The organism is Mycobacterium talmoniae (assembly GCF_001854525.1).
Taxonomy (GTDB): Bacteria; Actinomycetota; Actinomycetes; order Mycobacteriales; family Mycobacteriaceae; genus Mycobacterium; species Mycobacterium talmoniae.
Map to the genome: position 1 here is coordinate 1 of NZ_MLQM01000025.1, position 44,127 is coordinate 44,127.

29 protein-coding genes and 1 pseudogene are annotated in these 44,127 nt (G+C 68.2%); 16 read left to right on the plus strand and 14 right to left on the minus strand.

Features of this window, described 5'->3' with window-relative positions; all coding sequences use genetic code 11:
• Positions 1-164 precede the first annotated feature (164 nt).
• Positions 165-1,466: an MFS transporter gene (locus BKN37_RS07330; protein ID WP_071023901.1), complete on the plus strand. Its 1,302-nt coding sequence runs from the start codon at positions 165-167 to the stop codon at positions 1,464-1,466.
• A 94-nt stretch (positions 1,467-1,560) separates the two neighbouring features.
• Here the strand turns inward: BKN37_RS07330 and BKN37_RS07335 are convergent, their stop codons facing one another.
• Complete coding sequence (locus BKN37_RS07335; protein ID WP_071023903.1) at positions 1,561-12,612, minus strand: type I polyketide synthase; 11,052 nt, start codon at positions 12,610-12,612, stop codon at positions 1,561-1,563.
• A 288-nt stretch (positions 12,613-12,900) separates the two neighbouring features.
• Here BKN37_RS07335 and BKN37_RS07340 point away from each other — a divergent pair, with 288 nt between their 5' ends.
• From BKN37_RS07340 to BKN37_RS07360, 5 genes are all read left to right on the plus strand, one after another.
• Positions 12,901-14,322 carry a condensation domain-containing protein gene (locus tag BKN37_RS07340; protein ID WP_083341643.1) on the plus strand — a complete coding sequence of 474 codons (1,422 nt, stop codon included), beginning with the start codon at positions 12,901-12,903 and terminating at the stop codon, positions 14,320-14,322.
• A gap of 130 nt (positions 14,323-14,452) precedes the next feature.
• Positions 14,453-17,449, plus strand: a complete 2,997-nt coding sequence (locus tag BKN37_RS07345; RefSeq protein WP_071023952.1) for an MMPL/RND family transporter — start codon at positions 14,453-14,455, stop codon at positions 17,447-17,449.
• Positions 17,450-17,506: 57 nt separating this feature from the next.
• Complete coding sequence (pe, locus tag BKN37_RS07350) at positions 17,507-18,637, plus strand: acyltransferase PE (RefSeq protein WP_071023906.1); 1,131 nt, start codon at positions 17,507-17,509, stop codon at positions 18,635-18,637.
• Between the two features lie 50 nt (positions 18,638-18,687).
• A complete protein-coding gene (locus BKN37_RS07355) occupies positions 18,688-20,421 on the plus strand; it encodes an AMP-binding protein (RefSeq protein ID WP_083341644.1) in 1,734 nt (577 codons plus the stop codon).
• A gap of 30 nt (positions 20,422-20,451) precedes the next feature.
• Complete coding sequence (locus BKN37_RS07360; RefSeq protein ID WP_071023909.1) at positions 20,452-21,102, plus strand: GAP family protein; 651 nt, start codon at positions 20,452-20,454, stop codon at positions 21,100-21,102.
• A gap of 79 nt (positions 21,103-21,181) precedes the next feature.
• On the opposite strand, the gene BKN37_RS27650 is transcribed toward BKN37_RS07360, so the two are convergent.
• On the minus strand, positions 21,182-22,276 hold the full coding sequence (locus tag BKN37_RS27650) for a ParB/RepB/Spo0J family partition protein (RefSeq protein ID WP_095407017.1): 1,095 nt from the start codon (positions 22,274-22,276) through the stop codon (positions 21,182-21,184).
• 413 nt (positions 22,277-22,689) lie between these two features.
• Here BKN37_RS27650 and BKN37_RS07365 point away from each other — a divergent pair, with 413 nt between their 5' ends.
• Positions 22,690-23,775 carry a hypothetical protein gene (locus BKN37_RS07365; protein ID WP_105369039.1) on the plus strand — a complete coding sequence of 362 codons (1,086 nt, stop codon included), beginning with the start codon at positions 22,690-22,692 and terminating at the stop codon, positions 23,773-23,775.
• Between the two features lie 11 nt (positions 23,776-23,786).
• Here BKN37_RS07365 and BKN37_RS07370 read toward each other — a convergent pair whose 3' ends face one another.
• A complete protein-coding gene (locus tag BKN37_RS07370) occupies positions 23,787-24,941 on the minus strand; it encodes a glycosyltransferase family 4 protein (RefSeq protein WP_071023915.1) in 1,155 nt (384 codons plus the stop codon).
• A gap of 154 nt (positions 24,942-25,095) precedes the next feature.
• Between BKN37_RS07370 and BKN37_RS07375 the strand changes: the two genes are divergently transcribed.
• The gene (locus BKN37_RS07375) at positions 25,096-25,884 is read left to right on the plus strand and encodes a class I SAM-dependent methyltransferase (RefSeq protein WP_071023917.1); all 789 of its coding nucleotides are present in this window, start codon (positions 25,096-25,098) and stop codon (positions 25,882-25,884) included.
• A 42-nt stretch (positions 25,885-25,926) separates the two neighbouring features.
• The gene (locus tag BKN37_RS07380) at positions 25,927-27,396 is read left to right on the plus strand and encodes an aldehyde dehydrogenase (protein WP_071023920.1); all 1,470 of its coding nucleotides are present in this window, start codon (positions 25,927-25,929) and stop codon (positions 27,394-27,396) included.
• Here BKN37_RS07380 and BKN37_RS07385 read toward each other — a convergent pair.
• Both BKN37_RS07385 and BKN37_RS07390 read right to left on the minus strand, forming a co-directional pair.
• Entirely contained in the window at positions 27,378-28,313 is a 936-nt protein-coding gene (locus BKN37_RS07385; protein WP_071023923.1) for a diiron oxygenase, read from the minus strand. The genes BKN37_RS07380 and BKN37_RS07385 overlap by 19 nt on opposite strands.
• A 51-nt stretch (positions 28,314-28,364) precedes the next feature.
• Positions 28,365-28,979 (minus strand): TetR/AcrR family transcriptional regulator, encoded by a 615-nt coding sequence (locus BKN37_RS07390; protein ID WP_071023925.1) that lies wholly within the window; start codon positions 28,977-28,979, stop codon positions 28,365-28,367.
• Between the two features lie 142 nt (positions 28,980-29,121).
• Here BKN37_RS07390 and BKN37_RS07395 point away from each other — a divergent pair, with 142 nt between their 5' ends.
• Positions 29,122-29,397 (plus strand): type II toxin-antitoxin system Phd/YefM family antitoxin, encoded by a 276-nt coding sequence (locus tag BKN37_RS07395; protein ID WP_071023927.1) that lies wholly within the window; start codon positions 29,122-29,124, stop codon positions 29,395-29,397.
• The gene (locus BKN37_RS07400; RefSeq protein ID WP_071023929.1) at positions 29,394-29,651 is read left to right on the plus strand and encodes a Txe/YoeB family addiction module toxin; all 258 of its coding nucleotides are present in this window, start codon (positions 29,394-29,396) and stop codon (positions 29,649-29,651) included. The genes BKN37_RS07395 and BKN37_RS07400 overlap by 4 nt, the downstream gene beginning before the upstream one ends.
• Before the next feature lie 16 nt (positions 29,652-29,667).
• On the opposite strand, the gene BKN37_RS07405 is transcribed toward BKN37_RS07400, so the two are convergent.
• From BKN37_RS07405 to BKN37_RS07420, 4 genes are all read right to left on the minus strand, one after another.
• Positions 29,668-31,230: a DUF4153 domain-containing protein gene (locus BKN37_RS07405; protein ID WP_083341645.1), complete on the minus strand. Its 1,563-nt coding sequence runs from the start codon at positions 31,228-31,230 to the stop codon at positions 29,668-29,670.
• Positions 31,227-32,240 carry a sensor histidine kinase gene (locus BKN37_RS07410; protein ID WP_071023931.1) on the minus strand — a complete coding sequence of 338 codons (1,014 nt, stop codon included), beginning with the start codon at positions 32,238-32,240 and terminating at the stop codon, positions 31,227-31,229. Before BKN37_RS07410 ends, BKN37_RS07405 begins: the two co-directional genes overlap by 4 nt.
• The gene (locus tag BKN37_RS07415) at positions 32,240-32,902 is read right to left on the minus strand and encodes a response regulator transcription factor (protein ID WP_071023933.1); all 663 of its coding nucleotides are present in this window, start codon (positions 32,900-32,902) and stop codon (positions 32,240-32,242) included. Before BKN37_RS07415 ends, BKN37_RS07410 begins: the two co-directional genes overlap by 1 nt.
• Positions 32,903-32,992: 90 nt before the next feature.
• Positions 32,993-34,828 carry an acyl-CoA dehydrogenase gene (locus tag BKN37_RS07420; protein WP_071023935.1) on the minus strand — a complete coding sequence of 612 codons (1,836 nt, stop codon included), beginning with the start codon at positions 34,826-34,828 and terminating at the stop codon, positions 32,993-32,995.
• 331 nt (positions 34,829-35,159) lie between these two features.
• Between BKN37_RS07420 and BKN37_RS29070 the strand changes: the two genes are divergently transcribed.
• Both BKN37_RS29070 and BKN37_RS07430 read left to right on the plus strand, forming a co-directional pair.
• Positions 35,160-35,306, plus strand: coding sequence for a hypothetical protein (locus tag BKN37_RS29070; protein WP_158260427.1), 147 nt, complete (start codon positions 35,160-35,162; stop codon positions 35,304-35,306).
• Between the two features lie 19 nt (positions 35,307-35,325).
• Positions 35,326-35,952, plus strand: coding sequence for a TetR/AcrR family transcriptional regulator (locus BKN37_RS07430; RefSeq protein WP_479724549.1), 627 nt, complete (start codon positions 35,326-35,328; stop codon positions 35,950-35,952).
• Positions 35,953-36,045: 93 nt separating this feature from the next.
• Here BKN37_RS07430 and BKN37_RS07435 read toward each other — a convergent pair whose 3' ends face one another.
• From BKN37_RS07435 to BKN37_RS07445, 3 genes are all read right to left on the minus strand, one after another.
• Positions 36,046-36,342: a hypothetical protein gene (locus BKN37_RS07435; protein WP_071023939.1), complete on the minus strand. Its 297-nt coding sequence runs from the start codon at positions 36,340-36,342 to the stop codon at positions 36,046-36,048.
• A 26-nt stretch (positions 36,343-36,368) separates the two neighbouring features.
• The gene (locus BKN37_RS07440; protein ID WP_071023941.1) at positions 36,369-37,865 is read right to left on the minus strand and encodes a class I adenylate-forming enzyme family protein; all 1,497 of its coding nucleotides are present in this window, start codon (positions 37,863-37,865) and stop codon (positions 36,369-36,371) included.
• A 74-nt stretch (positions 37,866-37,939) separates the two neighbouring features.
• Entirely contained in the window at positions 37,940-38,956 is a 1,017-nt protein-coding gene (locus BKN37_RS07445) for a beta-ketoacyl-ACP synthase III (protein WP_071023943.1), read from the minus strand.
• Between the two features lie 68 nt (positions 38,957-39,024).
• Here BKN37_RS07445 and BKN37_RS07450 point away from each other — a divergent pair, with 68 nt between their 5' ends.
• The 3 genes and pseudogenes from BKN37_RS07450 to BKN37_RS30265 form a co-directional block, all read left to right on the plus strand.
• Positions 39,025-39,690, plus strand: a complete 666-nt coding sequence (locus BKN37_RS07450) for a class I SAM-dependent methyltransferase (RefSeq protein ID WP_071023946.1) — start codon at positions 39,025-39,027, stop codon at positions 39,688-39,690.
• 6 nt (positions 39,691-39,696) lie between these two features.
• Positions 39,697-40,842 (plus strand): acyl-CoA dehydrogenase family protein, encoded by a 1,146-nt coding sequence (locus BKN37_RS07455; RefSeq protein WP_071023948.1) that lies wholly within the window; start codon positions 39,697-39,699, stop codon positions 40,840-40,842.
• 344 nt (positions 40,843-41,186) lie between these two features.
• A pseudogene (locus BKN37_RS30265) lies at positions 41,187-41,720 on the plus strand (acyl-CoA dehydrogenase family protein); the annotation flags it as partial.
• A gap of 21 nt (positions 41,721-41,741) precedes the next feature.
• Here BKN37_RS30265 and BKN37_RS27655 read toward each other — a convergent pair.
• Positions 41,742-42,998, minus strand: coding sequence for a phosphatase PAP2 family protein (locus BKN37_RS27655; RefSeq protein WP_318276365.1), 1,257 nt, complete (start codon positions 42,996-42,998; stop codon positions 41,742-41,744).
• A gap of 321 nt (positions 42,999-43,319) precedes the next feature.
• A partial coding sequence (locus BKN37_RS07465; protein WP_108772698.1) for an arylamine N-acetyltransferase family protein occupies positions 43,320-44,127 on the minus strand: 808 nt, incomplete at its 5' end.

Consider the following 44,127-nt stretch of genomic DNA (forward strand, 5'->3'; position numbering starts at 1 on the left):
CGGTCGCGGCGCACCTGGGGTGGCTGGCGCTGCTGGTGGCGGGGGGCGCGGGTGCGGTGGTGGGCCGGCGCCGGCCAGAGCACGACAACGAGGGCACAGAAGGGTGAGGTGTTGTGGGTGAGTCCCCCGCGGAACCGACCGAAATGCGCCACGGGAGTGCGGTCATGAGCACGATCGAATCGCCGACCGTCTCACGGTCCCGGATCGTGGCGTGGGCGCTGTGGGATTGCGGCGCCACCGGCGTGAACGCCGTGGTCATCACGTTCGTGTTCTCCGTGTACCTCACCGGGGCGGTCGGTGAGGGGCTGCCCGGTGCCACCACGCCGGCCAGCTGGCTGGGCCGGGCACTGACGTTCGCGGGGCTGTTCGTCGCGTTCCTGGCGCCGGCGACCGGGGTCTGGGTCGACGCCCCGCACCGTCGCCGCACCGCATTGGCGATACTGACCGGCGTGGTCGTCGTCTTAACCGCCGCCATGAGCCTCATCAAAACCGACTACCACTACCTGTTGCCGGGTCTGCTCCTGCTGGCCTGCACCGCGGCGTGCAGCGACCTGGCGACGGTGCCCTACAACGCCGTGTTGAGCCAAATCTCCACACCGCGGAACATGGGGCGGGTCTCCGGGATCGGCTCGGCGTCGGGGTTTTTCGGTAGTGTGCTGTTGCTGCTGATCCTGTATTTCGGCTTCATCGACGGCGACGGCGACACCCGCGGCTTGTTCGGGCTGGCGGCGGCCGACGGCCAGAATGTGCGGGTGGCGATGGTGGTGGCCGCGGCATGGCTGGCGGTGTTCGCCGGCCCACTGCTGGCGTTGGTGCGCGCACCGGCCGCCGTCGACCCCCGACCGGCCGCCGGTATCGGTGGCGCCTATCGCGCGCTGTGGCGGGAGGTGAAGAGCGAGTGGCGACGTGACCACCACGTGGTCTACTACCTGCTGGCCAGCGCGGTGTTTCGCGACGGGCTGACCGGCATTTTCGCGTTCGGCGCGGTCCTCGGCGTCAGCGTGTACGGGGTATCGCAAGCCGACGTGCTCATCTTCGGTGTGTGCGTCAGCATCGTCGCCGCGATCGGCGCGGTGGTGGGCGGCCTGCTCGCCGACCGGGTGGGCCCCAAACCCGTCATCACCGGCTCGCTCACGCTCATGATCGCGATCGGAGTGGCGCTGCTGTGCGCCTCCGGGCCGCGGGCGTTCTGGATCTGCGGGCTGCTGCTGTGCCTGTTCGTCGGCCCCATCCTGGCCTCCGCGCGGGCGCTGATGCTGCGCATGTCCGCGCAGGGCAAGGAGGGAGTGGCGTTCGGCCTCTACACCACCACCGGGCGGGCCGCCTCGTTTTTGGCGCCCTGGATGTTCTTCACCTTCGTCGACCTGTTCGGCGCCGACCGGGCCGGCATGGGCGGCTTGTGCGCGGTCCTGGCGGCCGGCCTGCTGGCCATGCTGGCGGTGCGGGTGCCCCGCACCGCCAGCTAGGCCTCGCCGCCGCGATCGAGCACAACGTCGGGCTCGTCGCAGGACCGGCTACGCGCCCGACCGACCACGCCGTCGTGTCGGGAGGCGGTCGCGATCAGCTCGGCTCGCCGGCCGCCACGGCTTCCGCCTCGTCGGACGGCGCATCGGATTCCGCCTCGGCCGACGCTGACTCGCCCTGCGCCTCGGCCGATTCGGACTCCGCATCCGGCAACTGGTTGGCCAGGTACTCACCCAGCCCCCCGATGGTCGGATAGTCGAACACCGCGGTGGCGTTGATGGTGAACGCGCCACCGAACTGGCTGTGCAGCCGGTTGCGGAGTTCGACCGCCATCAGCGAGTCCGTGCCCAGGTCCAGGAACCGACTGGTTGCCGCGGGCGGTTGCGCCAGCCGCAGGAAGCCCTGCACTTCGCGCTGCAGGAACTCGGTGATGAAACTGGCGCGCTGGGCCACCGGGATCTCCTGCAGTTGCCGGAGCAACTCACTGTCGACCACCTCGGTCATCGCACTGGGCAGCACCAGATCCAGCATCGGCGGACGGGAACTGCCCAGCACCTTCGCCGCACGCGCCCAGTTGGCCTTGAGGACCGTTGCCTGCCCGGTTCCGTTGGCGACCACTTCGGCGAGCGCACCCAGTGCACCCGACGCATCCAGCGGAAGCAGACCCTGCGCACTGATATTGGCGCTGGCCGCCTCCGACGACGCCATACCGCCGCCGCCCCAGGGACCGAAGTTGATCCCGGTCGCCGGCAAGCCGTGCGCCTTTCGGTCCGCGATCAGACCGTCGAGCAACGCGTTGGCGGTCGAGTAGTTGGCCTGGCCCGGGGATCCGAGCAAGCTGGACACCGACGAGGACACGATGAAGAAGTCCAGCTTGTCGTCCCGCGTCAACCGGTCCAAGTGGAACGCACCGAACGCCTTGGGCGCCAACGTGGTCCGGAACCGGTCCAGGTCCTGCTGGTTGAGCAACGCGTCGTCGAGCACACCGGCCAGGTGCGCCACTCCCGCCAGCGGCGGCAACTCCGCGCGGATACGCTCGAGCAGCCTCTCGACCTCCGGCTCCTCACCGACATCGGCCGCAAAGGTGTGGACGCGGCACTTGTAGCGCTCGGCGATCTCCTCGATCGCACGTTGTGCCTCCGCATCCGGCTCACGCCGGCTGGTCAGCACGATGTCACCGGCCCCGAGCTGCGCCAGGTACGACGCCGTGTGCAGACCGATGGCACCGAGACCACCGGTGATCAGATAGCTCCGATCCCTGCGCGGCGCAAGCGGGTTCGGCATCTGGCAGACGATCTTGCCGATGTGCCGCGCCTGCTGCATGCGGCGAAACGCCGTCCGGGCCTCCGTCAGCGGGTAGATCTCGGCGGGCAGCGGCGTCCACTCGCCCTTTGCCAACCCGTCCGACACCTCGCTGAGCAAGGTGCGAATGCGCTCGGGTTCGGTGAACATCACCGTGTCCAACGCGACGATCTCGTAGGCGATGTCGGGTCGGGCCTCGGCCATCTGCTCATGCGTCCAGATGTCGCGCTTGGCGATCTCGGCGAAACGGCCGTTCTTGGCGGTGGCCCGGACGGTCGCCTCGACGAAACCTTCGCTGGTCAGGGAGTTGAGCACTACGTCCACACCCGAGCCGCCGGTATCCTCTAAGATCTGGTCGGCGAAATCGGTTGTCCGCGAATCGTACACATGCTTCACACCGAGCTTACGTAGCGTCGCCCGCTTGAAGGTGCTTGCCGTCGCGTAAACCTCTGCACCGTGCCGTTGCGCCATCTGGATGGCGGCCAACCCGACACCACCACTAGCGGCGTGGATGAGCACCTTGTCGCCGGGGTTCAGCTTCGCCCAGTCGAACGAGAGCCGGACCGTGAGCGCCGCGGCCGGAATGGTCGCTGCCTCAACCGCGCTCACCCCGTCCGGGATCGGCGCCAGGAACTGGGCCGGCACGTTGAACCGGGTGGCGAAAGCGCCCTGCATGGTGCCGTAGACCCGCTGGCCGACCGCCAGTCCGGTGACGCCCTCGCCCAATTGGGTGACGGTGCCGGCGAAGTCGCCGCCGACCGGGCCCGGGTCACCCGGATAGAGGCCCAACACGTTGAGCACATCGCGGAAGTTGAGGCCCGCGGCTTCGACCCGCACCTGCACATAGCCCTCGTCGGGCGGCGGCACGTCGGTCTCGGTCAGACGCAGGTTGTCGATCGCGCCGCGCTCGGTGGGGAGCAGGGCGTAATCGTCGGCGCGCGGCACGTTGAGATGACCACTACGCGACCACTGCAGCAACCGGGATGCCAACGCTTTTCCTTGGCGCAGAGCCAGTTCCGGTTCGTCGATCGGCGCAGCGAGTAGACCGGTCAGCAGCCTCACCGCCTCCGGCGAACCGTCGTGGTCGATGAGCTTGCTGCGCAGCCCGGGTTCCTCGTTGAGGATTGTGCGCCCGAGTCCCCACAACGCCGCCTGCACCGGGTCGACCGGCTCACCGGACTCGGTCGCCACCGCTCGTTCGGTGACGATCCACAGCCCGCCGGGCAGTTTCACCGAGTTGTCGGCCTGCGCGGTCTGCACGGCGCTCAGCAGGTTTTCGATCTCGGCTTCCAGCCGGGTGATCTGCTCTGCGGTCGACTCGTCGGCCTTTCGCCCGGCGCTCCGCCAGACGATGCCGGTGAACGGCATACCGCGCTCGTGCGCCTGGGCCAACAGCTGGCCCAGCAGCTCGGAGTCGTTCGCCCGGTCGCACGGGATGCAGCCCGGCAGCGCGGCCGCCAGTTCACCGAATCCGGCGACCAGCCATGTACCGCTGGGGGTTCCGGCGTCTTCGCTAGTTGGGGCAATAGGCACCTCGTGCCAGCCAAGCGTGTACAGCAGCCGAGTGGCGTCGCCACCGAGCCCGCGCAGCAAGGCCTCTCGGGGCGCACGTTTGACGGTGAACTCCCGGATTCCGCCCAAGTGACGGCCATCCCGGTCGACGAAATCGAGGTCGAAGACCTGAGTTTCGGCGTTGAGTTCGCTGGCGTGCCACTTGGCACGGCAGTAGAACCGGCGCGGCATCTTCTCGGCCAGCATCACTTGCCCGTAGCGCAGCGGCAGGAACAGGTCATTGACGCCCTGTTCGGCCGCACGAAGCGCGGGGAACGCCGGGAAGGCGACCCCGGTGCACAGGTCCATCAGGACCGGATGCATCGGCTCGGTCCCGAGCTGCTCGGAAAGTTCTTCACCGACCGAGATGTCGCCGATCGCCTCGCCTTCGCCGAGCCACAGCGACTTCAGCGAACCGGACCAGTTCGGCCCCCAGGACAGCTCCATGTCCGCGAAGGTCTCGAACAGCTCCTGCGGACGCATCCGCTCCATCCGCTCGATGGCCGCGTCGACGGGATCCGCCTGCTCGGGTGTCGCCTCGTCGTCGGCACCGGACACCGCGGTGCCGTCGGCGTTCAACGACCAATCAGCGTCGCGAACACCATAGGGGCGGCTGTGCACCTGGAATTTCCAGCCCGCACCGTCCTCGAGCGGATGCAACGTCAGCTGCACCTCGCGGGAATCCTTTTCCGGCAGGATGATCGGCTCGTAGAAGAAGACGTCCTTGACCCGGGCCGGCGGTCCAAGGGCGGCCAGGGCCATCGCCGCATACGTCGCGCCCGGTACGACGACGGTGCCATAGATGACGTGGTCGGAAAGCCACGGCTGCGACCTGACGGACAGCCTGCTGGTGTACACCGAGTCCCCGGAGGCCAGATCCTTGGCGCTGCCGAGCAGCCCGGACGTCGCCGGACCGTCAACGGTGATCGCGGAGGCCTTGGGCCAGAACCGCCGACGCTGGAACGGATAGGTGGGCAGTTCCAGTCTGCGGCGCGACTGACGATGCAGTGCAGCGAAGTTCGGCCGGTGGCCGCTGACGTAGGCCGCGGCCAGTGCTTCGGCGATCTGACGCCGGTCGCCGATGCCCTTGCGCAGCGAAACGATCGCCCGCGGCGCGGCCAGATGTTCCGGCCACACCTGCACCGCGGCCCCGGTCAACACCGGTTGCGGACCGATCTCCATCAGCACCGAGCAGCCCAGCGCCGCCACGGTGCGCACGCTTTCGGCGAACTGCACCGGCTGGCGGGAATGCCGACGCCAATATTGCGCGTCGAGTGGGGTGTCCGCGGTGAGCACCGTGCCGGTGCGGTTGCAGACCAGCGGCAACGTCGGCGCGGCGAACTGCATCCGTGCCGCGTAGGACTCGAATTCGCCGAGCACCGGCTCCAGCAACTCGGAGTGGAAGGCGTGGCTGGTTTCCAACCAGCTGCAGCGGATTCCGTCGTTGCCAAATCGGTCGACGATCTGTTCGAGGTCTTCACCGGGGCCCGACAGCACCGTGTTCGGGCCGTTGTAGGCCGCGACCGACACCCGCGGGAATTCGGTGGCGACTTCCTCGACCTGCTTGGGGTCGGTGAACACCGCCACCATTCGGCCGCCGTCGGGCAGGCTGCCGAACAACCGGCCGCGCTCGGCCATCAGCCGTGCCCCGTCCTCGAGGCTAAAGACCCCGGCCACGCAGGCGGCCGCGTACTGGCCGACGCTGTGCCCCAGCACCACATCGGGCTCGATGCCCCACGACTGCCACAGCCGGGCCAGACCCATCTCGACGGCGAACAGCGCCGGCTGCGCAAACGAGGTGTGCTTGAGGGTTTCACCGGCCTCACCGCCGGTTTCGCGGTCGGTGGCGAACAGCACCTCCAGCAGCGGGCGCGCCAGGATCCCGTCGACCGCGTCCGCGCAGCGTCGCACGGTGTCGGCGAAAACCGGTTCGGCGTCGAACAACTCGCGCGCCATCCCCGGATGCTGGCTGCCCTGCCCGGTGAACAACCACGCCGTCGTCGGCCGGTCGGTGCACTCGCCGCGCACCACGCCGGGGCGCAGCCGGTTCTCGGTCAACTCGGCCAGGCCGTCGCGGGCGCTTTGAACCGAATCCACGACCAGCGCGGCCCGGTGTTCGAAATGCGAACGCCCGACCCCGGCGGTGCGGCACACATCGGCGATGTCGGCCTCGGGCTGGTTGTCCAGCCAGGAGCCGTACCGCTGCGCCAACGCCACCAGCGCCTCCGGTGACCGACCCGACAGCGCCAGCACATTGACCGTCTCGTCGCGTCCGTCCGTCTCCGGCGCCACCACCGCCGCGTCGTCGTCGGCGGCGGGTTCGTCGGGGCTCGCCGGTTGCGCCGGCGCCTCCTCGATCAGCACGTGTGCGTTGGTGCCGGTGAACCCGAAGGAACTCACGCCCGCGCGCCGCGGCCTGCCGTTGGCCTGCCACGGCGTCGACTTGTCCACCACCTGCACCGGCAGCGAATCCCACGGGATATGCGGCGACGGGTTGTCGAAGTGCAGGCTCTGCGGCAGCACCCCGTGCTGCAGCGACAACACGACCTTGATCAGACCGGCGGCCCCGGACGCCGACTCGAGGTGACCGATGTTGGTCTTCACCGATCCCATCAGCAACGGCCGGTCCGCATCGCGGGCGGCGCCATAGGCGGCCGCGGCCGCCTGCACCTCGATCGGGTCACCCAACGGGGTGCCCGTCCCGTGGGCTTCAAGGTAGTCCACATCGCCGCCGGCGAAACCGGCGCGGGCCAGCGCCGTGCCGATAAGGCGTTGCTGTGCACCACCATTGGGCACGGTCAAACCGCTGGACGCGCCGTCCTGGTTGACCGCGCTGCCCGGGATCACCGCGGCAACGCGGTCGCCGTCGCGCACCGCATCGCTGAGCCGCTTGAGCACCAAGATCCCGCAACCCTCGCTGCGCACATAGCCGTCGGCCGAGGCGTCGAAGGTCTTGCATCGTCCGACGGGCGACAGCATCCTCGCCCGGGAGGCCGCCACCACGGTGACCGGACTCAGCAAGACGTTCACACCGCCGGCCAACGCCAGATCGCAGTCACCGGAATGCAATGCCTGGCAGGCCTGATGGACGGCTACCAGCGACGAACTGCACGCCGTGTCGACCGCCACCGCCGGTCCTTCCAGCCCGAGCGCGAAGGCGACCCGACCGGAGATGGCGTTGAGCGCGTTGCCGGTGATGAAGTAGGGCTCGATCTTGTCGATCGATTCGGCGGACAGCAGGTGGGCATATTCGTTGGCGGCCACCCCGGCGAAGATGCCGGTTCGGCTGCCGCGCAACTCCGCCGGCGAGTAGCCGGCCCTCTCGAGTGCCTCCCACACCGTTTCGAGCATCAGCCGCTGCTGTGGCTCGATCCAGACGGCCTCGCGCGGAGAAATGCCGAAGAATTCCGGATCGAATCCGTCGATTCCGTCGAGGAATCCGCCGAAGCGGGTGTAGGTCTTGCCCGCCGTATCCGGGTCCGGGTCGTAGAACTCGTCGATGTCGAAGCGGTCCTCCGGGACTTCCCGGATCGCGTCGACGCCGCCGGACAACACCTCCCAGAACGCTTCCGGGTTGGGGGCACCCGGGAACCGGCACGACACCGCCACGATGGCGATCGGCTCGTCGGTGCGCGTTGCCGCTGCCGCCGGTTGAGCCCGCGACTTCGCGGATCCCTGCTCACCGAGTTCGAGCACGTCGCCGAGTAGGTAATCCACCACGTCGGACAGCCGGGGGTAGTCCATCGCCAGGGTGGCCGGGATCTCTTTGCCGACGCCTTGCTCGATGCGGCGTCGCAATTCGACGGCCATCAGCGAATCCATGCCGAGGTCGAAGAATCCGGCGTCCTCACGGATCTCGGCGGAATCGACACGCGTCACCTCGGCGACCGCGTTGCGCAGGTAATCCGTCAACAGCTTCTTGCGCTGCTGCACCGGCGCGTTGGTGAGCCGCTCCACCAGCTCGGTCTTCCCGGATGCCGTCGGCACCGGCGCCGTACCGGGCACCTCGCCTTCCAGCTCCGCCAGGAATGCGCGCCGGCCCGCTTGCTGGTACAGCGGCAGGAAGCGCGCCCAGTCGATCCGGGCCACCACGCCCTGTGGGGCGGAAGCGGCGATCAGATCGGCCATCCCCGCCAGCGCATCCGCCGGCGACAAGGTCCGGATCCCGCGCTGATCCAGCCGCGCCCGAGCCTCCGCGTCGGCCATCCCCGCCGACCACGGACCGAAGTTGACGCTGATCCCCGGGACGCCGCGCTCGCGCAGCCGCCAGGCCAGCCCGTCGAGGAAGGCGTTGGCCGCGCCATAAGCGGTCTGACCGAATCCGCCCCACACCGAGGCGATCGAGGAGGTGCTGAGGAAGAAGTCCAGCTGCAGCTCCGCCGCCGCTTCGCTCAAATGCCAAGCACCCCACACCTTCCCGGCGAACACCCGATCCACTTCGGCGTCGTCGAGGGTGCTCAGCGGGGTGGTGCCGATCTCGCCGGCGGCGTGGACGATACCGGCCAACGGCGGCAGTTCGGACCGCACGGTGGCCAACAGGCGCGCGACGTCGTCCGCGTCGGCGACATCGGCCGCCACGACCCGGACGTCGCAACCGTGCTGATCGCGTAACGCGTCAATGCGACGCTGGGCGGCCTCGCTGGGCGCGCGTCGGCTGGTGAGCACCAGCTGGCGGGCGCCGTGCGCGGCCAGGTACCCGGCGATTTCCAGCCCGAGCGAACCCAGCCCTCCGGTCACCAAATACGTTGCGTCATCACGCAACGCCAGCGGCGTGGCGCTGGCCGGCTCGACGCGGCGCACCAGCCGGGGCACGTAGACCGCTTGATCCCGCAGCGCGACTTGGTCTTCGCGGCGCGGTTCGGCCGCCACCTGGTTGATCAACCGGGACCATTCGTCGGCGGTACCGTGCGCCAGATCCGCCAGTCCGCCCCACACTTGCGGGTGCTCCAGCGAGGCGGCCCGGCCGAATCCCCACAGGCAGCTCTGCTCCGGTGACACGGTGTCGGTGTCGATGACGCGTTGTGCGCCGCGGGTCACCAGCCAGATGGGTGTGCGCAGTTCCGCGGCCGCCGCGGCACGGAAGACCCGCCGTGTTCCACCTAGAACCCGCCGCTGCATCCGCGCCAGCGCGTCCGTCGACGATGCCGCATCGGAGTCGAGCGCCGCGACGTGCAGAATGCGCAACGCCGGTTCTTCTGCGGCCGCCGCGCGTAGCGCGGCCTCGAGCTGTTCCTCTTCCGCGTCGGACGTCGGCAACCCGTGGATCCGATGCCGATGCCCGCGTGCGGTCAGCGCGTCTACCAGAGGCTGCAGCGCGTCGGCGTCATCGCCGATGAGCAGCCAGCCAGATCCCTCGCCGCCGTCCGCCTCCGAGCTGGCGGATTTCTCCCAGCGGAACTCGTAGCGCGCATCCGCGATCGACTTCGTCTTGCGCTGCTGGTTGTGTTGTGCGGCAAGCTTTGTCAGCACATTGAGGGTCTGCTGGTCGCCGCCGGAACCGTCCAGCAGGGCCGCGAGTTCCTCGATCCGGCCGTCCTCAAGCAGACGGACGGCTTCGGAGCTCGCGCCGAGGTGTTGTTGTTGGTTGGGGCGTTCCCGGTTGTCTCGGAACCAGTACTGGCGATGCTCGAACGGATAGGTGGGCAGGTCAAGCTTTTGCACGTGCCCAGGTCGGACGGCGCCGAAGTCCGGCAGGTGGCCCAAAACGTAAGCGTCGGCAAGGGCTTCGGTGATCTGGCGGTGGTCGGCGGTGTTGCGGCGCAATGATGCGATCGCCCGCGGTGCCGTCGCCGGGTCCGGCCAGGCCCGCAGGGCCGCGGCGGTCAGCACCGGTTGCGGGCCGATCTCCAGCAGCACCTTGCAGCCCAGGTCGGCCAGCGTCCGCACGCTCTTGGCGAATTCCACCGGCTGGCGCGCGTGGCGACGCCAGTAGTTGCCATCCAGTTTCACGCTCCGCCCGATCGCGGAACCGGTGCGGTTGCACACCAAAATCCGTTGCGGCGAGCTGTAGGTGAACTGGTCCGCGTACGACTCGAACTCGTCGAGGATCGGATCCAGCAGCGCCGAATGGAAGGCGTGGCTGGTGTCCAGCCGGTCGCACCGGACGCCGTCGGCTGTCAACCGGGCCACCGCCTGGTCCAGATCCTGTGCGGGTCCCGACAGTACGGTGTTAGCCCCGTTGTAGGCAGCGACTGACAGCGTTGGGAACTCGTCGGTCAGGGCCTCGACACGCTCGGCTGCGGCAAACGCGGCGACCATCCGACCGCCGGCGGGCAAGCTGCCGAATAGACGTCCGCGCTCGGCCATCAGCCGCGCGCCGTCTTCGAGGCTGAACACGCCCGCGACGCAGGCCGCCGAATACTGGCCGACGCTGTGGCCGAGCACCACATCGGGGTCGAAGCCCCATGACTGCCAGAGGCGGGCCAGGCCCATCTCCACCGCGAACAAGGCGGGCTGGGCGTAAGAGGTCTGCCGCAGCGTCTCTTCGCTATTGGGGCCATCGGTATCGAAAATGACGTCCAACAGTGGACGTTCGAGCACGTCAGCGACCACTTCCGCGCAGCGGGTCAGCGTCTCGGCGAACACCGGTTCGGTGTCGAAGAGTTCGCGGGCCATGCCCGGGTATTGACTGCCTTGACCGGTGAACAGCCACGCCGTTTTCGGCGTGTCATCGGATACTCCGCGCACCAGGCCGGGTGCCGGGCGGTCGTCGGCGAGCGCGCCTAGCAATTCGCTGGCAGATTCCTTGGAATTGACTACCAGCGCGGCCCGGTGTTCGAAGTGGGCTCGCCCCGCCCCGGCGGTAAAGCACACGTCGTCCAGCGTGGCCTCCGGGTGCGCGTTGAGCCAGGTGCGGTATTGATCGGCGATCTGCACCAATGCGGCGGGCGTGCGCGCCGAGAGCGGAAGAATGTTGAACCGTCGGTCCGCGGGTGCCGCCGCCGGGCGTGGCAACACAGCGGGCTGACCCGCTGGAACAGGTGCTTCCTCCAGGATGACGTGCGCGTTGGTCCCGGCGAACCCGAACGAGCTGACTCCCGCGATACGGGGCCGGCCATTGCGTTCCCAGGGCGTGGCCTCCTGCACGACCTGCACCGCAAGTCGGTCCCAGGGAATGTGCGGCGACGGGTTCTGGAAGTGCAGGTGTTGCGGCAGCAACTCGTTCTCCAGCGCCAGGATGACCTTGATGACACCGGCGATCCCCGCGGCGGCTTCCAGGTGCCCGATGTTGGTCTTCGCCGAGCCGATCAATAGCGGCTGGCTCGGGTCGCGTCCCGCGCCGAGCACCGCACCCGCGGCCTGGGCCTCGATCGGGTCACCCAGCGAGGTCCCGGTCCCGTGCGCCTCTAGGTATCCGACGTCGCTGGGCGCGAGACCGGCCCGCTTCAGTGCGTCGGCGATAACCCGTTGTTGAGCAACGCCGTTCGGTACCGTTAAGCCACCCGATGCGCCGTCCTGATTGATCGCGCTGCCCCGGATGACCGCCCGAATCCGATCGCCGTCGCGGATCGCATCCTCAAGCCGCTTGACGACAATAACGCCGCACCCCTCGCCACGCACATAGCCGTCGGCGGCCGCGTCGAACGTCTTGCACCGGCCGTCGGGCGCGAGCATGTGGGCATTGGAGAACGTGATCATGGTCGCCGGGGTGAGCAGGACGTTCGCGCCGCCGGCCAGCGCCAGGTCGCATTCCCCTAAGCGCAGCGCTTGGCACGCCTGGTGGATAGCCACCAACGACGAGCTGCACGCCGTGTCGACCGCGACCGCCGGGCCCTGTAACCCCAACCGGTAGCTGATCCGGCCCGCTGCGGCGGCGTTCGACGTCCCGATTGCCATATAGGCTTCGATCTCGGGATAGGTCAGCTCACCGGACGCCATGCCCAGGTAGTCGTGGGTGGCCAGACCGACGAACACGCCGGTGTTGGTGTTCGCCAAAGCCGTTGGCGCGGTGCCCGAATGCTCGACCGCCCGCCACGCTGTCTCCAGCAGGAGTCGATGCTGCGGGTCCAATAACCGGGCCTCGCGCGTCGACATCCCGAAGAACGGCGCGTCGAACCCCGTCACGTCATCGACGAAACCTGCCCGACGGGTGACCACCTTCCCGGGCGCGCCGGGTTCCGGGTCGAAGAATTCGTCGGCGTCCCACCGGTCCTCGGGCACCTCGGATATCGCATCCCGCCCGTCGCGGAGCACTTCCCAAAACTCACCCGCATCGGCCGCACCCGGAAAGCGCGCCGCGTAGCCGACGATCGCGAAGCCCGATGACGAGTCGTTCAGGTCCTGCATGGATGCCATGCCGTTGTCCTCCCTGCCTAGGTCGGTCCAGATTCGCTCCCCCGCAGGCGGCCCGGTCGCCCAACAGAATCCCCGCCGGCGGCCAGTATTGCAAGGGTCACGTCGGCCCGAGAACCTATCGCCAGGTAAGGCCGTTGGCCCGCGTCCCACGCCGAGCCGCTCCATCTTCACCGGCCCCGGATCCGCGAGTTGGCGCCTGTGCATCCACACATGCCCCGCGACAGTGACCGCTAAGCAGGTTATCCTGACCCCGGGTCGGGAGCCCGTCAAGCCGAGGAGAGGGAAGTTTTGCGCATCGGGAAAATTACGGTCGGCTCACTCGATGAATGGACACTGACCCCCGGCTCTGTCACCTCCTGGCACCCGACGACCGCGGCGGCCGAGAAGGCCCGACAAGCGCCGGTCAGCTCCGTGCCGATCAGCTACATGCAGAACCAACATCTGCGTAATTACCACGAGCAAACCGCCGCGGGCCAGGGCTTTTCGCGGCAGATCATCGCTACCTGTGACGTCCCGGGGCAGTGCGATGTTCCCGCGATGAACCACGCCCTCAACACCTACCTGCGTCGGCATGACACGTTCCGCAGTTGGTTCGAAGACACCGGCAATGGCGAGTTCATCAGGCGTGCCATCACCGATCCGGCCGATATTGAGTTCGCGCCGGTCGATCACGGCACCATGACGGTCGACGAAATACGCGCCCACGTGGTGGACATCCCGAATCCGCTGGAGTGGGGTTGTTTCACCTTCGGGATCATCCAATGCGAGAACCACTTCAGCTTCTTTGCGGCCATGGATCATGTCCACGGGGACGCGACGTTGATCGGCACCACGATGCTGGAAGCCAATGGCATGTATTCGGCGTTGAGCGGCGGTGGTGCGCCCCTTACACTGCCCGATGCCGGCAGCTTTGACGATTTCTGTGTCCGCGAACGCGAGTACACCTCGGAGTTGACCGTGGATTCGCCCGGGGTACGCGCATGGATTGACTTCGCCGAAAACAACAACGGAAGCTTTCCTGAATTTCCGCTGCCGCTGGGTAACCCGTCGGAGTCGACCAGCAGTGCCATGACCTCCGAAGTCCTGATGGACCCAGCACAGACGGAGCGATTCGAATCAGCCTGCACGGCGGCCGGCGCGCGGTTTGTCGGCGGCCTGTTCGCCTGCCTCGCCCTGGTGGAACACGAGTTCACCGGTGCTCTCACGTATTACGGGCTTACCCCGAGGGATTCCCGCACCGCCGCGGACAATTTTATGACGCAGGGCTGGTTTACCGGCTTAATCCCGATCACCGTCCCTATCGCGGCGACGTCCTTCGCCGAGGCCGCATGGGCCGCACAGACCTCTTTCGATTCCGGTCTGGACATGGCGAAGGTGCCGTATTACCGCGTACTGGAATTGGCGCCGTGGTTGAACTGGCCACAGCCAAACTTTCCGGTGTCGAACTTCTTGCATGGCGGCGCCGCTCCGCTCAACGCGATTCTTGCGGCCGCCGACATGGGCCTGGCGAACAATATCGGGATCTATCCGGACGGCCGGTACTCGTATCAGCTGACCATCTATATCTTCCGGTACGGCGAGGGCACGGTCATGGCGATCATGCATCCCGACAACCCGGTCGCTGAGAAATCAGTGACCCGCTACATGGAGGCGATGCGGTCCGTGTGCATGCGGGTCGCCGATAGCGGGCATTGGGGACGCGTCGCGTAGTGTCGAGCGATTCCGTGGCTTGCGCCATTCCGAAACGCGCGATTTCCAACGAAATTGCGCAGTTTGACTGCAGCGTCAGCCGGTGTCGCTGGCGGGTGCACGCGGCTGCGCCGACCGGGGTGAGGGCAATATGCGACGGCTAGCCGATTTTGTGGTGCGGTGGCCCTGGGTCGTCGTCGGGGTCTGGGTGGCGATCGCAGTCGCGCTACCCCTGTCGGTCCCCTCGCTCAACGAGATGTCCCAGCGGCATCCGCTCGCGATCTTGCCCAGCGACGCGCCATCGAGCGTGGCCGCCCGAAAGATGACCGAGGCGTTTCACGAGTCGGGCTCGGAAAACCTGCTGCTGGTGGTCCTGACCGATGACAAGGGGCTGGGCCCCGCCGATGAAGCCGCTTATCGCAAAATTGTGGACGAGCTGCGCGCGGACACCCGAGATGTGTTGATGTTGCAGGATTTCATCGGCACGCCCCCGCTGCGTTCGGTCGTGACCAGCAAGGACAACAAGTCCTGGGTGCTGCCGGTCGGCGTGGCCGGCGAGTTGGGCACGCCACGGTCCTATGACGCATTCACCCGAATCGGCGACATCGTCAACCACGCCGTGGACGGCACGCCCCTGACGGCAAACCTCACCGGTCCGGCGGCCACCGTCGCCGACCTCACCGTCGCGGGCGACCGGGATCGGATGCCCATTGAGCTGGCGATCGGCGTTATGGTGCTGATCGTCCTGCTGGTGATTTACCGCAGCGTGGTCACCATGCTGCTGCCGTTACTCACGATCGGGCTCTCCCTGGTGATCGCCCAGGCGGCGGTGGCCGGATTCTCCCAGGTGACCGGCTCGGGGGTCTCGAATCAGTCCATCGTATTTCTTAGCGCGATAATGGCGGGTGCCGGAACCGATTACGCGGTCTTTCTGATAAGTCGGTATCACGACCATTTGCGGTCGGGAGCGGATTTCGATCAGGCGGTCAAGGGGGCAATGGGCTCGATCGGAAAAGTGATCGCCGCATCCGCGGCCACCGTCGGAATCACTTTTCTGGTCATCAGCTTCGCCCGAATGGGCGTGTTCAAGACGGTCGGAACGTCGTCGGCGATCGGGATCGGCGTGGCATTCCTGGCCGCCGTGACGTTGCTGCCGGCGATTCTGGCGATCGCCGGGCCACGGGGCTGGGTCAAGCCCCGACGGGAGTTGACCGCGCGGTTCTGGCGGCGTTCGGGCATCCGCATTGTGCGCCGGCCGAAGGTTCATCTGCTTGCCAGTGTGCTGGTCTTGATCGCCCTGGCCAGCTGCGCCGGGTTTGTGCGCTATAACTACGACGATCGCAAGGCCCTGCCGTCTTCTGCGCCGAGTTCCCTCGGATATGCCGCGCTGGATCGGCACTTCCCGGTCAATCAGTCGATTCCGGAGTACATCCTCGTCCAATCGCCGCATGATTTGCGCACGCCGCAGGCCCTGGCCGACCTGGAACAAATGGCACACCGAGTGAGCCAACTGCCGAATATCGCCGCGGTCAGCGGCATCACTCGTCCCACCGGAGCCGTGCCCGAAGAATTCAAGGCCACCTATCAGGCGGGCGCCATCGGCACGTTCCTGGCCGACGGATCCAGCCTGATCAACGACCACACCTCGGACCTCAACCGGCTCACCGAAGGGGCCGGCACACTGGCCGACAACCTCAGCCACGTGCGCGGCCAAGTCACCCAGCTCGCCGCCAGCGTCCAAAACTTGGCCGACTCCTTCTCCTCGGTGAAAAACCAGCAGAGCGGCGACACCTTGGTCAAGGAGGTCGACACCGCAGCCAAGCTCGTCGACCACGTCAACTCGCTCAGCAATGCGATGGGCTGGAACTTTACCGCCGGCAAGAACCTGTTCGCCTGGATCGGCCCGGTGTTGACGGCGCTGCAGGGCAACCCGGTCTGCGATCTCGATGAATCCTGCAGCGCCACCCGCGGCGCGTTCGAACGGCTCACCGGTGGGCGCGATCAGGAAGACCTCGACGCGATCAGCGAGCTGGCCGGGCAACTGCAGGCAATCCCGGACAAGAAGTCCCTGAACGCATCGATACAGCGGGTGCGTGGTGCACTGAGCAACCTCACCCAGGTGATGCATTCGATGGGCATGGACCAGCCCGGCGGCCTGCAGGCCAACCTGGGCAGCATGCAAGATGGCGCGAACAAGGTCGCCGGCGGGAGCCGGCAAGTCGCCGACGCGGTGGCACAGCTCGTCGACCAGGTCAAACAGATGGGTGCCGGGCTTGATCAGGCGTCGGCGTTTTTGTTGTCGCTGAAACATGACGCGGCACAACCGGGAATGGCCGGGTTCAATGTCCCGGCCCAGGTGCTGCACTTAGACGAGTTCACGAAGGCCGCCAAGGTATTCATTTCGCCGGACGGCCATTCGGCGCGTTACCTGGTGCAAACCAAACTCAATCCGTTCAGCAGCGAAGCCATGGATCAGGTCAACGCCATCGGTGAGACCGCTCGGGCAGCTCAACCGAATACCGCGTTGGCGGACGCCAAGATATCGATGGCGGGGTACACCGTCAGCCTGCGGGACACCCGCGACTACTACGGACACGACATCCGGTTCATCATCGCCGCGACCCTCATCGTCGTGTTACTGACCTTGATCGCACTGCTGCGCGCGATCGTCGCGCCGCTGTACCTCGTGGCGTCCGTGGTGATTTCGTACCTGTCGGCGGTGGGCATCGGCGTGCTGGTATTTCAATTCCTTCTCGGCCAACAATTGCACTGGAGTGTGCCGCCGCTAGCATTCGTGGTGTTGGTCGCGGTGGGCGCCGACTACAACATGCTGCTCGTCTCACGAATGCGTGACGAGTCGCCGCATAGCGTGCGTTACGGCGTTATTCGCACCTTGAGTTCGACCGGCGGTGTGATCACCGCGGCGGGTCTGATCTTCGCTGCCTCGATGTCTGGTCTGTTGTTCTCCAGCATCGGCACCGTGGTGCAGGGCGGTTTCGTGATCGGGGTGGGAATCTTGCTGGATACCTTCTTGGTTCGCACCGTGACGGTGCCCGCCATTGCTGCCCTGGTGGGGCGGGCGGCCTGGTGGCCGTCACGACTGGATTCGCGACGGCCGCTGGCGCGGTCGGCGGCCGGAGAGGGTTAGCGCGCACTGATGATGTATGTGAGACTACGAAACGAAGCCGAGCGGTCAGGAGTAGGAATGAAGAAACTACTCGCCGGAGTTACCGCGCTGGTCACCGTCAGCGCCACCGGATACTTTGGCGTCGGGGTCAGCGTGGCCGATGACACGGCCATCGGCGGGCCACCGACCCCCGGTGCGCCGGGCGACCAGACCGGATACGCCCTCGGCGGGGCTCACGTCTTGGGCATTCCCTACGACGAGTACATCCGCCAGGAGGGAGCCCAATGGTTCCCCGGGCAGCAACGACAAATCGTCCGCTACCCGGCCGGCCAGGTCCAGGGCCACGTTCTGGAACGACTCTTCCCGGGCATCGGCAAGATCGGCGAAGAACTGCTCCCCGGCCTGGGTTTGGACGGCCCCAGCGTCGGCGAGTCGGTCGACGAGGGAATCGACAACCTCGATACGGCGTTCCGCACCACCGGTCGCCCCGGTACGGCGATCGGCTTGTCCGAGGGTGGCTTCGTCGTCGACGGCGAGCAGGCCCGGCTGGCCAATGACCCGACCGCTCCCCCGCCGCACACGCTGAACTTCGCCACCTTCGGCGACCCGATCGGGCGTCACGCCTTCGGTGAGAGCTTCCTGACCGCCATGTTCCCGGTCGGCAGCGTTGTTCCCGCCCTCGACTACACCATGCCGGCGCCGTACGAAAGCCAGTACGACACCTATCGGTTCGTGGCGGCCTACGACTCGATCGCCGACTTCCCCGACCGGCCGGACAACCTGTTTGCGCTCGCCAACACGCTGATGGGCCTGGCCACCGGCCACACCGCGGTGGCCTTCACCAACCCGAGCATGGTGCCGCCGCAGAACATCAGAACCACGATCAACTCCCGTGGCGCCAAAGATACGACGATCATGGTCCCGGAAAAGCACCTTCCGCTCGTCATGCCGTTGAAGTACGTCGGGATTGACGAAGACACCTTGAACAAGCTCGACGCGATCCTGACCCCACGGGTGGATGCGGGCTACTCCCGAAACGACGACCCGTCGACCGCGCCGGTTCAGGTAGACCCGGTGCACGGCTTCGACCCCGCGGAGGTCACGGCGCCGGCCAACCAGGCGACGTTCGGCGGTGGCGCTGACCCGGTCTCACAGATCCTCAGCGGCGCAACGTCCGTGTTGTCGCACACCGGCGAACCCGACCACTGATTTTCCAGCCCACAAATTCGACTAGTTAGTGCGGACGTAATGTGACGCCTATGCCCCAGTCATCGATCCTCTCCATGCTGCACGGGCGTGCCAGCCTGCGACCCCATGATGTCGCGTTCACGTTTACCAACTACGAGAACGACTGGGCGGGCGTTCCCGAGAGCCTCACCTGGTCCCAGCTGTCCCGCCGCACCCTGAATATGGCGCGCGAGATCCGCCTGCAGGCGTCGGTGGGCGACCGCGCGGTCATCCTGGCGCCGCAGAGCCTGGATTACATCGTGGCGTTCCTGGGATCCATCCAGGCGGGGCTTATCGCAGTCCCGCTGCCGTTGCCGCACCGCGGCTCCAGTCATGAGCGGGTCGGTGCGGTGTTTGCCGACACCGCGCCCTCGGTTGTGCTCACCACGTCCGCGGTGGCGGCCGACGTGGGGGACTATGTCGATCAATCACCGATGGACACCGCGCCGAAGATCGTCGAAGTCGATTCGTTGAACCTCGACGTCGAAGGCGAACCCAGCGTTGCGCCGGCTGAGTCGCCGGGCATCGCGTATTTGCAGTACAGCTCGGGGTCGACCCGGCTGCCCACCGGCGTCATGATGTCGCACCGCAACCTCACGGTGAATTTCGAGCAGCTGATGCGCGGCTTCTCCGCGGAGGCCAAAATCCCCTCGGACACCACGATCGTGTCGTGGTTGCCCTTCTACCACGACATGGGGCTGATGCTGGGGGTCTGCGCACCCATCCTCAGCGGCTTTCGCGCCGAACTGACAAGTCCGGTTTCGTTCTTGGAAAGGCCGGCCAGGTGGATGCGTGCGCTGGCCGAAAATTCGTGTGCGTGGTCGTCGGCGCCGAACTTCGCCTTTGACCTGGCCGCTCGGAAAACCAGCGACGCTGACCTGGCCGGGCTCGACCTGGGCGGGGTGCTGGGCATCATCAACGGTGCCGAGCGTGTCGAGCCGGCCACCTTGCACCGCTTCGTCGATCGGTTTGCGCACTTCAACCTTCAGGACCACATGCTCCGCCCGTCCTATGGTTTGGCGGAGGCCACCGTCTTTGTCGCGACGGGCACCTGGAACGAATCAGACCCGGCGGGTCACTTCGATCTCGACGAACTGTCCGCGGGCCGCGTTCAGCGGTGCGCGGCGGGCGCCGGAACGGCGCTGGTCAAATACCGGGTGCCGCAATCACCCACGCTGCGGATCGTCGACACCGACACCCACCGCGAGTGCCCGCCAGACGTGGTCGGCGAGATCTGGGTCCGCGGCGACAACGTCGCCGAGGGTTACTGGGGCAAACCGCCGGAGGAGCAGGGCTGCTTCGGCGCCACGCTGGTCGACCCATCGCCCGGCACGCCCGAGGGGCAGTGGCTGAGAACGGGCGACCTGGGTTTCGTCTCCGAGGGCGAGCTGTTCATCGTCGGCCGGATCAAGGACCTGCTGATCATCCGGGGACGTAATCACTACCCCGAGGACATCGAGGCGACGGTTCAAGAGATCACCCGTGGTCGGGTCGCGGCGATATCGCTGCCGCTGAACAGCACCGAACAGCTGGTCACGATCATTGAGCTCAAAAAGCGCGACGACCCCGACGGGGAGGTGCTGCACTGGCTCGCCGACGTCAAAAGCGACGTCACCTCCGCGATCTCCAATGCCCACGGCTTGAATGTCGGGGACCTCGTTCTGGTGCCGCCCGGGTCGATCCCCATCACGACGAGCGGCAAGATTCGGCGCGCCGCCTGCGTCGAGCAGTACCGCCAGGACCAATTCAGCCGGCTGGACGCCTGAGCCGCCCGCTGGGCGCACCCAGAACCAGACATGCTGGTCACCGTCCTGGTCATGGCCCTAGCCGTCAGCATCGAGCCGTTCCGCATCGGCATGACCGTGCTCATGCTGAACCGGCCCCGGCCCGCGCTGCAACTGCTCGCGTTTTTGTGTGGTGGTTTCGCCATGGGAATGACGGTGGGTCTGGTCGTCTTGTTTGTCTTCCGACGCGCCCTGCTCGGGTCGAGCCATGTCACGGTGCCCAAAGTGCAGATCCTGATCGGGTTCCTGGCGCTCACGGTCGCGGTGCTGGTCGCCATCGACATCCGCGGACGGTTGGGGGCGGGCCCGGCGAAACTGGCGATGCCGGGCAGGCGACTGCTGAACGGGGAGTCGGTGGCGGTCGCGGGAATCGCCGGTCTCGGCATCGCCTTGCCGTCGGTCGACTATCTGGCCGCGCTGGCGATCATCCTGGCCTCCGGCGCGGCAGCCTTGACGCAGGTGGCGGTGTTGTTGATCTTCAACATCGTGGCGTTCGCGCTGATAGAGATTCCATTGCTGGCCTATCTTCTGGCGCCCGCAGCGACGGCCAGGTGGGTCGCGGCGCTGCACACCTGGATTCGCGCGCGGCGACGCGGTGAAGTCGCGACCCTGTTAGCCGCGCTGGGCTGCGTCTTCGTCGCGGTCGGGATGGCCGGGCTCTGATCCGCCCTGTCCGGGGGGCACCGCGCGTAGCTCTCCGGAACCGTCCACTTCAGCGAGCTTCGCAGGCGTTCGTTCACCGTTACGGAACATCGAACTTGTCCGCGATTTCTTGCCAGGCACGAGCGTGCTTTCTTGCGATTTCAGCGATGGTGCCCGAGCAGTGGATCGGAATAGCTTCCGCCAACTCGTTAAAGGTGCTAATCGTAACGACGACGGTGGACAGCAACCGCAGCAGCGCGCGTCCCCTCTCGGAGCATCTGATTGAGGGATCTTTTCTCAGTCGCTGCAGGAGATCGTGCCCCTGGGCTCCTGCTGACGCACTCGCGCCGGCGCTCGGCACACCGCGCACGCCGCCAAGAGGTCGATCCGCGGTGGCGTTTGTGGGGTTGTCCCCATGTTCAGAGCGGTGACTCGAATTTTTTGCGAGATTATCGGGCAGGGGGTTCTCGCCGTTGTCGATACGCCGCCGCACATCGCGCGCAGTGGTGACGGAGACGCCCGCTTCCCGCGCTATCTCCCGCAGCGATGCGCGGGGATTGATCGACAAAAATTCCGCGGCACGTCGCCGTCCATTAACCGGACTAGCCGGTCGGATCTTTCCGTCGCGCCCGAGCCGGTGACCCAACTGGGAAATTTCCTCAGTTGCACACTCTCGCAATTTGCCTACAGTTTTGTTCGACACTCCGGCGATCAGCGCAATGGACCGATCGGACCACTGGGGGTGGGCTCGTACAATTCGTCGCGCAGCGGCCTTTCGCTCAGCAAGGGTCAGCGGCAGGCCGTGGCTGACATTCAGATGTACGGCGAGCGCAAAAGCTTCAGCGTTATTACCCTCGAAAAACCTCGCCGGTATCGTGCTGTCGCCGCGCAATTCGGTTGCCCGTAGCCGATGCACACCGTCGATCACCCGCATCGAGGTCCGATGGATCACTATCGGAGGCAAGGGCAACGGTGATTGCGCCAGGATCTTGACATGGTGCTCGTTTGTCTTGCTCTTCCTCGGGGTGTACGAATTGCGAATCGACGCCACCGGCACATTCTCGACCGGCAGGGAGCTACTTTGCCGTACCCACTCCTCCACCGCAAATGCCGACAACTGGCCCGAGTTACCGTACGCATGCGTCAAAGGAAGCGCCTGCCTGTTTAGCGCGTGGCTCTCGTTTGTTTGCGGCATCGATCTGAAAGTCCGAGCTATCTACTTACACGTCTTTCACGACGACCATACGGCCAGATCAAAATCGGCAACCGCATGGTTGTTTTGTGCCCATACAATCGGACCCCTTTCGGTGATTCCTGCAACTCAGCGATACCGGCGGCGGTCTCATGCGCAGCCCGCGGAGCGGCCATTCATATCGGTTGTATGGAAATCACTGGTATGCGAACAACCGCCTGCGGAACGACGCACGAGACCGTCAGACTGACTTCGGCGCCCACAACAGTGCCACGTTGCTGAACACGCCCTCCCGTACCTTACGCTCGAGTAGCTTACGCGTCAGTAGCTTACTCCAGAGTAGGTAAGGCGTCGAGGGCCACTTGTCGGCCGGCGCTATGCCACAGTGACAGCAATGAGCATTGCCGGGGGTCGCGGTGACCGCCTCACCTGACCGGGCGGCGGCGTGGCCGCGGCAGCGGTGGCGGCGGCTGGGTGGCTCGGTCTTCGGGACGCTGTTCGGCGGTGCCCTCGCGCTGGCCATGACAGCGCTCGTCATTCCCCCGCTGTTGATCTGGTCGCACGCCGCCGGTGATCGTGTCGCGGTCCGCGGCACCGAAACCGTCCGCGCCGGTTCGCGGGGTTTTGCCTGCATGGGGTGGGTGTTGCCGGCCGGCGCGCCGATCCCGGTCCGCACGTTCGACGGATACATGATGCCGGGGATCACTCGCGCAGAGCGCAAGCAGGTCCACCGGGTTCAGGTCATCGGCGCCAACTCCTGCACCGATGGTGACTACTGGGCATTGTCGTCGCGCGATAGCGAGGTCTGGGCGCGCAATCCGGCCGTGACCGCCCTGTTCGGGGTGATCGTCAAGCTCGGCCTGGGACTATCCGGGCTGGGGCTGGCCGCACGCGGCGCACGCCGGTCGGTGGCCGTGGTCCGGGGCGACCCGTCGGGGTGGGACCCCGACGAGGAACGTACGCATCGCCGCCCGCGGCTGCCCAAGGCCGGGCGCGCCGAGTCGCTACTGATCCGCACCGCCGCCGTGCTCGGCGTGATGATCGCGGTGTGCGTGGCGGGCTCCCTCGGCCTGGGGGCGGGGATCCTGCTGGGTTTGATCGGCGTCGGACCGGTATTGGGTTTTGTCGGCGCGGCCGCGGCCATCGTGGTCTGCGTTCGGCTCAATCGACGCCTGAGTCGCGCGCACCGCGCTCGAATCCGCCGCCACGGCACGCCGTTGCACGGCAAAGTCGTCGACTGCCGCGAATCGCTGCGGCCGCGGCCCAACCGGCGCATTGACCCCTGGGTGACGCTGACCGTCCAGTTCGACGATGCCGACCACCCCACCCCGCGGTGGCTGCGCCGCGCCTACCGGTTCAGCTCCGACGAGACCGACATCGCCGCGGCGTTCGCCCGCCGCCACCACGTCGGCGCCGCGGTGACGGTGTACCGCGGGCGGCACCAGATGTTCTACCTGCTCGACGTCGATGACGCGCACTTGTCGTGGCCGCAGTGGTGGTAAAACCCCCGCCGTTACACCACGCCGCTGACGTAGTGCCCATTGCGGACCGCCCGCAGCACCTCACGCATCGCGTCGCCGCTTTGACGCCAGGAGAATTCGGCGCTGCGGGCCTGCGCCTTGGCGCCGAGTTGGTCGCGCAGCACCGGGTCGGCCAACAGTTGCTCCAGCCGGCCCACCAGTTCCTCACGGTCGTCGACCAGCATTCCGGTGACCCCGTCCACGATGGAGTCGGCCAGCCCGCCCGAGGACCGGTAGCCGATGGTCGGCACGCCGTGTTGGGCCGCCTCAACCACCGCCAGGCCCCAGCCCTCCTTGCGGGAGGGCAGCACGTGCACCCACGATCGCTGCACCACTTCATGTTTGGCCGCGTCGTCGACGTGTCCGTGGAAAGTCACTGCGTCGGTGATGCCGAGCAGCGCCGCATGGTCGACCAGACGCTGGTGCCACCACCCATCGCCGACGATGTCGAGGTGCAGGCCAGGCACCGTCGACCGCAGCGCCGCCACCGCCTCCAGGGCATCCTCGATCTGCTTGTGCGGCACCAGCCGGGACAGCACCACCACCCGCGGGTCGGCGGCCCGTTCAACCGACAGTGTCTGCGCGGGCGCTTCGTCAAGACCGTTGCGCACCACCGCGATTCGCTGACCGTCCACACCCAGCTCGACCAGGTCTCGCGCCGACGGCAGCGACACCGTCACGTATTGGTTGCGGCGGTGCAGCCACGGCGACAACATCGACTCGACGTACCAGCCGATGCGGCCCAGCACCGGCCCGGCCACCGGCCACTGCTCGCGGTGGCAGTGGTGCACCAGCACCGCGACCCGTCGCCCGTAGGCCAGCCGAGCCAAAAACGGCAAACCGTTCTGGGTGTCGACCACCACGTCCGGTCGGACCCGTCGCAGTGGGCCCAAGCCGATGCGCGCCGCCAGCATCGCCGCCAATGCCCGCAGGTACACGGTGTAGCGGCCGCCGGCGCGGCTGATCCGCACTCCGTCGACCACCTCGCGCCGCGGCGCGCCGGGATAACGGGCCGTGCGCAGCGTGACCGCCACGCCCGAGGCGGCCAGCTGTGCGCCGATGCGCTGCAGGTAGGTTTCGCTGCCGCCGCCCTGAGGGTGCCCGGTGTCGCGCCAGCACAACAGCAGGACCGCACCGACACCAGACATTGGGTTACAGGGTAGCGGGGCGGTCCGCCCAGGTAAGGGGTGCCCACTGGCCGGTCCCCACCGTGAGATTGAGCTCACGCAGGCGCGCACTCGCACGATTCCTGCGTACTTTCAATCTCGTGGCAGACCTGGACGCCTGCATAGGCTTGGCCCGATGAACGGCGCCCCGGTCACCAGCACGTTCGCCGCCCGTGCGACGCTGGCACGCTCGCTGCGGCTGCTGGGGCAGTTCCGCTACGAGCAGCGCGACCCGGCCCGGTTCTACGGCGCGCTGGCCGCCGACACCGCCGCGATGGTCACCGACCTGTGGCGCGCCGCCCACGGCGCGGACCCGACCGGGTGCACCCTGCTCGACGTCGGCGGCGGGCCGGGCTACTTCGCCGGCGCGTTCAGCGCGGCCGGTGTCCGCTACATCGGTGTCGAACCGGACCCGGCCGAGATGCACGCCGCGGGCCCGGCCCTGCCGGACGCGGCGGGCAGCTTTGTGCGGGCCTCGGGCACGGCGCTGCCGTTCGCCGACGACAGCGTCGACATCTGCCTGTCCTCCAATGTCGCCGAGCACGTGCCCCGGCCCTGGCAACTCGGCAACGAGATGCTGCGGGTGACCCGACCGGGCGGGCTGGCGGTGCTGTCCTACACGGTGTGGCTGGGACCGTTCGGCGGCCACGAGATGGGCCTGACCCACTACCTGGGCGGGGCCCGCGCCGCCGCCCGCTACACCCGCAGACACGGCCACCCACCCAAAAACAACTACGGCTCGTCGCTGTTCGCGGTGTCGGCCGCCGCCGGCCTGGACTGGGCGACCAGCACCGGTGCCCTGCTCGCCGCGTTCCCCCGCTACCACCCGCGATGGGCGTGGTGGATGACATCGGTGCCGGTGCTGCGCGAGTTCGTGGTGAGCAACCTGGTCCTCGTCCTGCAGCCCAGCCAACACATCGACTGAAACAGGTTCTAATTTCGCCGTCGGCTGGGTAGGGTGTGCGCCATGACTCACAGCGCCCCAACCGAGTACGACAAGCTGTTCATCGGCGGGAAGTGGACCGCGCCGTCGGCCAGCGACGTCATCGAGGTCCACTGTCCGGCCACCGGCCAATACGTCGGCAAGGTGCCGCTGGCGGCCAAGGCCGATGTGGACGCCGCCGTCGCGGCCGCCCGCAGCGCCTTCGACACCGGCCCCTGGCCCGCCACCCCGCCGGCCGAGCGGGCGGCGGTCATCGGCGCGGCGGTCAAGCTGATGGAGGACCGCAAGGAGCTGTTCACCAGCTTGCTGGCCGCCGAGACCGGCCAACCGCCGACCATCGTCGAGACCATGCAGTGGCTGGGGTCGCTGGGATCGCTGACCTACTTCGCCGGCGCCGCCGACGACGTCACCTGGACCGAGACCCGCAACGGCTCCTACGGGCAGACCATCGTGAGCCGCGAGCCGATCGGCGTGGTCGGCGCCATCGTGGCATGGAATGTGCCGCTGTTTTTGGCGGTCAACAAGCTGGGTCCGGCGCTGCTGGCCGGCTGCACGGTGGTGCTCAAACCGGCCGCCGAGACCCCGCTGACCGCCAACGCGCTGGCCGAGGTGTTCGCCGAGGCCGGCCTGCCCGAGGGGGTGCTGTCGGTGGTGCCCGGCGGTGTGGAAACCGGGCAGGCGCTGACCAGCAACCCCGACATCGACATCTTCACCTTCACCGGCAGCTCCGCGGTCGGGAAGGAGGTCGGCAAGCGCGCCGCCGACCTGCTCAAACCGTGCACGCTGGAACTCGGCGGCAAGTCGGCGGCCATCATGCTCGAGGACGTGGACCTGGCCGCCGCGGTGCCGATGATGGTGTTCTCCGGCCTGATGAACGCCGGGCAGGGCTGCGTGAACCAGACCCGGATCCTGGCGCCGCGGTCGCGCTACGACGAAATCGTCGACGCGGTCAAGACGTTCGTCGAGGCGCTGCCGGTGGGGCTGCCGACCGATCCGGCCGCCCAGGTCGGCCCGCTGATCAGCGAGAAGCAACGTACCCGGGTCGAGGGCTACATCAAGAAGGGCATCGAGGAAGGCGCCCGGCTGGTGTGCGGCGGCGGACGCCCCGAGGGGTTGGATGGCGGTTATTTCGTGCAGCCCACCGTGTTCGCCGACGTGGACAACAAGATGACCATCGCCCAGGAGGAGATCTTCGGGCCGGTGCTGAGCATCATCCCCTACGACACCGAAGACGACGCGATCGCGATCGCCAACGACTCGGTGTACGGGTTGGCCGGCAGCGTGTGGACCACCGACGTGCCGCACGGCATCGAGATCTCCCAGCAGATCCGCACCGGCACCTACGGCATCAACTGGTACGCCTTCGATCCCGGTTCGCCGTTCGGCGGCTACAAGAACTCCGGCATCGGCCGCGAGAACGGGCCCGAGGGTGTGGAGCACTTCACCCAGCAGAAGAGCGTGCTGCTGCCGATGGGCTACACGTTGGACAACTGAGCGCGCGGGCGGCCGTCGCGGTCGACTGCGCACAGCACCCGCCAGGGTCGGGGGATGCGGCCGGGGCGCAGCGCGCCGCCGTCGATCAGGGCTTTCAGCACCGGTCGGGTGGCGCGCTGCAGCAGCTCGCGACGCTGCGGTAGCCGCCGCACCGCCCGCCAGGTGCGCCACTTCGGCAGGCCGATGGTGCCGTAGACGCCGGGATGCACCAGCATGTGGAACAGCTCGTGCAGCACCACCGGCGCGACGTAGCGGACGCTGACGCGGTCGACCCAGCTGGCTTCGGCCCAGACTTCGGGGATCCGCAACCGGGCGAACGACAGGTGCCGTGCCTCCTCCTGGCGGTGATAGCGGTTGACCGCGGCCAGGAACGGGTCGGTGTCGGGGTGCTCGCTGGCCAGCTTTTGCAGCAGGTCCGGCATTTCCTCCCCGCCGAGCACCAGGGTGAGAAAGAAGGCCTGCCGCCGCACGATCGCGAAGTTGGACCGGGTTTCCAGCCAGCGGCTCAACCGTCCACGCGGGACAAACGGACTGCGGCTGGCCGGCTGCAACTGGTCGATCACCCGCAGGAACAGCCGGGAGTGCCGCGTTTCCTCGCCGACCTCATGGAGGGCGAAGACCGACCGCGGGTCGTTCAGGTCGCGGCGGGCGGCCAGATCAAAACAGAACCCGGCCATCAGCACCGCTTCGAACCGGATACCCAAATCCATCACGGCGGCGACCTCTTCGCGGGCCAACCGCGCCTTCTGGTCGGCACTCAGCCGCAGGTCCATGCCATGGAGGGACAGCAACTCGTCGGGCAGCACCTGACCGGCGCCGAATTGGCCGATGACGTCGACATCGGGGTCGATGACGTGGCGTTGCGATGCCCGGCTGAGCCGATCAATGCGGTCCTCGACGCTGCGTGTGGCGGTCATCCCCGATCACCCCGTTTCAGATAATGTCGTTATCTGAAACGCTAGCATCGGTCAGCCGATGCCGCCAGCGCCGATCAGCGCGGCCAGTACACCGGTGAAGACGCTCGTGGCGTCGATCTCGGGATCCAGCAGGGTGTGCACGCCCAGGCCGTCGCCCAGGCTCAGCAGTGCCTCGGCAAGGGTCGCCTCCGGCAGCGGCAGGGTGGCGCCCAGCCGATCGGCCTGGTCGCGCAGCAGTTTGGCCAGGCCGCGGCCGAATCGCCGTTGCCGCTCCCGCAGCCGCGACGCCAGCTCGGCTTTCCCCACCCCCGCGATGGCGAGTTCGACCTCCAGGACCCGCCATCGCGGATCATCGCGGAACACGTCACGAAACCAGCCGCTGACGGCGGCGACCACGTCGGATACCGACGTCACGGCGCGCACCGTCGTGCCGAGCCGCTCGACGGCGTCGGCGTCGTGGGCCTCCAACACGCTGAGCAGCAGATCGTCCTTGCTGGCGAAATTGCTGTACAGCGCGCCGGTGGAGTAGCCGGCGCGGCGCGCGATCTCGGCGGCGGTGGCCCCGTGAAAACCCTTCTCCAGGTAGGCCTGTTCGCCGGCCTGCAGCAGTCGCGCCCGGGTACGTTCCTGCTGCTGAACGCGGGTGAGCCGAGACGCGTGCGCCATGGCGTTTAGTGCATCACAAGGCTGACGCGCACGGCCGCGACCCGCCCACCGACCTTGCCGTCGACCGGCAGTCCACTCGACTCGTACAAGTTTTCTGTACTATGGCAGTACAACATTCGCTGTCGGACTTCGGAGTATCGCCGTGAGCATCAGCGCAAGTGAGGCCCGCCAGCGCCTTTTCCCGCTCCTCGAACAAGTCAACACCGATCACCAGCCGGTGCGCATCACCTCCAGGGCCGGTGATGCGGTGTTGATGTCGGCCGACGACTACGACTCGTGGCAGGAAACCGTCTATCTGCTGCGCTCCCCAGAGAACGCGAGACGGTTGATGGAGGCCGTCGCCCGCGACAAAGCCGACCGCTCCGACGTGGCCAAATCCATCGATGAGCTGCGGGAGATGGCCGGCGGCGAGGAGTGAGGAGCATCCACTTCGATCCCGACGCCTGGGAGGACTTCCTGTTCTGGCTGGCGTCCGACCGCAAGACGGCGCGCCGGATTACCCGGCTCATCGGCGAGATCCAGCGCGACCCCTTCGGCGGAATCGGCAAACCGGAGCCGCTCAAGGGGGAACTGTCCGGATATTGGTCCCGTCGGATCGATGACGAACACCGCCTGGTGTACCGAGCGGACGATAACGAGGTCAAGGTGCTCAAAGCCCGCTACCACTACTGATATGTCCACCAGTCGCTCAGCGCCGCGGCTCGCAGCCCCGTGTCCATGCCGCCCGGTCTTGGGTCGACACCCCGGCACGCGACGCCCGCCACCGCGACCAGTTGAACTGGTACCACGGCTCGCGCTCATCTTCGGTGACCCAGGATCCCACGCAGCCCCGCATCGATTCGGGTAGCCCGTCGAGCGCGGGCAGCGCGTCGGCCGACAGCCCGGTCAGATAGGAGGCGTCGAGGTGGCCGGTCTGGGCGTAGCGCTCGATGTTGCGCTGCGCGATGAGCCGGTCCGGGTTCACCGCGGCCAGCCCCAGCAGCGCGGCCACCCCGGCGGCCAGCACCGCCCGCGGCAACCACTCCGCGGCCATCCGGATCCCGCAACCGGCGATCAGCACGAACACCGCGCCCAGCCACAACTCGACGGTGATGACCAGCAGCCGCAGCTCGGTGAAGCCGTAGGCCTGCTGGTAGAGCCACATCCGGTGCACCGCCGAGGCGACCACCACCACCGACATCGCGCACAGCAAGCCGACCAGCGACCGGATCAGCCGCCGATCCGCCGCGGTGTCGCGGGCCGCCAGCTGCAAGGTCACCGCGATCACCAGCACGGTCAGGGCCGACACCACCAGCAGCTGCCAAAAGCCTTGCCGCGCATACTCGGCGTAGGTCAGCCCGGCGGTTTCCAGCACGTGGCGGTGCCCGCCGAATAACACCGTCGCCTGCACCGCCACGAACGCGACGAACAGGGTGTCCAGCGCCGCCACCGGCACCGCCCACTCCCAGCGGGCCACCGTCCAGCCGATCCGCGGCGCCGCGGCATCCAGCCGCGGCGGGAACCGGATCAGGTAGGCGCCGAACAGCACGAACGCCAACACGACGGTGAAAACGACGCTGCGGGCCATGAACTCGCCGACGTCCAGCGCCGGCAGCAGCCCGCTCAGGACGTGCGCAAATGCCACGTCGGCGCCCGCGAACAGCCCGCCGAATGCCGCTACCAGCACCACCGTGGTCGCCAGCACGATCGCGAGCCGGCGCAGATCGCCGCTGCCGCCCGGTAATTCGATGCGCCGCAGGGTGCGTTGCGTCCAGCCGACCACCCGGGCCGGCACCGCCCAGGCCAGCAGCGGACCGGCGAACACCGCGGTCCAGCTGCGTCCGCCGACGAAGGTGCACCAGCCGACGATCCAGGCGGCCGCCACACACAGCGCGTCCACCCATTCGGCGGCCAGGACGGCCGGCACCGCCAGTAACGCCAACGTCATCGCCATGCCGGCCCACTCCTGCCGTGTCGGCGAACGCCGGGCGGTGCCGTAGACGACGCCGAAGACCAGTGCGCCCACCAGCAGGTAGCCGACGGAAAACACGGTGACCCGCCACACCAGCGTGCCCAGCAGCGCGGCCAGCAGCGCCAGGGCCACGACCCGGCGCGGCGCGGCCGCGCCGACGTCGATCGGCCAGATCCGGTGCGGCCAAATCGTCCAGCCCGGCTCTCCCGGCTCGGGTCGGCGCGGCCCCAGCACCGGCCCGCCAAGCTGCGGCCCGTACTGTCCCCCCGGCGCCGGCGGTCCCGGCGTGATCAGCGTCATTGCGTCCCTCCCTGTTCCGGGATCACCACGCGGATTCGGCAACCCGGCGCTCCCCCAACCACTTCGATCGTTCCCCCATGCAGCTGCACCGCCCACCGGGCGATCGCCAAGCCCAACCCCGTTCCGCCGTCGGAGGATTCGCCGCGGCTGAACCGTTCAAAGACCCGTTCCCGCTCGACGGGCTCGATACCGGGGCCGTCGTCGGACACCTCGATCTGCACCCCGGACGGCGCCGCGGCGCGGGCCACCACCTGCACCCGCCCACCCGGTGGACTGTGCCGGGTGGCGTTGTCGACCAGGTTGACCACGACCTGACGCAGCCGGGCCGGGTCGGCGGTCACCGACAGCCCGCGCGGCCACACCCGCACCGCCACACCGATACCGTCGCGGGCCAACGTCACGTGCCCGACAGCGTCGTCGAGGAAGTCCTGCACCTCGAATCGGCTCAGCTGCAACGGCATCACGCCGCCTTCGACCCGGGACAGATCCAACAGGTCGGTGACCAGCTCGCCCAACCGCTCGGTTTGCGACAGCGCCTTGCGCATGGTCGCGTCGTCCGGGGCCACCACTTGATCGACGACGTTCTCCAGCAGCGCCTGCAACGCCGAGATCGGGGTGCGCAGCTCGTGCGACACGTTGGCGATCAGCCCGCGGCGGTACTCGTCGGCCGCGCCCAGGTCGCTCGACATCTGGTTGAACGCCGCCGCCAACTGGCCGACCTCGTCGCGGGAGGTGGCCCGCACCCGGATGCTGTAGTCGCCGCGCGCCATGGCCCGTGCGGCGGCTGTCATTTGGCGCAGCGGCGAGGTCATGCCGTGCGCCAGGAATTGGGTCAACGCCAGCGAGGTCACCAACGCCGCCAGCAACGCGTACCGGAACGGCCAGCTCGCCCCCAGCCAGTAGGTGATGCTGGCCAGCACGATGGCGCCGGCCACCAAGGCGCCCACCTTCACCTTGAACGAGCCCAACGGATCCAGCGGCCGGGGCAGCCGGTCCCACAACGCCATCATCACGGCACCTCCAGCGCGTAGCCGACGCCGTGCACGGTGCGGATCAGCCCGGTGCCCAGCTTGCGGCGCAACGCCTTGACGTGGCTGTCCACCGTGCGGGTCTGGCTGTCGTGCGTCCAGCCCCACACCTGTTCCAGCAGGCTGGCCCGGCTGATCACGGCGCGGGGACGCCGCGCCAAACAGGTCAGCAGATCGAATTCGGTGCGGGTCAAATGAACTTCCTGATCCGCCTGGTGCACCCGACGTTGCTGCAGGTCTATCCGGAACGGCCCGACCGTCAGCGCCGGTTCGGCGGTGGCGCGGTCGACCCGACGCAGCAGCACCTGCACCCGCGCCACCAGCTCCCGCATGCTGAACGGTTTGGTCAGGTAGTCGTCGGCGCCGACGCCCAGGCCCACCAGCAGGTCGGTCTCGTCGGTGCGAGCGGTCAGCATCAGCACCGGGACCGGCCGGTTGGCCTGCACCCGCCGGCACACCTCCAGCCCGTCGAACCCGGGCAGCATCACGTCGAGAACCACCAGGTCAGGCGGGGATTCCTGGGCCGCCTGCACCGCCGACGGACCGTCGACGGCGGTGCCGACGGTAAAGCCCTCGGCGCGCAGTCGGGCCGCCACCGACGACAGGATGGTGGGCTCGTCGTCGACCACGAGGATGCGTCTCATCGCCACGATTCGACTCTAGGCAGCTGTGATGGACCTACCGAGCAGAGATTGTGAAGATCCTGTGCAGGTCGCCCCGCTGACCCAACCCGCTTAGAAGGCGTCCTCGCGGAGCTCCATCAGCGCCAGATCGACGTTGTCCACGATGCGACGCTCAGCGCTCAGGCGGGGCAGCACATTCTTGGCGAAAAACGTTGCCGCGGTGACCTTTCCGCGGTAGAAGTTGCGGTCCGATTCGGCCGGATCCTGCGCCAACGCGTCCAGCGCGATCCGGGCCTGACGCAGCAGCAGCCAGCCGATCAGCAGGTCACCGACCGCCAGCAGGAACGGCACCGACTGCAGGCCCACCCGATACAGTTCGCGGGCATTGTCCTGCGAACCGAGCAGGTAGCCGGTCATGGTGGCGACCATGGCCCGCACGTCGTCGAGCGCGGTGGCCAAGTTGCCGCGGGCCTCGGCCAGCTCGGGGTGGGTGTTGTCGTCGCCGAGGACTTTCTCGATCTGGGTGACCAGATGCTGCAGGGCGACCCCGTGGTCACGGGCGATCTTGCGGAAGAAGAAGTCCTGCGCCTGAATCGCGGTGGTGCCCTCGTAGAGGCTGTCGATCTTGGCGTCGCGGATGTATTGCTCGAGCGGATAGTCCTGCAGAAAGCCGGAGCCGCCCAGCGTCTGCAGCGACTCGGTCAGGCATTGGTAGGCGCGTTCGGAGCCGACGCCCTTGACGATCGGCAGCAGCAGGTCATTGACCCGGTTGGCCAGCTCGGCGTCCGCGCCGGACACGATGTCGGCCACCGTCGGATCCTGATGGGCCGCGGTGTACAGGTACAGCGCCCGCAACCCCTCGGCGTAGGTCTTCTGGACCAGCAGGGCGCGCCGCACGTCGGGGTGATGAATGATGGTCACCCGCGGCGCGGTCTTGTCGGTCATCTGGGTCAGATCCGCGCCCTGCACCCGAGTCTTGGCGTACTCCAAGGCATTCAGATAACCCGTCGACAAGGTGGAGATCGCCTTGGTACCGACCATCATGCGGGCGTACTCGATGATTTTGAACATCTGCGCGATGCCGTTGTGGCTGTCGCCGACCAGCCAGCCGGTCGCCGGAACCCCGTGCTGGCCGAAGGTCAGTTCGCAGGTGGCCGAGGCCTTCAGCCCCATCTTGTGCTCCAGCCCGGTGACGAACACGCCGTTGCGCTCCCCCGGCTCGCCGGTCTCCGGGTCCAGCAGGAATTTCGGCACCACGAACAGGCTCAGCCCCTTGGTGCCCGGGCCGGCGCCCTCCGGGCGGGCCAGCACCATGTGAATGATGTTCTCGAACAGGTCGTCGGTGTCGCCGTTGGTGATGAACCGCTTCACCCCGTCGATGTGCCAGCTGCCGTCGGGCTGCTCGGTGGCCTTGGTGCGTCCGGCGCCGACGTCCGAGCCGGCGTCGGGTTCGGTCAGCACCATGGTGGCGCCCCAGTTGCGGTCGATCGCCAGCGATGCCCAGCGGCGCTGCTGCTCGTTGCCCAAGTGGTAGAGCACGTTGGCCAGCACCGGCCCGGCCATGTACATAAATACCGCCGGGTTGGCGCCGAGCACCAGTTCGTTGATCGCCCAGCCGACCATCGCGGGCGCCGGCACGCCGCCGACCTTCTCGTCGAGCGCGACCCGGAACCACTCCCCCTGCTGCCAGGCGTGCAGCGACTTCTTGAAGGAGTCCGGCAAGCTCACCGCGTGCGTCTCGGGATCAAAGGTGGGCGGGTGTCGGTCGGCGTCGGCGAACGACTCCGCGACCGGGCCCTCGGCCAGCCGCGCCGCCTCGGCCAGCATCTCGCGCACCGACTCGCCATCCAGGTCGCCGAACACCCCGCTGGCCAACGACCGCTCCAGGTCCAGCGCCTCGAACAGGTTGAACTCCAGGTCACGCACGTTGCTGTGGTAGTGGCCCATCGGCTCCGCATCCTCCCGGTCGCACGGCTGCGCTCAGCGTAACCCCGATCAGCCGCGCGGGACCGGCCTTGGCGACGCTTCCTCGACCGGGGCGGGCGCGGTGTCCGACGCACCCCGATCTCCCGCATTTCTATGGGTTACTGCATAAACGTGGTCCGCGCGCCCCGTTGGTAAGACCGGCTTTCGAAATTGTTCACCTGATGTTTTGCCGGTTTGGCGCCAAACCCGCAGGTGGGACTTGTGCTACTACTTCCAGTAGTTGTATGCTTGTCGTCATATTTTCGTGGTTGTGGCGCTCCGGCGGTGCACCATCGCGTTGAGGAGGCAGACGATGTGGGACATCGAGGTCAACATCGCTGGTCACCAGTTCACCGGCCGGTTGCCTGATCTGCCGAGCCGGCGGTGGCGTCCGGGCCGGCTGCACCCGCGCACGGCGCGGTGGCGGTCGGTGGCGTTGCGCCACCTGCACGCCGCCTAACCCGCGACAAGAGGACCTCGTGCCGTCGACTGCGACCGCTCCGCGCACCAAGCGCGGGACCACCCGCAACCGGATGATCGCCACCGCCGCCGAAGTGCTGCGCGAGCGCGGGGCGGCCGGGGTGACCATCGACGAAGTGTTGGCCCGCAGCGGCGCGCCGCGCGGCTCGGTGTATCACCACTTCCCCGGCGGCAAGAACCAGTTGCTGACCGAGGCGCTGCACTACGCCGGCGATGCCCTCACCGCCAGCATCGACCGCAGCGCCGACCAGGGCAGCCGGGTGCTGTTGGCGCAGTTCACCGAGGTGTGGGAACGGCTGCTGCAGGACAGCGATTTCACCGCCGGCTGCCCGGTGGTGGCCGCGGCCATCGGGCCCGCCGACGAGGAGCCGCAACTGACCGCGGAGGCCGGCAAGATTTTCGGCCACTGGCGCGCCGCGCTGGCCCAGGCGTTCGCCGCCGACGGGTTCGACGAGCCGGACGCGACGTCGCTGGCGGTGACCGCGATCGCCGCGCTGGAAGGCGCCGTCGTGCTGTGCCGGGCGTCGCGTACCGTCGCGCCGCTGCGCGACGTCATCGGTCAGCTGGAATTCCTGATCAAGTCACGCGAATTCGTCCGCCGCCACGGGGTGCCCGGCCGCCCGTAGGCGTGGCTATCCTCCGGCCAACGTGCGCAAAATGCCAGGCTTTGGCGGGTAGGACTGTACATTTGCGCACCCTCGCGGCGGAGGCGGGAGCACTCAGTCGCTGGCGGGCAGGGGTTTGGCCTCTTTGAGGCTGAGCGCGGTGTCGCCGATGGACAGCGTTCCGGCGCCCGCCTTGGTCACCAGCACCTCGGCGCCGTCGGCGTCGACGTAGCGCTTGCCCATCACGGTGCCGTCGGCGAAGGCCGGGTTGAGGTCACCGGACTTCTCGGCGCCGACGTCGACCATCGGGGCGCCGCCGCAGCGCAGATCGTTCAGGCTCTCTGCGCTCCTGACCACAATGACCTGGGTGTCGCAGACCTGACTCTGTAACCGGGTGCCGTTTTTGATCATGGTGTCGTCCTCTTTGACGTGGGTTACTACTCGGCCGGGGCGGTCCGAAGTTCTTCGACAAGTTCGCGGCGCAGCACCTTACCGGTCGCGTTGGTAGGCAGCTCACCTCGAAACACTACGCGGTCAGGGGTCCGCGACCCGCGCAGGCTTTTACGCACGTACGCGCGCAGCTCTTCGGGGTCGGGGTCGGCGCCGGGGGCGGGCACCACCACCGCGACGATCGCCTGTCCCCAGTGCGGATCGTCCACACCGACCACCGCGACGTCACGCACCTGCGGGTGCTCGATCAGCACGTCCTCCAGCTCGGCGGGCGCGATGTTTTCCCCGCCGCGGATGATGGTGTCATCGGAGCGTCCGCCAAGGAACAGGTAGCCGTCCTCGTCCAACGTGGCGATGTCGCGCGTCGGGAACCAGCCCTCGGCGTCGAGCACCGAGCCGATCCCGGTGTAGCGGCCCGACACCTGCTCCCCGCGGACGAACAGTTCACCGCTGCGGCCCGCCGGGAGCACCGTGCCGTCGGCGTCGCGGATCTGCACTTCGATGCCCGGCACCGGCTGACCGACCGACCCGAGCCGTTTGGTGACCGCGGGATCGGCCGCGGCCTGCGCCGCGCGGTGATCCTCGGGGGTCAGCACCGCGATCGTGGAGCTGGTTTCGGTCAGCCCGTAGGCGTTGACGAAACCGACACCGGGCAGCAGGTCCAGCGCCCGGCGCACCAGTGGCAGCCCCACCTTGGAGCCGCCGTAGGCCAGGTTGCGCAGCGACGGCAACCGGTGGCCGCCGCGCTCCAGCACGGTGACGATGCGGTCCAGCATGGTCGGGACGACGGTGGCCGTGGTGACCTGCTCGTCGTTGACCAGCCGCACCCACGCCTCGGCGTCGAAGTTGGGCAGGTACACCATCTTGCGGCCGGCGTACAGGTTCGACAGCGCCGCACCCACCCCGGCGATGTGGTAGGGCGGCACGCAGATCAGCGCCGCGTCGCCCGGTTCGGCGGACCCGAATTCGACCGTGCCGGTGATGTAGCTGGTCAGGTTGTTGTGCGAGAGTTCGACGGCCTTGGGTGCCGAGGTGGTGCCGGAGGTGAACAACACCACCGCGACCGAGTCCGGATCCGGAAACTCCGCGGCCGGCTCGGCGGTGCGTGCGGCGGCCAAAAACTCCTCGGAACCGATCACCTGCTTGCCCAGATCGCCGACCACCTCGGCGTAGCGGGGGTCGACGACCACCAGCGGCTGCGGCAGCCGGGCGATCAGCGCCGCAATGCCCTCCGGCGAGAGCCGGTAGTTGATCGGGGTGACGGCCCGCCCGGCGCGCGCCGAGGCGAACAGCAGCAGCGGCAGCAGCGCCCCGCCGGCACCGACATAGGCGACATGCTCGGCCCCGGACGCGCTGATCACCCCCGCGCCGCCGTCGGCGAGGTCGCTGAGCTCGCTCGTCGTCAACCGCAGGTCCCCGGAGACGACGGCCAGCCGGTCGGGGTCGCTCGATACCGCCATTTCAAGCAGCAACGAAATACTCATCCGCAATCCTTCTGGGCATCAGCCGACCCGCTCGGTTGACAACTCACCACCGAAGTGTAAACCGTCGGCGGATCTCACTCGAACGGTACCGGCGGCAGCCGCACCACCTGCGCGGCGTAGCTCAGGCCGGCACCGTAGCCCAGCAGCAGCGCCAAATCGCCGGGTTTGGCCGCACCGGTCGACAACAACTCCTCCATCGCCAGCGGGATCGAGGCCGCCGAGGTGTTCCCGGTGTGCACGATGTCATTGGCGACTACCACGCCCCGCGCCAGGTTCAGATTCTTGGCCAGCAGTTCGTTGATTCGGCTGTTGGCCTGATGGGGCACAAACACCTTCACCTTCCCCGGCGGCACCTTGGCCGCCTCCAGGGCACGCGCACCGGCCTTGCCGACCTCGAAGGCGGCCCAGCGGAATACCGCGGTGCCTTCCATCCGCAGGAACGGCCGCGGGCCGGTCGGGTTCTCCGCGTGGGCAATCCAGTCGATGTCCTGGCGGACCGCGTTGGTCTGCTCGCCGTCGCTGCCCCAAACGGTGGGGCCGATGCCCTGATCGGGTGTTTCGCCGACCACCACCGCGCCGGCGCCGTCGGCGAAAATGAAGCAGTTGCCGCGGTCATGCATGTCGATCGTGGGCGACAGCTTCTCCGAACCGATCACCAACACCTTGCCGGCACTGCCGCCGCGCACCATGTCGGCCGCAACCCCGAGCGCGTAGCCGAACCCGGCGCATCCCACGTTGATGTCGAAGCCGGGAATCCCATTGGCGCCCAGCGCCGTTGCCACCATCGGCGCCGCCGGTGGGGTCTGCAGGAAGTGGGTGTTGGTGGCCACGATTACGGCGTCGATGTCGGTGGCCGCGAGCAGTGCGTTGGCGACGGCCCGGCGCCCGGCCTCGATCGCCATCGAGGCCGCGGATTCGTCGTCGGCCGCAAACCGGCGGGTCTTGATCCCGGTCCGGGTGTAAATCCACTCATCGGACGACTCGATGTTTTCGCAGATCTCATCGTTGGTGACCACCCGCTCGGGGCGGTACGCCCCGATGCTGAGCAGACCCACCTTCCGGACGCCGGAGGTCTCCGCAATCTTGGTCATGGGGTTCGACGGTAACCGCCCGACGGCACTGTTGACAGGGCCATCCGCGGGCCGCGAGGCTGGAGCCCATGTCGGAGCGGCGAACCAGGTGGGGGCAGCGCAGCATCGCGGACCGGTGGGGTGGTGCGGTGTATGACTTCGCGGTGGAACACGAATGGCTGGCCCGGCCGTTCGGGTTGGCGCTGTGGGGCACCGACGTCCGGATGTTCTACGACAGCCTGCGGGTGCTGGGCGACCTGCCGGACGGCGCGGCGGTGCTCGACGTCCCGTGCGGCGGCGGCGTGGCGCTGCGCGGCCTGCGGCCCGGCCAGCGGGTGCGCTACGTCGCCGCCGACATCTCCCCCGACATGCTGGGCCGCGCCCGGCGGGCGGCCAGCGGGCTCGGGCTGGACGGCATCGAGTTCACCGAGGCCAACATCGAGCGGATGCCGTTCGCCGACAACGAGTTCGACCTGTGCGTCACCTTCAACGGGTTGCACTGCCTGCCCGACCCGGCGGCCGCGGTCACCGAGATGGCCCGCTGTTTGCGGCCCGGCGGCCGGCTGGTGGGGGATTCGGTGGTGCGCGGCGCCGGCCTGCGCCAGGATCTGGCCATCGCCGCGCTGCGGCGCGCCGACCTGTTCGGTGTCGGCGGCAGCGTCGACGAACTGCACGACTGGCTGACCAGTGCCGGGTTGAGCGTGACGCGGCTGGAGTTGTCCGGCGCGCTGGCGCACTTCACCGGGACCCGCTGAGCCCCGGTGAGCGATTTCGACGCGCTGTGCGTCGCCGACGCCGAGCTGGCCGATCTCCGCTCGGCGGTGCGCGAGTTCCTGGTCGCGGACTCCGCCGCGTTCGGCTGGCAGCCCGCCGTGGATTGTTGGCTATCCCGTTGGGACGAAGGCTTTTCCGCGCGCCTGGCCGACGCCGGTTTCCTGGGCCTGACCATCCCGGTGGGCTACGGCGGGCGCGGGTTGGGTCACCTGCACCGCTATGTCGTGACCGAGGAATTGCTGGCCGCCGGCGCGCCGGTGGCCGCACACTGGGTCGCCGATCGTCAGGTGGCGCCCGGATTGCTGGCCTACGGCACCGACGAGCAACGCCGCCGGATCCTGCCCCGCATCGCGGCCGGCCGCTTCTATTCCGCGATCGGGATGAGCGAACCGCAGGCCGGGTCCGATCTGGCCGCCGCCGCGGCGCGGGCCACCCGCGCCGACGGCGGCTGGGTGCTCAACGGCCGCAAGGTGTGGACCAGCGGCGCGCACCGCGCCCATCAGGTGGTGGTGCTGGCCCGAACCGCTCCGGCCGACCCGGCGCACCGGCATGCGGGCTTCACCCAATTCCTGGTGCCGACCGACGCCCCCGGCGTGACGATCGACCCGATCGTCGGGATGGACGGCGCGCACCACTTCAACGAGGTCGTCTACACCGACGTGTTCGTACCCGACACCGATGTGCTGGGCGAGGTCGGCAACGGCTGGCGGCAGGTGACCGCCGAGCTGTCGTTCGAACGCAGCGGACCCGAACGGATCCTGTCGACCGCACCGCTGATCCTGGCGTTGATCCGCGCCCTGGCCGCCCAGCAGGTCGAGGACGCGACGGCGGCCCGGGTGGGGGACTTGGTGGCGCGGCTGATTTCGCTGCGGCAGCTGTCGGTGTCGGTGGCTCGGGCGCTGGCCGCCGGCGGCCAGCCCACCAACCAGGCCGCGCTGGTCAAGGATCTGGGCACCCGGTTCGAACAGGACTCCGTCGAGGTGGTCGCCGAGGTGCTGGACTCCCTGGAGGCGCCCGGTGAACTGCGCGCCCTGGTGGACACCGCGCGCCTGCACGCGCCGCTGTTCACCCTGCGCGGCGGGACCAACGAGGTGCTGCGCGGGGTGGTAGCGCGCGGGATGGGGTTGCGGTGACCGGATGGCTGGCCGGTGGCGTGTTCGGGGGCGACCACGATGACGAGTGCGCCGAGGTGCGTCGGCTGGTCGACGAGATCGGCCGGCGCTCGTTTGAGGCTCGGCTGGGCCACCGCACCCGGCCGGAACGTTTCGACGACGAGCTGTGGGACACCCTGCACGACACCGGGCTGACCCGGCTGACCAGCAGCGGCGAGGCCGACCCAGGCGTGGCCGCGGTCGTGTTGCGCGGGCTGGCCCGGCACGCCGGGGCGGTGCCGGTCGCCGAGACCGACCTGCTGGCCGGGTGGCTGGCGGCCGCGGCCGGCGTCGAGGCGCCCGATGCCGCACCGCTGACGGTGGCGATGGCCGACGCGACGGTCGCGGCGGGGCGGGTCACCGGCACCGCGGCCGGGGTGCCGTGGCTGCCGGCGGCCGCGGAGGTGCTGGTGGCGGCCCGCACCGGCGATGCGCTGCTGGTCGACGCCGTCGACGCGGCCGACCTGCAGGTCAGCGAGGGCCACAACCTGGCCGGTGAGCCGCGCCACGGGGTCGGCTTCGACCTGCCCGTCGCGGCGTTCACCGGGATCGAGGCGTCCGCCGGCGAGGAGCTCACCCGCCGCGGCGCCTGGGCCCGCTGTGTACAAACGGTGGGGGTGCTCGACGCGGCCGCCGAGTGGTCGGCGGCCCACACCCGGGAGCGCACCCAGTTCGGCCGCCCGCTCAGCGCCTTCCAGGCGGTGCAGCAGGCGCTGGCCGGGATGGCCGGCGGGATCGAACGGGCCCGCGCCGCCACGACCTTGGCCGTCGCGGCGGCCACCGACCACGGTTTCGGCAGCGCGCAGGCCGACTACGCGGTCACCGTGGCCAAGGTGGTGCTCGGGCGGGTCGTGCCGGCGGTGACGACCGCGGCCCATCAGTTACACGGCGCTATCGGTGTGACGATCGAGCACCGGTTGTGGTTGGCGACCACCCGCGCGCACAGCTGGGTCGACGAGTTCGGCCGCCCCGGGCACCATGCCCGGCGCCTGGGTCGCGCCGTCCTGTCCGCCGACGCCTGGGACACCATCGTCGACGGGCGAGGCTGGTAGCGGCACCCGGTCGGCGGCGACGGCTGCCGGGGCCGGACGTCGGCGCCACCACCCCGGTTGCCACCGGGCCTCCAGCCGGGCCAGTGCCATCAAGACGATCACCGCGAACAACCAACCCAGCAGGATGTCGAACACATAGTGCTCGGCCGTGTACACCAGCAGGAACGCCATGATCAGCGGGTAGGCGACCAGCAGCGGCCGCCACTTGGCCGCGACCCGACGCCACAAAAAGGCTGCCACCATCGCGGTCAGCGCGGCGTGCAGCGACGGGATGGCGGCCACCAGGTTCACGTTGGCCTGCCCCTCGTCGATCAGCGACTTCGCCGAGTTCAGGTGCAGGGTTCCCCAACCGCGGGTGGAGATGCGTTCCACCCACTGATGGGCCCCGGGCCGGCTGGTGGACATGGCGCCCAGCAAACCGCCGTCGGGGACGCCGCGCGCCGAGCGAAACATGCAGGGCGGATCGGACGGACCACCCGCGACGTCGGCGGGCGTGCAGCGGGCGGCCGCCCACGGCGGCGCCGCGGGCAGCAGGATATACACGATCAGCGCGGCGAACTGCAGCACGACGAAGCGGCGTACGAACGCCTTCCAGTCGTCGCGGTTGCGCAGCCACAGCACCCCGGCGACCACGTACGGCAGGATGAAGAACGACATGTAGACGGTGCTCATCACCACCTCCCACCACGGCGGATGGGGCAGTTTGAGGTGCTCCTGCAGCCAGACCGTCGGCACCACACCAAAGAACAGCCAGCGCTCGGCGTCCACTTGCGGCTGCCACCAGGTGGGCGTCCCCAAAAACAGCGCCGCCCCCCGGCTCAGGTCGTAGACCACCAGCACCAGGGCGAACGGCAGCCAGTCGAGGATGACCTGCAGCATCCGTTTGCGGCCGATGCTCGCCGCCAGCAAACCCGCGCAAATGTAGACCAGCAGCAGTTCCCGGTTGAATGCGAACCCGGTGGTCCAGGTCCGGAACACCACCACGATCACCCAGACGGCGATCGCGGCCCGGCGCACGAGGATGAGTCGGCGCTCCCGCAGCGCAGCGACGTCGCCGGTGTCGGCATCAGACGGTGCATCAACCATTGGATACCCGACACCTTTCGATCGGCCGGCACCATGGGTCCGGCCGGGCTTTTCGGAATGCGTGACCTCTCAGCCTAGTTTGCCCACCGTTGGCCAGCGATTAACCAAGCCGGTCACACCAGTCACATCCGTACCAAATCTGGACCAGCCTGCGGTGCTGGAAACGGATAGCCCGGCGACATCACCTCGCCGATCTCCAGGTCGAAACTCCCCCAGGCTGCGGCGAGGTCCGACCTGATATCACCCGCGTTATCCGTTTTCGGACGGCGTTATGCCTTCTCGCAGGGGCGGGTGCGACGCTTGGGACTAGGCCGCGACACCCTACCTGTCGAGGACCTGCGCAACCCGTGCCTCGACATCGCCGAGGCCGGTCACGTCGATCCCGAACCGCCCGGTCAGCGCGTCGAGCACCTGCGCGGCGGTGTCGAACGCGATGCGTTCGGTCTGCCCGCCCCGGGAGTGAATGGCCAGGTGGCGCCCGCGCAGATTGCACCGGGCGTCCGCGGTGACCAGCGCCGCGCTGAGCCCGACCACGAAGATCGACTCCGGATGGGTGGACACGTACCAGCTGCCGACCTCCATGTCGATCAGCGGGCGCGGTTCGGTGGTGAAGGTGTACAGCGGCTGCCACACCTCGCGCACCAGGGTTTCCAGCACGTAGCCGTGGCCGTGGGTGCGCAGCCGGAACGGCTCGTGGGGGGTCTGCTGGGCGGGTCCGGCGATCAGCCGGATCGGCGAGGTCAGCGTCTGCCCGCCGAATCCGACGTCAACCAGGTACGGTTCGCCGACGCCGGGAACGTGGACCGCCAGCGCCTGGTGGGTCTCGGCGTGCGGGGGCCCGTCCAGTCCGTCGGGATTCATCCACACCACTCGCCCGGCCAGCCGGTCCACCTCGAAGCCAAGCGCGGTCAGCACGTAGCCCATCAGGTTGTTGTGCTCGTAGCAGTAGCCGCCGCGGCGGCGATGCACCAGCTTGTCGGTCAGCGCGGCCACGCGCCTGTCTCGTATACGCATCCGACGCCGCCGACGGATTAGTAGGTGAGGAGCACGCGAGGTGTTGTGCGGGCGATGCGCGACGAGGGCAGGTGGCGGTGGGGGGGTGTGGGTGGTGTGGTGCGCTCTGGCGGTG

Excerpts from the sequence above, each read along its gene's own strand:
- BKN37_RS27650 (WP_095407017.1), bottom strand. The coding sequence starts at position 22,276 with ATGCCGCAAACAAACGAGAGCCACGCGCTAAACAGGCAGGCGCTTCCT.
- BKN37_RS07370 (WP_071023915.1), bottom strand. The coding sequence starts at position 24,941 with ATGTCTGGTGTCGGTGCGGTCCTGCTGTTGTGCTGGCGCGACACCGGG.
- BKN37_RS07450 (WP_071023946.1), top strand. The coding sequence starts at position 39,025 with ATGTCGGAGCGGCGAACCAGGTGGGGGCAGCGCAGCATCGCGGACCGG.
- BKN37_RS07385 (WP_071023923.1), bottom strand. The coding sequence starts at position 28,313 with ATGACCGCCACACGCAGCGTCGAGGACCGCATTGATCGGCTCAGCCGG.
- BKN37_RS27655 (WP_318276365.1), bottom strand. The coding sequence starts at position 42,998 with ATGGTTGATGCACCGTCTGATGCCGACACCGGCGACGTCGCTGCGCTG.
- BKN37_RS07420 (WP_071023935.1), bottom strand. The coding sequence starts at position 34,828 with ATGGGCCACTACCACAGCAACGTGCGTGACCTGGAGTTCAACCTGTTC.
- BKN37_RS07330 (WP_071023901.1), top strand. The coding sequence starts at position 165 with ATGAGCACGATCGAATCGCCGACCGTCTCACGGTCCCGGATCGTGGCG.
- BKN37_RS07445 (WP_071023943.1), bottom strand. The coding sequence starts at position 38,956 with ATGACCAAGATTGCGGAGACCTCCGGCGTCCGGAAGGTGGGTCTGCTC.
- BKN37_RS07405 (WP_083341645.1), bottom strand. The coding sequence starts at position 31,230 with ATGACGCTGATCACGCCGGGACCGCCGGCGCCGGGGGGACAGTACGGG.
- BKN37_RS07440 (WP_071023941.1), bottom strand. The coding sequence starts at position 37,865 with ATGAGTATTTCGTTGCTGCTTGAAATGGCGGTATCGAGCGACCCCGAC.
- BKN37_RS07335 (WP_071023903.1), bottom strand. The coding sequence starts at position 12,612 with ATGGCATCCATGCAGGACCTGAACGACTCGTCATCGGGCTTCGCGATC.
- BKN37_RS29070 (WP_158260427.1), top strand. The coding sequence starts at position 35,160 with ATGTGGGACATCGAGGTCAACATCGCTGGTCACCAGTTCACCGGCCGG.
- BKN37_RS07345 (WP_071023952.1), top strand. The coding sequence starts at position 14,453 with ATGCGACGGCTAGCCGATTTTGTGGTGCGGTGGCCCTGGGTCGTCGTC.
- BKN37_RS07435 (WP_071023939.1), bottom strand. The coding sequence starts at position 36,342 with ATGATCAAAAACGGCACCCGGTTACAGAGTCAGGTCTGCGACACCCAG.
- pe (WP_071023906.1), top strand. The coding sequence starts at position 17,507 with ATGAAGAAACTACTCGCCGGAGTTACCGCGCTGGTCACCGTCAGCGCC.
- BKN37_RS07390 (WP_071023925.1), bottom strand. The coding sequence starts at position 28,979 with ATGGCGCACGCGTCTCGGCTCACCCGCGTTCAGCAGCAGGAACGTACC.
- BKN37_RS07380 (WP_071023920.1), top strand. The coding sequence starts at position 25,927 with ATGACTCACAGCGCCCCAACCGAGTACGACAAGCTGTTCATCGGCGGG.
- BKN37_RS07360 (WP_071023909.1), top strand. The coding sequence starts at position 20,452 with ATGCTGGTCACCGTCCTGGTCATGGCCCTAGCCGTCAGCATCGAGCCG.
- BKN37_RS07355 (WP_083341644.1), top strand. The coding sequence starts at position 18,688 with ATGCCCCAGTCATCGATCCTCTCCATGCTGCACGGGCGTGCCAGCCTG.
- BKN37_RS07415 (WP_071023933.1), bottom strand. The coding sequence starts at position 32,902 with ATGAGACGCATCCTCGTGGTCGACGACGAGCCCACCATCCTGTCGTCG.
- BKN37_RS07375 (WP_071023917.1), top strand. The coding sequence starts at position 25,096 with ATGAACGGCGCCCCGGTCACCAGCACGTTCGCCGCCCGTGCGACGCTG.
- BKN37_RS07410 (WP_071023931.1), bottom strand. The coding sequence starts at position 32,240 with ATGATGGCGTTGTGGGACCGGCTGCCCCGGCCGCTGGATCCGTTGGGC.